Annotated in this window: 37 protein-coding genes, 1 tRNA gene and 3 pseudogenes (1 of these 41 cut by a window edge); 18 read left to right on the top strand and 23 right to left on the bottom strand. The window is 44.7% G+C overall.

Going from position 1 to position 43792, the window contains the following annotated elements:
* Positions 1–112 precede the first annotated feature (112 nt).
* The 3 genes and pseudogenes from ASG81_RS10240 to ASG81_RS32645 form a co-directional block, all read left to right on the top strand.
* Positions 113–994, top strand: coding sequence for a tyrosine-type recombinase/integrase (locus tag ASG81_RS10240; RefSeq protein WP_056632854.1), 882 nt, complete (start codon positions 113–115; stop codon positions 992–994).
* Positions 987–1850, top strand: a pseudogene (locus ASG81_RS10235) (IS91 family transposase); the annotation flags it as partial. The gene ASG81_RS10240 and the pseudogene ASG81_RS10235, both read left to right, overlap by 8 nt.
* A 1-nt stretch (position 1851) precedes the next feature.
* The coding region (locus ASG81_RS32645; RefSeq protein ID WP_235548803.1) for a transposase at positions 1852–2220 on the top strand (369 nt) is incomplete at its 5' end.
* A 2121-nt stretch (positions 2221–4341) separates the two neighbouring features.
* Here the strand turns inward: ASG81_RS32645 and ASG81_RS10225 are convergent.
* Positions 4342–4566 carry a hypothetical protein gene (locus tag ASG81_RS10225; protein ID WP_056632848.1) on the bottom strand — a complete coding sequence of 75 codons (225 nt, stop codon included), beginning with the start codon at positions 4564–4566 and terminating at the stop codon, positions 4342–4344.
* A gap of 1638 nt (positions 4567–6204) precedes the next feature.
* On the opposite strand from ASG81_RS10225, the pseudogene ASG81_RS33895 reads away from it, so the two are divergent.
* The 3 genes and pseudogenes from ASG81_RS33895 to ASG81_RS10210 form a co-directional block, all read left to right on the top strand.
* Positions 6205–6291: pseudogene (locus tag ASG81_RS33895) on the top strand (hypothetical protein); the annotation flags it as partial.
* A complete protein-coding gene (locus tag ASG81_RS10215) occupies positions 6288–6569 on the top strand; it encodes a hypothetical protein (RefSeq protein WP_056632842.1) in 282 nt (93 codons plus the stop codon). The pseudogene ASG81_RS33895 and the gene ASG81_RS10215, both read left to right, overlap by 4 nt.
* Before the next feature lie 93 nt (positions 6570–6662).
* Positions 6663–7112, top strand: a complete 450-nt coding sequence (locus ASG81_RS10210; protein WP_056632839.1) for a JAB domain-containing protein — start codon at positions 6663–6665, stop codon at positions 7110–7112.
* A 510-nt stretch (positions 7113–7622) separates the two neighbouring features.
* Here the strand turns inward: ASG81_RS10210 and ASG81_RS10205 are convergent.
* Positions 7623–8732, bottom strand: a complete 1110-nt coding sequence (locus ASG81_RS10205; RefSeq protein WP_056632834.1) for a tyrosine-type recombinase/integrase — start codon at positions 8730–8732, stop codon at positions 7623–7625.
* A gap of 376 nt (positions 8733–9108) precedes the next feature.
* On the opposite strand from ASG81_RS10205, the gene ASG81_RS10200 reads away from it, so the two are divergent.
* Entirely contained in the window at positions 9109–10086 is a 978-nt protein-coding gene (locus tag ASG81_RS10200) for a hypothetical protein (RefSeq protein WP_056632830.1), read from the top strand.
* Between the two features lie 794 nt (positions 10087–10880).
* Here the strand turns inward: ASG81_RS10200 and ASG81_RS10190 are convergent.
* On the bottom strand, positions 10881–11126 hold the full coding sequence (locus ASG81_RS10190) for a hypothetical protein (protein ID WP_056632823.1): 246 nt from the start codon (positions 11124–11126) through the stop codon (positions 10881–10883).
* Between the two features lie 61 nt (positions 11127–11187).
* Between ASG81_RS10190 and ASG81_RS10185 the strand changes: the two genes are divergently transcribed.
* Positions 11188–11691: a hypothetical protein gene (locus ASG81_RS10185; protein WP_162255012.1), complete on the top strand. Its 504-nt coding sequence runs from the start codon at positions 11188–11190 to the stop codon at positions 11689–11691.
* 15 nt (positions 11692–11706) lie between these two features.
* Positions 11707–12087 carry a hypothetical protein gene (locus ASG81_RS10180; protein ID WP_056632817.1) on the top strand — a complete coding sequence of 127 codons (381 nt, stop codon included), beginning with the start codon at positions 11707–11709 and terminating at the stop codon, positions 12085–12087.
* 56 nt (positions 12088–12143) lie between these two features.
* Here ASG81_RS10180 and ASG81_RS10175 read toward each other — a convergent pair whose 3' ends face one another.
* Genes ASG81_RS10175 through ASG81_RS10165 form a run of 3 tightly spaced genes read right to left on the bottom strand, consistent with a single transcriptional unit; the run spans position 12144 to position 15503 of the window.
* Positions 12144–13283, bottom strand: coding sequence for an NADH:flavin oxidoreductase (locus ASG81_RS10175; RefSeq protein ID WP_056632814.1), 1140 nt, complete (start codon positions 13281–13283; stop codon positions 12144–12146).
* A gap of 33 nt (positions 13284–13316) precedes the next feature.
* Entirely contained in the window at positions 13317–14849 is a 1533-nt protein-coding gene (locus ASG81_RS10170) for a DHA2 family efflux MFS transporter permease subunit (RefSeq protein WP_235548802.1), read from the bottom strand.
* A 39-nt stretch (positions 14850–14888) separates the two neighbouring features.
* Positions 14889–15503: an FMN-dependent NADH-azoreductase gene (locus ASG81_RS10165; protein ID WP_056632808.1), complete on the bottom strand. Its 615-nt coding sequence runs from the start codon at positions 15501–15503 to the stop codon at positions 14889–14891.
* Between the two features lie 165 nt (positions 15504–15668).
* Here ASG81_RS10165 and ASG81_RS10160 point away from each other — a divergent pair, with 165 nt between their 5' ends.
* Positions 15669–16316 (top strand): helix-turn-helix transcriptional regulator, encoded by a 648-nt coding sequence (locus tag ASG81_RS10160; protein ID WP_200961470.1) that lies wholly within the window; start codon positions 15669–15671, stop codon positions 16314–16316.
* Between the two features lie 1291 nt (positions 16317–17607).
* Here the strand turns inward: ASG81_RS10160 and dnaA are convergent.
* The 8 genes and pseudogenes from dnaA to ASG81_RS10120 form a co-directional block, all read right to left on the bottom strand.
* Positions 17608–18963: a chromosomal replication initiator protein DnaA gene (gene dnaA, locus ASG81_RS10150; RefSeq protein WP_056632800.1), complete on the bottom strand. Its 1356-nt coding sequence runs from the start codon at positions 18961–18963 to the stop codon at positions 17608–17610.
* Positions 18964–19073: 110 nt separating this feature from the next.
* Positions 19074–19484 carry a helix-turn-helix domain-containing protein gene (locus ASG81_RS10145; protein WP_056632797.1) on the bottom strand — a complete coding sequence of 137 codons (411 nt, stop codon included), beginning with the start codon at positions 19482–19484 and terminating at the stop codon, positions 19074–19076.
* Between the two features lie 448 nt (positions 19485–19932).
* Positions 19933–21264 (bottom strand): UDP-N-acetylmuramoyl-L-alanine--D-glutamate ligase, encoded by a 1332-nt coding sequence (gene murD, locus ASG81_RS10140; protein WP_056632793.1) that lies wholly within the window; start codon positions 21262–21264, stop codon positions 19933–19935.
* Positions 21265–21456: 192 nt separating this feature from the next.
* Positions 21457–21759: a DUF3221 domain-containing protein gene (locus ASG81_RS10135; RefSeq protein WP_056632790.1), complete on the bottom strand. Its 303-nt coding sequence runs from the start codon at positions 21757–21759 to the stop codon at positions 21457–21459.
* Positions 21760–22444: 685 nt separating this feature from the next.
* Entirely contained in the window at positions 22445–23794 is a 1350-nt protein-coding gene (locus ASG81_RS10130) for an FAD-binding oxidoreductase (RefSeq protein WP_056632787.1), read from the bottom strand.
* Between the two features lie 683 nt (positions 23795–24477).
* A pseudogene (locus ASG81_RS10125) lies at positions 24478–25086 on the bottom strand (transposase); the annotation flags it as partial.
* Positions 25068–25337, bottom strand: coding sequence for an RNA polymerase sigma factor (locus ASG81_RS29715; protein ID WP_081417236.1), 270 nt, complete (start codon positions 25335–25337; stop codon positions 25068–25070). The pseudogene ASG81_RS10125 and the gene ASG81_RS29715, both read right to left, overlap by 19 nt.
* Before the next feature lie 5 nt (positions 25338–25342).
* Positions 25343–25765 carry a VOC family protein gene (locus ASG81_RS10120; protein WP_056632784.1) on the bottom strand — a complete coding sequence of 141 codons (423 nt, stop codon included), beginning with the start codon at positions 25763–25765 and terminating at the stop codon, positions 25343–25345.
* Positions 25766–26930: 1165 nt separating this feature from the next.
* On the opposite strand from ASG81_RS10120, the gene ASG81_RS33890 reads away from it, so the two are divergent.
* Together ASG81_RS33890 and ASG81_RS10105 are read left to right on the top strand one after the other, a co-directional pair.
* Positions 26931–27638, top strand: a complete 708-nt coding sequence (locus ASG81_RS33890; protein ID WP_442952849.1) for a transposase — start codon at positions 26931–26933, stop codon at positions 27636–27638.
* A 20-nt stretch (positions 27639–27658) separates the two neighbouring features.
* A partial coding sequence (locus ASG81_RS10105) for a transposase (RefSeq protein ID WP_162255013.1) occupies positions 27659–28414 on the top strand: 756 nt, incomplete at its 5' end.
* Positions 28415–29123: 709 nt separating this feature from the next.
* Here ASG81_RS10105 and ASG81_RS29710 read toward each other — a convergent pair.
* The gene (locus ASG81_RS29710) at positions 29124–32765 is read right to left on the bottom strand and encodes an LAGLIDADG family homing endonuclease (RefSeq protein ID WP_081417234.1); all 3642 of its coding nucleotides are present in this window, start codon (positions 32763–32765) and stop codon (positions 29124–29126) included.
* A gap of 277 nt (positions 32766–33042) precedes the next feature.
* Between ASG81_RS29710 and ASG81_RS10090 the strand changes: the two genes are divergently transcribed.
* The 3 genes from ASG81_RS10090 (at position 33043) to ASG81_RS10080 (ending at position 36831) form a co-directional block, all read left to right on the top strand.
* Complete coding sequence (locus tag ASG81_RS10090) at positions 33043–34866, top strand: DEAD/DEAH box helicase (RefSeq protein WP_056632774.1); 1824 nt, start codon at positions 33043–33045, stop codon at positions 34864–34866.
* A complete protein-coding gene (locus tag ASG81_RS10085; RefSeq protein WP_056632772.1) occupies positions 34863–35816 on the top strand; it encodes a YqhG family protein in 954 nt (317 codons plus the stop codon). Before ASG81_RS10090 ends, ASG81_RS10085 begins: the two co-directional genes overlap by 4 nt.
* 124 nt (positions 35817–35940) lie before the next feature.
* Complete coding sequence (locus ASG81_RS10080; protein WP_056632768.1) at positions 35941–36831, top strand: hypothetical protein; 891 nt, start codon at positions 35941–35943, stop codon at positions 36829–36831.
* Here the strand turns inward: ASG81_RS10080 and ASG81_RS10075 are convergent.
* The gene (locus ASG81_RS10075) at positions 36822–37016 is read right to left on the bottom strand and encodes a YqzE family protein (RefSeq protein ID WP_056632917.1); all 195 of its coding nucleotides are present in this window, start codon (positions 37014–37016) and stop codon (positions 36822–36824) included. The genes ASG81_RS10080 and ASG81_RS10075 overlap by 10 nt on opposite strands.
* A 140-nt stretch (positions 37017–37156) precedes the next feature.
* On the opposite strand from ASG81_RS10075, the gene ASG81_RS10070 reads away from it, so the two are divergent.
* Entirely contained in the window at positions 37157–37864 is a 708-nt protein-coding gene (locus tag ASG81_RS10070; protein ID WP_056632765.1) for an N-acetylmuramoyl-L-alanine amidase family protein, read from the top strand.
* Here the strand turns inward: ASG81_RS10070 and ASG81_RS10065 are convergent.
* Both ASG81_RS10065 and ASG81_RS10060 read right to left on the bottom strand, forming a co-directional pair.
* Complete coding sequence (locus tag ASG81_RS10065; RefSeq protein ID WP_235548801.1) at positions 37829–38734, bottom strand: divergent polysaccharide deacetylase family protein; 906 nt, start codon at positions 38732–38734, stop codon at positions 37829–37831. The two genes, ASG81_RS10070 and ASG81_RS10065, sit on opposite strands and share 36 nt — an antisense overlap.
* A gap of 157 nt (positions 38735–38891) precedes the next feature.
* The gene (locus ASG81_RS10060; protein ID WP_056632762.1) at positions 38892–39470 is read right to left on the bottom strand and encodes a xanthine phosphoribosyltransferase; all 579 of its coding nucleotides are present in this window, start codon (positions 39468–39470) and stop codon (positions 38892–38894) included.
* Between the two features lie 93 nt (positions 39471–39563).
* On the opposite strand from ASG81_RS10060, the gene ASG81_RS10055 reads away from it, so the two are divergent.
* Positions 39564–39647: transfer RNA gene (locus ASG81_RS10055), tRNA-Leu, on the top strand.
* A gap of 297 nt (positions 39648–39944) precedes the next feature.
* Here the strand turns inward: ASG81_RS10055 and ASG81_RS10050 are convergent.
* From ASG81_RS10050 to ASG81_RS10030, 5 genes are all read right to left on the bottom strand, one after another.
* Positions 39945–40526 (bottom strand): type II toxin-antitoxin system PemK/MazF family toxin, encoded by a 582-nt coding sequence (locus ASG81_RS10050; protein ID WP_056632761.1) that lies wholly within the window; start codon positions 40524–40526, stop codon positions 39945–39947.
* Between the two features lie 251 nt (positions 40527–40777).
* Positions 40778–41077: a hypothetical protein gene (locus ASG81_RS10045; RefSeq protein ID WP_056632758.1), complete on the bottom strand. Its 300-nt coding sequence runs from the start codon at positions 41075–41077 to the stop codon at positions 40778–40780.
* 476 nt (positions 41078–41553) lie between these two features.
* Entirely contained in the window at positions 41554–41778 is a 225-nt protein-coding gene (locus ASG81_RS10040; protein WP_056632911.1) for a hypothetical protein, read from the bottom strand.
* Positions 41779–41893: 115 nt separating this feature from the next.
* Positions 41894–42214 (bottom strand): hypothetical protein, encoded by a 321-nt coding sequence (locus ASG81_RS10035; RefSeq protein WP_056632755.1) that lies wholly within the window; start codon positions 42212–42214, stop codon positions 41894–41896.
* An 82-nt stretch (positions 42215–42296) separates the two neighbouring features.
* Positions 42297–42866, bottom strand: a complete 570-nt coding sequence (locus tag ASG81_RS10030) for a xanthine phosphoribosyltransferase (RefSeq protein ID WP_056632752.1) — start codon at positions 42864–42866, stop codon at positions 42297–42299.
* A 278-nt stretch (positions 42867–43144) separates the two neighbouring features.
* On the opposite strand from ASG81_RS10030, the gene ASG81_RS10025 reads away from it, so the two are divergent.
* Positions 43145–43792, top strand: partial view of a hypothetical protein gene (locus tag ASG81_RS10025; protein WP_056632748.1) — the 5' portion only. The gene runs 66 nt beyond the window's last position; only the first 648 of its 714 coding nucleotides appear in the window; its start codon is at positions 43145–43147; its stop codon lies off the right edge, out of view.

The following is a 43792-nucleotide window of genomic DNA, read 5'->3' as shown; positions in this document are numbered from 1 at the left end:
ACTAAACCCTCCATTTTGATGGTAATTAATACTGCTTTCTGTGTATCTGTTAGTACCCTAAAATTTACTATGCAGTTCTTCTACTGCTAATAAATTTTAAGGAGAAATCAGCATGGATAACAAAGAACAAATATTACTACGAATGAAGGAAGACATTCAGCTTCGAGGGTTGTCGCAAAATACACTGGAGAGCTATACCTTACATGCACGAATTTTTCTTGAGTACAGCAACCGCCCAGTGGATCAGTTAAATACAGACGATATCCGCAATTTCTTATGGTATTTGATYAATGAGAAAWAAGCTTCGCCTGGAACTGTGAATTCGTACAGTGCAGCCATTCGTTTTCTCTTTGCCGTAACGTTGAATCGTACGTTGAACTATCTTCAGATTCCACGTCAGAAAAAGCGTAAGACCCTTCCTGAAGTGTTAWCAAGAGAAGAAGTGTTCTCCATTATAGAGAGTTGCGAAAATATCAAACATAAGGCCATACTGATGGTTATCTACAGCTCAGGTCTACGTGTAAGTGAAGCCGCGGCACTCAAAATCCAGCATATTGATTCGAAAACGATGCGCGTATTTATAGAGTATGGTAAAGGAGGCAAGGATCGCTATACCCTGCTGTCGGAAGCTTGCCTTTATGTTTTACGTGAATATTGGAAGGCATATCGCCCGAATCATTCCGAAGGCTGGCTTTTTCTTGGAACGTACGGCGTATCCCATATTACCTCCAGAGGCATAATGTCTGCTTTTAATGAAGCAGTGAAAAGAACCCATATTACAAAAAAAGTGTCCATCCATACGCTGCGGCACTCCTTTGCAACACATTTGATTGAAGATGGYGCCACGCTATTACAGATTAAGAAATTGCTTGGGCATGCCAGTATCCAGTCCACGACAATCTATTTGCACCTTGCTAATGTCACATCAGGCATTACAAGCCCTCTTGACAACTTGCTAGCGTATGGTCGTTCAGAGGTTTCTTCGTATGGCTGAATTACAAGATATCTTTGCTCAGCATGGAGAAGCCTATCAGCTCAAACATCGTCTTTTGCCTAATCAACTGAAAGTGATACGTGCTATTCAAAGTTGCAGGACCTCTGTTTTAGGCGGACATRTGGATGAGTGTGACGAATGCGATTTTATGCGCATTTCCTATAATTCCTGTCGGAATCGCCATTGTCCTWAATGCCAAACGCTAAATAAGGAACGCTGGATTGAAGCCAGGAAAGACGACTTACTGAATGTCGGTTATTTTCATGTTGTTTTTACCATTCCTGATCTGTTAAATCCGATTGCTTATCAAAACCCAAGGATTGTTTATAATATTTTATTTAAGGCCGTTGCCGAAACCTTATCTGAGCTTTCCRCTGACACTAAGTATTTAGGAGCGCAAATTGGTTTTACCTCGATCCTTCATACTTGGGGACAAAACCTGATGCACCATCCTCATATTCATTGTATTGTGCCAGGTGGAGGCCTTAATTCTTCCGRCAAGTGGGTGAACTCAAGAAAAAAGTTCTTCATTCCGGTTAAGGTTTTATCAARAAAATTTAGGGGTAAGTTTTTATATTACCTTAAACAGGCCAAACTTGTGTTTTATGGCACCATTTCTGATTTGAAAGATCCCTGCAGGTTTCATGACCTCATGTCATTGCTTTATCAAAAAGAATGGGTGGTCTACTGTAAGCCTCCCTTCAAAAATGCTGGCTGTGTTATTGAATATCTCGGAAGGTATACGCATCGTGTTGCGATTTCGAATAACCGTATCGTAAAGCTTGAAGATGGTTTGGTTACCTTCAAGTGGCGTGACTATAAGGATAGCAATAAACAGAAAGAGATGAGCGTAACANATTTCGAATAACCGTATCGTAAAGCTTGAAGATGGTTTGGTTACCTTCAAGTGGCGTGACTATAAGGATAGCAATAAACAGAAAGAGATGAGCGTAACAGCAGATGAATTTACTCGCCGTTTTCTGATTCATGTACTGCCTACTGGATTGACGAGAATACGACATTATGGCTTGTTAAGTCCCAGAAATAAAGCAACGAAGCTCAAACTTTGTAAAAAGCTTACGAATACTAAATTGAATGATCCGCCAAAACCAAAGTTGACCACCCTTGATTTTTTAAAAAAGCTGACRGGTAAAGATTTCACCATCTGTCCTTGCTGCGGTATTGGCCATCTCGGTAGAGCTTCACCAGAACAGGTAATTGCATAATGTTTTTCAAATGCCTCTTTATTGGGGAGGGGGAAACTGTGTYTAATCAAGCATTTTTGATTTACATGAGCACTTATTTTTACGCTGTAACATCTACGGTTTGAATAAATTAGTTTCCAAGAGCAGAATGAAAATCTTTATTTCCCCATAGTGCTAACCCACCGCGTTTTCGTCCAAGAAAATTATCCAAAGTCAAGCTCCCGTATTTCGGAGAGCTTTTTTTGCGTAATTGACTTCGGATAATTTGCTATTCATTATGTATTGAAAATTTCTCGAAAATGATTGATTTACGATACATAACTAAGTTAAAGAGGTTTCTTATATCCCGCTTCNCGTCCAAGAAAATTATCCAAAGTCAAGCTCCCGTATTTCGGAGAGCTTTTTTTGCGTAATTGACTTCGGATAATTTGCTATTCATTATGTATTGAAAATTTCTCGAAAATGATTGATTTACGATACATAACTAAGTTAAAGTCAGGGTATAAATTCGATACATAACTATTTACTGGGAGACGATTATTAATGTTGAGTCGTCAGCAACAGAAAAGAGACTTTATATCAGACGTTGAAGTGATCTTGAATAGGCCCGTTGGCCGGTTCGGGGAGATGAAATGGAATCTCGAAAATTTTTCGAAATGAGAGATTGGAGAAGTGTTCAATAATGAAAAACAAATGCTACATTGGGAAAGTCGTTATTCATGAGCAGTTATACGTAACTTATTGCCCTGATAGTAATCATTTCTTAGAATTATTACGCATTTCGTCTTTGACTGATGTAAGAAAAGACATAGAAGAAATTTCTAAAGAACTGAGAATACCGGTATTGACAGTTTTGACCGTTCAACATTTAAGAGGGGGCTGTCTGATTTAGATACCACTCGGCATAGACTTTAACCTCACCCAGCATAGAAGAAATTTCTAAAGAACTGAGAATACCGGTATTGACAGTTTTGACCGTTCAACATTTAAGAGGGGGCTGTCTGATTTAGGATAGCCGCCGCAGTCTGGCCGGGGATTCTAAGGAAAGTGAATAGGAGCGTGGAGTGCATGCTGATTGGTATCCGTTCATCGAGCGTGTCCTAGCACATGAAACAGTCCAATCATTTATAAGTCATGGCAATGGAAAGTGATGTGAGTCTGCAATGAACACCCTTTTCAAGACTATGAGCGATGGTTAAACGAAAATGGATTCCGAAATAATTCAATCGCCAGGGGCACTCCATTGATGAAGCAAGGGAGATTGTCCAGAAGAGGCGAAGAGATGAGAATAGATATAACCAAGTAAAGTTCTCGTGTTCTAGAGGGCTTTTTTTGTTTGTTATCCCTTAAAAATAAAGCTATAGAGTGACCAACAACACAAGTTACAATAAATCCGATTCCATAGCACATCATACTGACAAGTTGAGCTAACCCATCCCCATTTAAATAAATAAACCACCACAAGAAAGAAGTACCATATAACAGAATTGCTAAACCAATGGACTGAAGTAATGATCGAAGTAAAGAATTTGTTTTTCTAAAACTAATTACTGCAAATAAGATGACCGAAATAAACGCTATGCCTAGCACACCATAGAATAATAGAATTTCTAAATCGACTCTCTATTATGTAAGGCAACGATGATAAGGTTTTTCGGATTAGATACAATACAAACCCAATGAGCGACGGGTGAAAGACATGATAGTGTTAGTCAAAACTATATTGATTTCAGCTGAAAATAAAAAAAGGGTGTCGTTTAAATGACCCCCTAGGCTTTCTTATTGATTATATTTAGGTACTTATTGTCTCCCGTATTTACCCAGAGAAGAAATTCACCTCTATTCTGTAATAACGGACCGCCTGTATCCACTCTTTTACGATCTAGCGCCATTTGCTGCTCTTTAGTAAAGGTGACTCGTAGTTTGGATAGTCCCGTATGTTCGTTGATGTAGATGGTCTTAGATTTACCTTGGATAGTCATGAATAGTTTTGTCCCATTCTTCAGGGTTGAACATTGATCAACTCCTTTTGAAAGCGCTTTTATACTTAAATATTATGTCCTAGAAACGTGGTTCATGCATCCCTCTATACTCCCCGCTCTGTCCATGACCGACTGCGAGTACGTGTTAAACTAATTGTGCTTACATGCTCCAAAAATCGTCTTGCTTGATGTTCGGATCAATTTTTCGAAGGGCTTGTAAGATTTTCTTCATGGTTCGCCCACTTGGCATGTGATCCATTTTATTCGCTAATTTACTGATTGTGAATTTATTCAGCTTTGTTTCTTTCACGATCCATTCTTGGAGGATGCCTTTTTTATCTAGCCACTTTCCCAAAGGCGTCCGCTTTTTTCGGATCCCAAACATGACCATTCACCTCTATCACTAGTATGGTCAAATTATCGGAATAATAGACATTAAAAAGTGTAAATTTGAACAAATCTCTCAAAACATATTTGAGAGAGGGACTTCAATGTGCTGGTGCGACCACGGCGTAGCACTTCTGAGAGGATATGTTTCCATGGTTGTGCCGGTGGCATTATCGGATATCTTAAATGGATGGCTACTATACTAAGTCTAGTATTCGGAAGTTTTACAGATGGATAAAACAGAAGTTAAACAAGCGAGATTCCTCCGCGTAAGGTTAGCTGCCTAACAGTGGATTTCGCTTAGATTCATTTTTTGCGCGCCACGGGGATCAAATCACAGTCTTTTGTCCTTAGAGCCTTTACCGTATTAGCGGTGATAGCTCTTTATTTCGTTTATGCTGCTTATTTCTTGCTTTATTCTTTGATACTACTTGTTCTATGTTGTATCAATGGGATGGATTCTTTTTGGTTTTTGTCCAAGAAACCATCAGCCATATATGAAACGGGATGGCAAACAGAGAATAGAGGATAAATAAAAGACTAAAATACGTTTTGTATTCGAATGTCTGTGATTGGATGATGTTACAAGTCAGATACAAAAATAATGCTGTAACAAAAACGTACTTGTTGTATGTTGAATCCTTTTTTTGAAGCCTCATGATAACGGCATGTAGCCATGCCATAAATAAAATGGCGGCCAATGTCAAAAGAATGATCATCTCCTCACCCTCCCTCTATTATAGTATACCCATTTGATAGATAGTTTTAGACCAATTTTTATCGGTTTCGGATCCACTGGCTACGCACTTTGTATATACGTTTTGCAGGCTGCAGCTGCGCGCTAGGGAGGAAAAATATAAACACAAACAGGTGTTTTAATCCTCAGTTAAACGACGCTAAATCCCAAGCGACCCCGGAAAGAGCATCCGGATTCCATTGGGATTTTTTACGCGCCTAAAGGGAAGCAAAAGACCTCTCGGGTATGGCTCGAACATCATAATTTTCTCCGCTTTCGTTGTCACTCCATCTCCATAAACCATCATGTTCTACGAAGGAAGGGGAACCATGATTCCACTTTCGCTATCGCTTCGTTTCATCATCGTTCCTAATAGAATCTGGCTATTTCAGAGTAGCAAAGCCTTTGCACGCCCGAATCGATGAAGCGGAAGGTTTATTTCGCAGGCCTTCCCGCATGCAGCCTTATCGTATTTCGTTTTTTCAAAGAAGACACTCGTTTTACCGCAGCCATCTAGTCGCATGCGATCACATAGAACCTCCCCGCGCAAGGCGAAAAAACTTTTATGAGAATATCGCTCAAAAAACTTTTTATCGTCTCTTCGGGCAACCTTGCTCTGCGAGAACCTACATGATCCAAAATCTGCGACGGCTACGGTATAACGAGTGATTTTTGTTCTTTGAAAACTACAAACGACAAGGCAAGACAGCAAGCAAGAAACTGCTCACAAACCTTAAAACCTTCCGCTCATTGCCGCTCGGGCTAGACAGGCAGGCGGTGTTCGAGTGAGGGGTTAGGGTCCAAAAAAGACAATCCGGAAAGGAGGTGAAAACGAATGGTTGAGTTTTTAAAGCAAATTGAAGAAGCGCGTCATGATATGCACCAGCTAGCCGAGGCTATACCGCCCCGCTAGTGGTGTTACAGTCACAACGATTGGATGATCTGCTTAATTCCTACAATCAAATGAAGGTGAGGAAAAGCGCATGACACATTTTTTTATCGGTAAATTTTTGTTGGGACAAGTCGTAGCAACACCGGGAGTAATGGATGAGGTGGGCGAGAAAGATAGAATTTCAGCTCTTACCAGGCATCATAACGGTGATTGGGGCGAGGTATGCACCGAAGATTGGGCGAGCAACGATGAAGCCTTAGAAAACGGGTTTCGACTTCTGTCGACATACACAAGCGCGGATGGTGTGAAATTCTGGATTATTACGGAGCATGACCGAAGCGTAACGACATTTTTATTACCCGAAGAATATTAAAAGCCGAGTTGCTTAAAGGGAGCAATTCGGCTGGGGTGAAGATTTGAGAGCCTTCACCCCTCCATTATATCGCCATAAGGGAGAGGATTTCAAATGAAACGTATTAATATTTTTTCGGTTCGACAAGTGAAAGAACGCTGTGGTTTGTATGACATCGATTCTACTTATATCCGTTGCCCGAAAGATGCAGCAAATATAGCGCAATTGGTTCTTGATTTAAACGGACTGAGCGTAGAAAAGTTCGGAATCATCACATTGACGACAAAAAATCAGGTTGCTGGGATACATGTTATTTCGGTTGGTACGCTAAATGCATCGCTTGTGCATCCCCGAGAAGTGTTTAAAGCTGCAATCTTGAACAATGCAGCCTCGTTGATATGCTTCCACAATCACCCAAGTGGCGACCCAACTCCCAGTACAGAGGACATAACCATGACTAAGCGGTTAGTAGATTCTGGTGCTTTGCTTGGCATCGAGGTGCTAGATCATGTAGTTACAGGTGACGACGGCTATATAAGTTTAAAGGAGCAAGGAATGATGTAACGTGAGGGAGTATTACACAGGCACCTTTTTGATGTGATGAAGCGCGGCCCCCAACCGGGGCCCCTTCCCCGGTTGGGGGCGGTTTTCCCATTAGCACAATACTACCTGTACATACAGCTGTACAGGTAGTATTGCTTGTTTAAAATAAAGTTTTAGACTCGAGTGTGGCAGCCTTCGAAAAATAAGTTTTAGACTGTTCCAATAATGAAATAACCTTGGAGTATGATACGAAAATAAATTCCTAGATTACCACTAATGTAGATGCCTTTATTCAACTAAACGGAGGGCATGATTCTCCTCCTATTATTCTTCCCCAAAGTGATAAAGATGGGCGTGACCTTACTCCGAATAGTTTTATATGGCGGGGGAACCTTTTGAACTTCTACTGATGCAAATCGCATTGAGAAAGAATTCTCCGCCCGCACAACATCCAATTGCGAGAGCGAAAGTAACAATAACAATTGTAAGAATATTAAATCGATACCATTCACTTTAATGACTATGATAAGCCTAAAAGTTCTCGCCATTTCGTTCCTCGAAACCAGGAATTACAACAAACTCGCTGACGTCATTTTCTTTTTTAATATCACGGGAGAGATAATTGTCTTCCGTTGTACGGCTCGTGGCATGATCAAGGGTTTTAGCAATTTTATCAACCGGGGCACCGCTGTTATAGGCAGCTCGTGCAAAATAATGGCGAAAATAATGGGCAGTCGTTTTCTGATTAAGATCTGTCCGTAGTTTCGCCGCGGCAAGCTTTCTTGTCACGATGGCTGACAAGCTCGTAAGCAAGTAATGCTTCCCATTCCGATTGGGATAGAACGGGGACTCGTCATTTGGATCAATAGTGGTGCTTAATCCAAGGCGACGACGATACTCCTGCAACTCTTGAAGAACGTAATCCTTGATGTGAGCATGTCTCTCTCCGCCGCGCTTAGTCTTAGTTCGGACATAGTATTTATTCCGGATCGAATCGAAGTAGAGGTCTTTCCACATCGGTGTAATGACCTCATTAATCCGCAATCCTGTACTGGCCAGGAGGAGCATCAGGCTTTTGAACTTGGGATCGTCCTTATAGAAATGCACAGCCGCCTGCAGTGAAGCCGGAGATATTTCCCGATCTGGAATTTGAGACTTGTCTAAGGTGACGCCGGTTAGTCCACGAGTCAAATCCCGGTTCAGGTATTTTTCATCAAAACACCAAGAAAGGAAAGAGGAGAGGATAGCTATTTTTTTCGCTTGTGTTTTCTTTTTTGGATATTCACATTCAATCCACTCCTGATATGCCTCAATCTGAGATCGCTTTAGTTTGCGAAAATCGGATATTTCATTCTCGGTGACCTTCCGCAAAAACTGAAGGAGCTCGCGGGCATATTCAGTAATTGTTCTTGGATTACGGCTGCCATTTCTTCTATGCAGGAATAAGTAAACCATTCCGATATTTGAAAGCGGTGCATAATCATAGTCCCCCTTATCATTTTCTGAAGCGAATATTGACGAGTATATGACTGCATAGAATCGATCATCCGTTAAACGATGTATGAGTTGTGGATCATATAAATATTCTAGTGATTGAATATCGTTATTCGTGTATAACTGTAATTCACTATATTCAGTCAAATATCTCACTCACCTTATAGTGATATTTATAAGACTAGTATAGCAAAATTGATTTATAAAAATAGTTCTATAAGAGAATGTTTGTAGAAAAATGTTCTAAGAAAAAATAATAGACAATTAGTTTTTCTATAACTAGTTCTTTATGTTTATAACTATATATAAGAGTAGATATGAAAAGTGATCTAAAAAGATCTTTGACTATAAAAAATCATGTTAGGGGAGTCTTATTTTAAGAGATCATTTCCTATGGTATAATTGTTTTATATATATTAATTAGTATACGAGTAAATAGAAAAATCATAATATAGTGAGATATCTTGATGAAAATCTAGGGAGACATTAACGTGGTTAAGATAATTGTTGGAGGGAGAGAACGATGAACGAATATTTAGATACGTCCCAGGCTGCTAATGAATTGAAGGTCACGGTAGGATCCATTTATAAAATCGTGAACCTTGAGGATGCGGAGAAGCGACTTAATCCCGTTAACCGTTTAACACATAAAGGAGATGGCGGATACCGATTCACGCGGGAAGAGATCGAGCGTATTAAACCGGCATACGTGAAAGAGGACTTAACATCGGCACAAGCAGCTAAAAGAATCGGAAGGTCTACAACCTATATTCACCAGCTTTTTAAAAAGGGATTGCCTCATTATGAAATGGAGTTTCGTGGGAAGCGAACGTATTTTGTTAAAGAGGTCGATCTAGAAAGATTTGTGACTAACAATCCGGATTCAGGTAAATATGATACCATTTACGACCGAAAATCGAAGGTTTTCTTATTCCAACCATACCGCTTGGGGAATAGATTGGCTCGCGTCTGCAGCATGAAGCGTGTAAATCGAAATCGGATCGAAGTCATGCTTCAAGTTAGTATGAACGAACGAATCCCATTAGAAAGAGCAATCGTTGAAGGATGGCAACCTGCTGTCACGATTACGGATCGTAAAGCCATAACTAGTTATGGCTACGCCCTATTCGAATTTCCATTGCCACAAACTCTGGATTCCGTGATTTACACTATTATTGAAGAGTTTTTTAAGCTGATTGGCCCTGCTAATCTTCGCATCCAGATAGGTGAGACCATTCAGGTTGAAGCAAAGAAGTCTGTTTTAACTGGGGTAATGCCAGCTACTCATCCTGATATGATCGATAAGTTGAAAACATTTATACGTTCAGGCGAGATTACGCCTAAATACGATGGAACACTCATCGATACGGGTTTATCGCCAGTGACGCTCTATTTATCGGAGCAAGAAAAGGATAAACTAATTGCTAAAGCGAGAAGTGCTAACAAATCGCTTCAGGAGTGCTTGGAATCCATTGTTTTCGAAGCAGTAGGGAAGGATTAATTACGCTCGGAGCACAGTAAAAAGCCGGTCGTTCTAAACATGAATAGAAGTGAACTTTATTTCCCTTTTTTTGGGCGCTATTCAACGTAAGGTCCTTGCCTTGAGGGGGCAATGTCACTCGGATTCTCATTAAACTTCTTAGCGTCGAATCGTAAAGACTTGTCATCGCTACAACTTTTTCTATTCATAGCCATTATTTCGGAATTTATTTTTAAGTACCGCATGATTGAAGGAGGACAAGAACATATAAACATTTTGATCCGTGCCCAGCACGGTTTTTTTGTTTTATGGATATAACTTCTTGTCTTTTGCGCAGTACACTAAGATGCAAGATTAACCGAAAAGGGACAACAAGATGATGCGTTTTCCACTTTGCCAGTTTTATCTGTTCGGTATGTGTGATGAATTATGATCGATACATTGAGCTATGACCTTAGAAAAAATACCCTGTTTGGACTGAAGTGAAGAGCATTAATTCATAATCGGCTTGGGGTCGGCAAGTCTGCTCAAAATATTATGGAACGTATCAAGCGATTTGCGAAGGATGAGGAAAAGAACTTACCTCATCCGCATCTGTAAATCTAAGAAAAACGGTACTCCCCAAGGAAGTTAATATGCTCCCATTTTGTCTCCACTCACTAAGCTATGTTCCAGGTTGGTGGAAAAAGTATTAAAGCCCCGATGAATCCGGAGCCTGCACGGTGGTGGTATCCTTGTCCTGACTCTCCGTGTGCAGTAACATAAAACTCCATACTATATGGTAGTTATAAAAGCTAAGATTATCCGCATTTTTGTTATTCTAAAAAGGCTTTAACATAACGCAAATCATTAATATTGATAACCAGATGTAATTGTTCTCCGGTTAAATCAAACATTCGAGCAAGGACCTCATTTGTGTACTCGGCACCTTCATAATTTATATAAGGTCGTCTGCCGTGTTTAATGCTACCTTTCACTTTTCGAGTTATTTTTAAAGAGGCGAAAGTATATTCATCCCGGTATTCTTCTTTTAAATACCGAACCGGCACACCTTTTTCCATCCGTTGTCTCATAGCTTCCAGTGAGCTTCAATATAACTGTTTGATGGATATCTACAATGATTTGGACAAGGCAGGGATTCAGCTCACGGTTATATTAGTAGGCCAACCGGAACTGCTCCATCAAAGATCGGCTTTTATCCGAACCAAGAAAACACAAATTGTAGGAAGATTCATGTCACAGGATCATGAGTTTACAGGCATACAAAATCTTGAAGATCTCAAATATTGTTTAACCGGTTTCGACCAGGAGTCGGAATACCCTATAGGTTCGGGCTGGAGTTTTACTCATTATTATTTTCCGGATGCCTTCAAAGAAGGACATCGACTTGAGAATGAAGCGAACGATCTGTTTGAATTGTTTAAAGAGAGTGTATCCGTTGCAGGAATACGTAAGATTGACATTCCAATGCAATACCTTATGCTGACGATAGAATATGTTTGCAAACGATTTGGTACTTTAAATGCCGGTAACTATTGGCCAACAATTGAACAATGGAGAAGGGCAATTGAATCCTCTGGTTATATAACAGCCGAACTTTTGCATGAATCCGTGATAAAGAAATAGAGGAGGTTTAGAAGAATGAGCAAGATGTTCTTTCTACCTACACCTCATGCCGCGACGGCAATTAACAACTATTGTTGGAATGACAATTGGGTTCACAAATTTGAATCGCCATGGAGTCTTTTTGAAAAATTTAAATATGCAAACATGGCCAAAGATAGGGATGTCCTTGAAATTTTTGGAACCAAAGAAGTAAAGAATAACAAGGTGCTTAGACGCACAAAAAATAACTCCAATTTATATTCATTGTCTGGCTTTGACAATTCGCGCTTGGCAACGGTGTTTGGCCATGATTTCAAAGAGGCAAATAAAGAAAATATAAAGAATGTAGTCAATACCCTCATCGCTGTTTGTGACGAGGACACGGATTGGCTCTACCAAATGCAAAAAACACGCTGAATATGGCGTGTTTTTTGCATTTGGTGGAGCATCATGGAATGAATTTCAAACAACCGTCAGTATAAGGTTCTTAGCGCTTCGATGGTAAAAGGTTTCAATTCGTCGAACCGTCCATTCCGGATTTTCATGGTCCATTCGGGGTCTGCTAACAATGAGCGGCCGACGGCCACCAGATCAAATTCGTTGCGCTCGAGCCTTTCGATCAAGCCATCAAGGCGGGTGACTTGGGCCACATGGCCGGGAGAAAATGAGCGCATGAGTTCTTCGTTCAAGCCTACGGATCCAACGATAACAGTCGGTCGTCCGGTCAATGCTTTGACCCATCCTGCTAAGTTCAGGTCCGAGCCTTCAAACTCCGGTTCCCAGTATCGCCGGGTCGAACAATGGTAAATATCGACGCCTGCCGCTGTAAGCGGCTCAAGGAATGACGCCAACTGCTCCGGCGTCTCCGTCAGCTTGGCCGTATAGTTTGAGGTTTTCCATTGAGATATTCGGAGTGCGATCGGAAAATCGGGACCAATGGCATTTCTAACGGCGCGTATAATTTCTGCAGCGAAGCGCGTTCGTCCCTCGAAGCTTTGGCCGCCGTATCGATCCGATCTTCGGTTGGTTTGCTTCCAGAAAAATTGATCAATCAAATAGCCGTGCGCTCCATGGATTTCGATACCGTCGAAACCGAGTCTCTTCGCATCGGCAGCCGCTTGGGCGAATGCCTCAATCACAGAAAGGATATCCGATTCGGTCATGGGGGCGGTTACTTGATTGCCGGACAGATCGATACCGGACGGTCCTATAGGGAGGGATTCCGGATTCGGAGGACTTCCGACTCTCCGTGCCATGCCGACATGCCATAGTTGAGGGAAAATTAGACCGCCTGCTGCATGTACTTGCTCTACGACGGACGACCAGCCTTCCAGAGCAGGACCGTAGAATTGGGGGACGTTCGGATCGTCAGCGGATGAGGGGTGGTTAATCACGGTGCCTTCCGTTATGATCAGACCAACCCCGTTCTCGGCCCGGCGCCGATAATACTGGGCAACATCAGGACCTGGCATGCCGTTCGGAGAGAACGATCTGGTCATTGGCGCCATGACGATTCGATTTGGCAACGTCAACCTGCCGATCGAGAATGGCGAAAATAAGGGTAGTACGGAAGGATGAACGGCAGATGCGTTCCAATTTGATTCCTTTTGCATGATGATGTCCTCCTTGCGATTATCGCCTTTTTTTTATAACTCAAGTGGTGCATTCGTGGTCTGGGGTGTTCCTTTGGTCCGTTTTTTTATTTTCATCGATCCGACCATCAGAGCTGCGATTGCGCCGATGACGGATAAGCAAAGAAATAGAACAAACCCTTGTGTGATGGCATGATCCATCACGTGTGTAAAGTAGGAAACCAGATCCGGTTCAAAACGCTCCTTATATCGTAACACGGTTTCGGTATCCGGCGGATGATAGGCAGGGTCCGAATTCGGATTCAGGTTGAATCGCATAATTGCTGTCTTGATCGACGTTGCCATTTGAGAATTGACGATGACAGCCATGATCGAGGCACCCATCACGCCGCCCATGCTGCGGTAGAAGCCGACAAGCGATGAAGAAACGCCGATGAAGCGCTCATCGACGCTGTATACAACAGCGTTCTGGCTAAGACTGTTCAGAGGGCCGAGTACACCTAGTCCGAGCAAGATTACTATTCCAATAAATTGCCAAAAAGGGACGTCCGGTGAAAGATTCATAAGCAAGCAAGAAACAACGATTCCGATTGACATGTTGATGAACATGACAGTTCGAATTTTGAAACGAGTTAGAATAAAACCCATTAGTACCGAGCCGCTGATCATGGAAAGCATCAAAGGGGTCAATAGCAAATTTAATCTGCTTTCACCAAGTACGTAGTTGGTATAAAGCGGTAGGTATGTCATCGCGCCGAACATAATGGCGCCTTGGCAAAATACGACGATGCTTGTTCCTGTCACCATACGGTTTTTGAAAAGCTGCAATGGCAATATCGGTTCCTTGGCCCGCCGTTCCACAAAGAAAAAACTTATGATCGCAAAAACCGAGACTCCGAACAAGGCAATGATCTTCCATGAGGTCCATACATCGTCTTTACCTCCCATTTCGAGCGCAAGCATGAAGCAGACGGTAGCGATGACAAGCAGCATGGCGCCCAGCACATCGATTTTCGGCTTCGTCTCCGCCCGAGATTCCCGAAGCGTCAAGAGGAGAACCACGAACGAGACGATACCGATCGGCATGTTGATATAGAAGCACCAACGCCAGGATAGCGTTTCCGAAATCCACGTGCCGATTTGCGGTCCCGCAATGGAAGAGAGTCCGAATAACGCACCGAATATCCCGGACAGTTTGCCCGATTCTTTCGGATCGGTATATAAGGTATAGATCAAGGAGAAGGAAATCGGGAAAATGCCGCCGGATCCGATTCCTTGTATGACCCGGTAGATGCTAAGTTGCTCAATCGTCTGGGCCGTTCCGCAGAGCGCAGAGCCCAGCAGGAAGATTCCGATTGCGACCAAATACAAGGTTTTTCGCCCGAAAAGATCGGAGAGCTTGCCGAATATCAACATCGTGCTGGCTCCGGCCAGCGCGTAGGTTGTATAAATCCAGGTGACTTTATCCAGACCGCCGATGTCGTCTATGATCTTGTTGACGTTTGCCGATACGATCGTGTTATCCAGTGCGGTCAGGACTAAGCCTAACGCGATGGATATCAAAATGACGCCCTTTTTTTGTTGCACCAAGCGAATTCACCTCTCTATCTTGACTTGCAGCTACCATCAGAACCTTTTTGCCGCAAGATCCGTATTCTGAAGCCCTTCCGTGATAATCTCATGTCTGAGATCGGGATTTTGGTTATGCCCCTCAATCACAATAGTCGTGATGTCTTGAATGCCGAACACCTGCAAGTGCTTTTTGACGAAATTGACCGCGAGTTCCTCATGTTCCGCGTACACGCCGCCTCTGGCATTTAATAGTGCGACCTTTTTGTCGGGCAATAGACCGACCAATCCTTCCGCTGTATATTTAAAGGTTTTACGAGGCTGATGCAAATAGTCCAGGTACGTATGCAAGACAGCAGGAACTGTTAAGTTCCAGAGAGGGAAAGCAATGACGACTTTATCGGCTGCGAGAAACTGTTCCAGGTGTTTACGGACAATCCATTGTTCGGCTTGTTCTTCCGGGGTGAGCGTCATGCCTTGAGTGACTTTGTAATTTCCCGTGATCATCGTGGCACCCAGATAGGGCAGATGTTCATGGTATAAATTCACTTCTACAATCGAATCCTGTGGGTGAGATTCCTTGTAGCTCGACAAAAAAGCTTCGTACATTTTCACACTTACAGCGTGCTCTACTGGGCGATTGTTCGCTTGAATAAATAACGTTGTTGCCATTTTCTTTTCCTCCACTCATAACTTTTTTGAACGAAAATACTTTATAAAGTATTATATTTACAAACCTAATTTATCCTCTGGTTTTGACTTTGTCAAGATTTTTCTTTACAATGTGGAAAAAGCACCATCCGCTCAAAAATACTCGACATGGGAGTCGATGATACATTGAAAAAGAAGGACGAAACGTCTGTAACATCAACGAGAAAGGCGATTGTTACGCTGCTGAAACAGCATGGTCCTATGGATGCTGTTACCTTAGCTTCCAAATTGTCATTAACAGGGATGGCTGTGCGGCTGCATTTATATGAACTGCAGAAACAACAAGTCGTTGAATATGAAGAAGAGGCCCGTCCGATGGGCAGGCCTGCGAAAATATGGAGGCTGACGGCCTCGGCGAACCGTTGGTTTGCTAATGGATATTTGCAATTATCGGTCGATTTGCTTCATTCGATCCGAGCTTCTTTCGGAGAAGAAGGGATGGAGAGAATACTCGAGGACCACAAACTTACTCAAAAGAAAAACTATCAAGAGCAATTGTCGGATACGATAAATCTGAAGGACAGGCTTCATAGGTTGTCCACGATCCGCATGAACGAGGGGTATTTCGCTGAAGTACAGGAGCAGGAGGATGGAAGCTACTTATTCGTACAGAAGCATTGTCCGATCATGGAGGCTGCCGCTACTTGCTCCGGTTTTTGCAAGAATGAGCTCGAACTCTTTCAATCGGTGCTTGGTGATCATGTTGTTGTCGAACGTGTGGAGTATCTCTTATCAGGCGGAAGCCGATGTGCTTATCGGGTAGCGGAAATCTAATGCAATAAATTTTGACTGGCACGGGTATTTAATGTTTTTCCGTTATCGTAAGTATGCTAATGCATCGTTAGCAGCGGCGTTTGAATACCCGCATTATAACATTAACTCCGAACTTTTTAGAGAAAAGTATAACATACAAATACGAACTAATTCGATTCGTTTGTATTGAATGTTACAAGAGTTCGGAGTTATTTGATACTGGACAAATGAAATAATGAAATAATACACATTAGATAAGCAGGCACTGCGGTAACATGGTAAGGACTTTTATAACTTATTATTTGATGATCGAAAATACTCTTCATATAATGTGTAACAATATATAAAAATACAATGGCCGCAAGTGATTGAATCGATTTATATACATATGCACAAAATTCGGATTTTGTACATATGTACAGGAATAGACTTAACCCTTCTATTTGGTTGTGTACCGACACAAAACTGCTTTAATACACGACACAAAGACTAAAGATCTCTTCATTATTCTTTGGATATAAAGAATACCAATGAACACTCTCTTTTCGATTCGCATTACGTAAATTCTTAATAAGTTCAAAGCGCATTTCGGATACCTCTTTATACGGAGATTGTTTGTTTAGTAAGGTTTTGATTTGAGTCCTTCATTTTTTGTAGTTTCGCCACAGAATAACTTGCGGATATTCTATCTGCAACTGTCGGATTGTTGAGATGTTTCAATTCCTCTAACTTTTAGAAAGTGTAGTAACTTGCAGCTCGTTTTTCAACAAATTCTTCACCGTCTTCAGAAATAAACATTAACGATGCATAAGTTTCAAGAGCTGACCTGCTTTTATCGCAGCTGCATTAATTGATCTATGGTCTAAAAGGATGAAAATCCCATCGAATTGTGCTAATAACTTCCTATATAACGAAAGTATCGTAACGTCCACTTGTTTAAAGGGAGTTTTCCATCCCGTTTCCAAAACTTTTTCAAATAGATGCAGGGAATATTGAAGGTTTTTACTGAGGGAATTAAGGAAAGGACGTCTAACGGTATCTTCGATGTCTACTGGAATGAAGGTAGGGTTCATAAGTAAAAACTCCCTTAACTAAAAAATTGTCTAACCCTCATGTAAGTATTTTTAATAATTGCTTCGGAAAACTCCTACGTATTCGATTATACCTCCATGTGAATGTTAAAACTATCCTGCCCGTTAGCATTCCTGTAGAGCGTTAAATTTCCGCTTTGCAAAAAAACGAGCATAAAGTCCATCCACTCTATGCGGGGCCTCCACTTTTTGTTATATACTTTATAGTTCCTTCTTTACTTTTAGTTCTGGTTTTTAATTTTTTCAGTTAGCACATTTATGATTTTAAAAAGTTCCTGATCCTGGGGGAGTACCGTCAATATTTTATGATGTGCATGAATAATTGTAGTATGGTCTCGGCCACCGAATGCTTCTCCGATCTTGGGAAGTGAGAAATCCGTGAGTTCCCTGGATAGGTACATCGCGATCTGCCTTGGGAATGCTATAGCTTTCGTCCGCTTACGTTCCTTAAAATCCTCCGGTCTCAATCCGTAAAACTCCCCCACACGTTGCTGAATTTTTTGTATTGTGATGGCCCGGGAGGGGCTGGAGGGAATAATATCTTTTAGGGCTTCTGCCGCCATATGAACGCTAATATCCTGATTAATGAGGGACGAATATGCGACAACACGAATAAGAGCACCTTCCAGTTCACGGACATTTGTGTTGATATTGTTCGCGATGTATATCATCGCCTCGTTCGGAATATCAAGATTATCAGCCTTCGCTTTTTTATACAAAATTGCGATCCGCGTCTCAAGGTCTGGAGGTTGGATATCCGTTATGAGGCCCCATTCGAAGCGTGAGCGTAAACGTCCTTCCAGTGTTGGAATTTCTTTCGGTTTCCTATCGCTGGAGATGATAATGGCTTTGCATTCTTCTTGGAGGGAATTAAATGTGTGGAAAAACTCTTCCTGTGTTTGTTCCTTACCTGCGATGAACTGGATGTCATCAATCAATAACACATCAATATTCCGGTACTTGTTCCTAAAGGCTTCGCCGCGGTTATTCATGATTGCGTTAATGAATTCGTTGGTGAATTTTTCCGATGACAAATATAGCACTCTGGCATCTGGGTTATGGTCCAATACATATTGGCCAATCGCATGCATTAAGTGTGTTTTACCCAAACCGACTCCACCGTACAAAAAAAGAGGATTATATGCCTTGCCTGGTGCTTCCGCAACTGCGAGGGCAGCAGCATGTGCGAAACGATTTCCTGCCCCTACGACGAAAGAATCAAATGTGTACTTCCGATTCAGAGTGACAAATGTGTTATCCTTCACAGATGATGACTGTGTTTCCGAGTCTAAATTCAACATTCTGCTCGTTTCCGGAAATGGTATTTCGTCCTCGATGGTTATTTCCACATTGACATGTCGATTGAAGCATTCGTACACTGTTGACCTGATAAGATTAACATAACGGTTTTCTAACCATTCTTGAGCAAATTTAGTCGGCGCACTTACAATAAGTTTGGATTCATCAAAAACGATTGCTTTTGTAGAATTCAGCCACGTGTCGAAACTCGGTTTGCTGATCTTAACCTTGATGGCAGAAAGTACCTGCTGCCATAATTCTTGGATATGGCTCTCCACTCACACTCATCTCCTTCAAGAACACTCTCGTAATCGAAATGAAGACACGTCTAAGCTTGTACATGTAAAACTCATCTTTTTTCTTTGTAAGCTACTCTCCGTCCATTAGCTCAGTTCTGGCTTTCTGCATCCGCCTGTTTCCGAATCGACTCCACAGTATGTGTGAATGCTACAGCTGCTTTGTATGCTTCCAGAGCATCTTGAAGATGCTCTACCTGTTGATTAAATTCGTTCGGACTTTCAGCAAACTTTACTATCGAACGTGCGATATGAAGTAAATCCTCTCGGGCTGCCTTGACAGTGCGGCCGTGCTCCTTCTCGATCATCTGCACGGCCATGTGTGTATAAATTGCCGAAAACTCCTTATCATCGATCCTCTGCTCTCTAGCTGCAAGATCACTTTCACTAATTTCCCAATCGCCGGAATCGTTTTTCGAAGCTGCCAAGCGTCCATCATTTATCATGTTGAGAACCGTCTTATAATGAACCCCAAGCATCATGGCTGCTTCCTTCGCATTCATAGGCCTCTCCCCTTATCCCTGATTATCCTTATATTAAAAGATATTTCGGGATAAGTAAAGGAGGTAAGTAAATATCCAGATTCGTTGGAGATCCCGGTGGTTCGCTGTCATCCATGGCTTCAAGGGAATAGACATATTTACTTGTAAAAATCGGAAAAGGACAAGGACACAAGTTCTTATCTTTCGGATTGGACAAGAACTTTTCCTATATTTAAAAACCCGCATGAATTGCGGGTCTCAATGAATATATGTTCCTGTCCTCAAACATTTATTATTAGTGTTTACCATATAACTACCCTTTTAGCTGAGCAAATCTTTAAAGGTGTTTATTGAGCAAACGTACCCGTTAGCGTAATGAATCAACTCAATCAGTTCCTCTTAATAATCATCTTTGAAATGGAAATACATCAGGGCAATTAGGTTTTCCCGGCAAACGCCCATGTCTTGCTCAACCCTTTCCCTCCGACCGGTGCAGCGCCCCGACCAGTTCTACAAAGTGACGCCCGCGCTCTTCAAAATTGCTGTATTGGTCATATGCAGTGCAGGCAGGGCTTAGCAGTACAGTGTCGCCCGGTGCGGCCATCTTGTGCGCATGCGCCACTGCCTCGGCCAGGCCTTCGCAGCGGACAATGGGTGGGCACCTCGGCACTCCGCGCGCCGCAGCCTCGATTTGACTGGCCGCTTCGCCGATCAACAGCAATACCTTGACATGATCAGGTAGCAACCGGGCCATATCGTCAAACGGTACCTTTTTATCTCGACCGCCGGCGATCAGCAGCACTCGGCCCACGTACGCGTGCAGTGTGGCAACGGTACGGGCGGGGCTGGAGCCGATGGAGTTGTTGTAATAATGCACGCCACCCACAGTTGCCACCCACTGGTTTCGGTGCTCCACGCCGACGAAGGTGCGCACCGTCTCCAGAATTGCCTCGTCCGGCACGGTCCCCCGTACGGCGGTCATGGCAGCCATGACGTTTTCCACGTTATACCACCCCGGCAAACGAATGTCACGGATAGGTACCAGCCCGTCGATCACGTCATCGCGGACCGTATGCCCGCCGAAGTACTTGGTCCGCCCCCACCCGCGCAGTGCAGCGGTCGCTGGATTGTCGCCGTTGAGGACGGCAAGTTCGCCAGCCCTCTGAAAATCCAGCAGGCGGCGCTTAGCGATGATATATTCATCCATGTCGCGGTGCCAGTCGAGATGATTGGGCGAGAGGTTAGTGATCACCGCCACATGGGGAGAGCGCGTCATGTCCATCAGCTGGAAGCTGGACAGCTCGACCGCGCATGCGTCCAGCGGCGACATCTCGCCCGCGCGCGTCAGCAGTGGCGTGCCAATGTTGCCGCCCAGATGTACCGTACGCCCCCCGTTGGCCAGCATGTCGGCAATCAGCGACGTGGTGGTGGTCTTACCGTCCGAACCGGTCACGCCGAAAATGGGGCATGGACACAGCGCGAAGAACTCCTCCATCTCACTGGTCACACGGCTGCCGCCCGCGCGGGCTGAGTCCAGCGCCGGATGGTCTGGGCGCATGCCCGGAGTGCGGAACACCATGTCGCCCCCAACGTGATCCAGGTAATTCTCCCCTAGATGCAACCCGACGCCCAGATCGTCCCACTCCTCTCGGGGCAGGGCCGGGTTACGGTCGCGCACGGTGACGCGCGCTCCGGCAGAGCACAGCATGCGGATCAGCGGTACGTTGCTGACGCCGGCGCCGATAATTGTCACGTCCCGACCGGCCAGCGATTGGATATAGGTGTCAAATGCAGGATTCATAGGCACCTCCGCTTAGAAAATGTTTGGGATAAAACCATACTGCCGATTGCATATCATTAAATCAAATATACCACATATTGGAACTAACCTGCCCGTTAGCGTAATGAAAAAGGAGCAGCTGCGGATCGCAAACTACTCCATGGTGGGTTGAACTATCGTACCCGTTAGCGGAACAAATAGGTGGTTCAACACCTATTTAATTACTTCAATTTTTTTAGCCGATACTTGTGGAGGATTAGACAAACGAACCCCTTCATCATACACCCACACTTTAACTGTTTGACCTTTTTCAAGAGTTGTAAAATCAACTTCTTCGCTTTTTAGTATTACCCTATCGGTTTCGCCAATCTTTGACTTGTTCATTGTTACCGACAACATAATGCTATCTTTATCAACTTTTTCAATAGTTCCTTTCAGGTATGGCGGCTCTTGAGTACACCCTAAGAAAGTAACACTTAATATTGTGGTAAGAAGGAATAAAATAACTTTTTTCACTTCGTTGCACCTCCATGATATTTAATTGCTTTAAAATATTAACGAGCANGAAAGTAACACTTAATATTGTGGTAAGAAGGAATAAAATAACTTTTTTCACTTCGTTGCACCTCCATGATATTTAATTGCTTTAAAATATTAACGAGCATCCTTTTTGTGTTACAAAAGAAGTAAAAACTCACTATCTAAAAACTCACTATCTTGCCCGTTACTTCAATAGAAAAGAGGAGCTGCCACATAGCAAACTCCTCCCCTATCGTACCCGTTAGCACAATGAGGCTAGCTTATTTTTTCTCGAATTTCATACAATAAAGAGTTCACCTTCATTAGTAACGTTGCCCGTATTTTTTGTCTATTACCTCTATTCAAACTCTGTTATTTAAGGGATAAGAACTTTCCAGTAATCCCACGCCTTTAAGGAATCATCCAAATCATGTGGATGGTGTTTTAAATATATCCCGATGCGACAATAAAGCTGAATGATCACTTCTTCAATAAGCTTTGATCTTTCCATAGGTTCGTGTTTAAGCAAAGTGAATGCAGGAATTAATGTTTCAAGGTTCAAATCATCAGGAGATGAGCAAAACGCATATATAAATCATATAACAGTAAGCGTAAAACACTCCCCACCTTGTAAAAAGATAGGGACCGTTTTACGCTATTTTTTAAATATGGGGCAGGTTGTCTACGCTTTGCAAGCCGGGGGAATACTTTGGGGAAAGCGAAATACATTTTCAGGGTCATATTTGGCTTTAACTCTCTTCAATCTGGGATAGTTTGCGCCATAGTAAACCGGCCCGGAATTTTTAATCCCCTGATCTGGAACGTTTATATAGGACCCTACGATAAAGGGCTGCAACTTCCGGCGTGTATTGCGAACGAAGGCGATATTTTTCGCTGCTTCCGATGGCTTGATCCATGAGCTGTTCCACTCCGCGTAAAATTTCGCTTTGCGCCAGAAGAACGCCGTCGCATCTGGTGATATTCGGCTAACTGCTCCGCCCCAATTGAGGAAAAAGAATCCGGCGAAATCCCCCTCCACCTTCTCTAAAAATTCACGCATGGCCTTAATTGCCTTGTCCGGGAACGGACGCCTTGCGAAACCGGAAGAAAACTGGTTGCTGAACTTTTGCGTCAACACAGGATCGGGAGCCAGCAAAAAGTCGCCGACTTTCGTGTAAGGTACCAGCCGGATTGTTTTCGTCGTGGGAGTTCCGACGCTCGTCACGGGCTTTAATAAACGGATGGCTTCCGTTTTTGTTCCCAGGAACAACCCTTCCACGGTGACGCGGCCTCCTTTTTTCGGCCCGATTTCCAGATGAGTGCCTAGTCTAGAATCTACGCAAGGAGCCCATTTCTGCCAGGCTTTGAATACCTTTTCGAATTGATTCCACGGCCAAATGATGCGAAATACGGTGGCTTTGGCCGGAGCGGGGTGTACTTTGAATTTGAATTTGGTATAGACCCCAAAGTTGCCGCCGCCCCCCCCGCGGGAGGCCCATAGGAGGTCAGCGTTTCGTTTTGTGTCAGCACGAACAATTCTTCCCTTCGCATCCACCATTTCGAGTCCGATCAGATTATCGCTGACCAGGCCGATCGTCCGCTGAAGCGGCCCGATTCCTCCGCCGAGCGTGACTCCGGCGATCCCGGTTGTAGGGCTGTCGCCGAAAGGAGCCAGAAATCCTTGCCGTGCAAGTGTCCTTACGACACTTCTCACTCTATTGCCCGTTTCAGCAATGACAGTACGATTTTTTTTATTTAGCGTAACTTTCTTCATATCGCTTACATCAATTACAATGCCTCCGTTGACCTGCGATAGATTGGGTGCCAACGCATGCCTCCCGCATCTGGCCCGAATGGGGACATGATGCTCGCGGGCCCATTTTATGGCGTTTACCACATCTTGAGTTCTTTGGGCAAACACAAACACTTTGGGGAATCTGTTCGTACGGGGGTCCCAATTCTTGCGCGCCAATCGATAACCCGGATCGCCTCTAAAGATAACCCGCCCGGTAAGCTTCGTTTTTGACTTCATCAATCCCAACCCCTTATGAAGTTAATCATAGTTGTGACCCAAGGAAAGGCACCGTATATTGTATGACGGACATTAGTGTAGGGAATGGGCCAATGAAGCAAATTGCTGTTTGTTCCGATACAGAGGTTTGCTCGCATAATCATTACATCACTCAGTTTATCTGTTAGTATTATTCGTTTTGTATTATCCTTTCCTTCCATGTTGATGAGAGCAACCTGGGATACCACGTTATCCTGACCGTTAGCTTGACAAAAAAAGGGAGCAGCTGCCGCAGCAAACTGCTCCTTGTTTGTTCAACTCCCTCGGTATGATATGATTTTCTCACGAATGCTCGCTTATTCGCAGGATTTCGCCCGGTTGGTAAAGGGTGAAAGACAAGAAGGGGAACTCCGTGTTAGACTTCGGCAACATGAAGGCGCACGGGAATAGAGGGGAATATATACTGCCCCATATACTTCCATTTACTGCACGCATTCTCCACGCCGCCCCTGGAGGTTCTCACTCCCATGTCGGGGCGGGTCTACGCCCTTTCATTCCTTCGTTACGCCTGTCCAAGGGGTGGAGGCCGGTCTTGCTATCGTTACGGGTCGGTGCCCTTTGGTTGAACACATCCGGTACTCTGTGCTTTCTTTGAAATCCTGCGAATAAGCCAAAACTCGTACAACGAAACGGTAGATTATCGGTTAAGCTGCTAGCTGAATAGGCAACGTTTTAGGAGGGTTATAGGCTTCGCCGCTGCGAGCCATTCCAACTAAGATTCTGGCTAATTTGCCACACAGCTTCATAATGGACCTCATTTTCTTCATCTTCTTTACCTGTACATTGTAGGCATGCATGGCTTTCTCCGGATTGTTCGCGACTAAACTCATGGTCATCATGAAGATAAATCGTCGGAGGCGAGAGCGCCCACGCTTGCTTATTTTCATCTGTCCGGTCCATTTACCTGAGCTTGCTTCTGCGAGGTTGAGACCAGCATGACGCAGTAAAGCATTACCATGAACAAAACCACTTAAATCCCCCGCCTCACCTAGAATACCGGCTAACGAAATCTCACTAATACCTTTGACAGCAAGCATGGACCCCGCAAATGGAATACGTTCCAAAACGGCGATAATCTCCGTTTCTACCGTTTGCAATTGCAGGTAAGCAAGGTCGTACTCATCGAGCAGCTGCTTCAAGTGAAGCTTGTAGGCATGTGTGGCTTGCTTAGAACCCACAGATCTGCAAGCCAATGAGATAAGAGCTCGAGCTTTTCGATCACCAGAATGCCGTTTCATAAGCGAAGCGACTCCGGCAGGAAGGCGATTTTGCGTCTGCGGCAAGTATCGAACCATGCGTTCGCCGCGATGCGGTACATATAAGGTTTGCTCAGCTCGCGCCCCGGCCATCTTTGGAACCTGCGGAACGCCTTGATCATCGTATCCTGGAACAAGTCGTCCCCGTCCCATTCCGAACCGGCCAATTTCCAACAATACCTACGCAGCTCCGGCTCATACGACAGTGTCAGTTCCTCAAACACGGTGTCGATCGGCGTACGAATCATAGCAGTCAATCCTGTCGGTATTTTCGTTTATGCGCGTAGAAAGCAGTCGAGCTTGGCAATTCTTCGACGATCCCAATCGGGTTACCGTCCGGATCGAGGCAATCGAAGAACCGAACTCCATCGCTATTCACGATCGGCATCACTTCAACGCCTTTCTCGATCAGAGCGGCATGCGAATATTCGATATCGAACGATTCGAAATTATAGTATGGAATTTTGTCCCCTCCCGTATTGAACTGCATCGGCTGAGGCCGCTCGACTTTCCACAGGTTGATATAAGTCGCCTCACCCGGAAAGGCAAGCCCCGTGCATACATCGGAAATCTGAATTACCTCCAGGTCGAACATCTTTATGTACCATTCCGTTGAACGTTTCATATCCGTAACCGGGATAAAGATGCCACTGATCTTGCTTACGATTTTGCCCATCGACCATTCCTCCGTGTTTGTATTTGCCTTACTCTACTATAACGGAAAATTGTGGCTATGAGATACGGGGGGATTAGGGTAATGCTCAGTATTCCTCTGATACTCGAGGCTTTATGTCCAATGTTGACCGGCCAACAATTAGTAACGATTCAAGAGCAGGAACGAATTCAAGAAGCTATTGATCACTTAAGCGCGGCCAAAACAGCTGAGCTTCAAGGACTCGATCTTATTCGGTCTGCAAAACAAATCTTAAATATAGCTGAGGCTGCCCGGTCGATCCCGCGGCAGCCTCATGAAGTTTGTGTTGAGCTATCGTAYCCGTTAGTTCAACGACATAGGGTCATTTTGAATTCTGTATTTATATCTAAGTAACCCAGGCTGGGAGATGCGAGTAATCCAGTTAGCATGAATAACATCCATATTTTCAAGTTCTAAAGTAACAGTTCTATTGTTAAACACTTCGTTATCAATTTTGGTGATTAACTCAATTGTGGCATACGTCTCCCCAGTGAATTTGTCCTCGTGTGTTTCTTTTTTATACTTGAGTATTTTGACCGTTTGATTATTTATCTTAATTGTGATGTGATTCTTTATTTTTCTGTTAGGTCCCATCAAAGAGTTCATGTCATCTNTTTTTATACTTGAGTATTTTGACCGTTTGATTATTTATCTTAATTGTGATGTGATTCTTTATTTTTCTGTTAGGTCCCATCAAAGAGTTCATGTCATCTMCTTTATATCCGCATGCTTATACCTTTTTAGCATCCTATTGTACCACGTTAAGTAGAGTAAAGAGCTGGAGATCCAGCCCCTCCTCATCAAACCGTACGTCAGTCTGTCTAACAATTATTAAAAAATCTCCATTTTTGGGCATGAAAATAGATGATCTTTGTCGAATCTCTGTATCTAAGGAGATGAGCGCATATGTCYTTTATCGAAGGTGAAGATAGACATCAAATTCATTTATTGCCAAATACGTTGGACGATTTTGTAGAAGAAGAAAATCCTGTACGAGTTATCGATGCTTANTTTTATCGAAGGTGAAGATAGACATCAAATTCATTTATTGCCAAATACGTTGGACGATTTTGTAGAAGAAGAAAATCCTGTACGAGTTATCGATGCTTACGTCGATAGCTTAACCCTAGAAGAATTGGGGTTTCAGGTGTATTCGGGCTCCAAAGCGGGGCAAAAACCTTACCGCCGGGAAGAGCTTCTCAAGCTCTATCTTTACTGTTATATAAACGGCATCCGTTCCTCTCGTAAGATGGAAACTGAAACGAAAAGAAAYATTGAACTGATGTGGCTAATTGGTAAGCTCCAGCCGGACCACGGCACTTTATCTGCTTTCATGAAGWGTAACCAAACGGCCATAAAAAAGCTGTTTAAAGAATTCACCTTAYTGTTAAAAGGTTTCGGGTTAATCGATGGTCGACTTGTCGCGATTGACGGTACAAAATTAAAGGCGAACTGCTCTAAAAAGAAACACTTTAATGACAACATTATCAGTAAGAAGTTAGAKCATATCGATGAAAAAATMGATGCCTATTTGCGCGACTTTTTAACGGAGGASAATTGCCTCAAAAAGCAGGAAATCACGGAAAARTTAAAGGTCTATCAAGAGAGAATGCACGAGCTGCAGGTAATGAAACAAGAACTCAAGGAAACAGGTGAAAACCAGCTTTGTGTTACCGATCCGGATGCCAAATCAATGAAAAACAACGGGAAGCATGAAGTTTGTTTCAATGTTCAAACTGCGGTGGACAGCAAGTATAAATTGATCGTGGACTGCGATACGGTCAATGATGTCAACGATCAAGGGCAGCTGTCTAATAGCTCCACCTGCAGCCGCGTATTCACCTCAAGAAAATAAAACTCTCCCGTTTCCGGATNGAAGTTTGTTTCAATGTTCAAACTGCGGTGGACAGCAAGTATAAATTGATCGTGGACTGCGATACGGTCAATGATGTCAACGATCAAGGGCAGCTGTCCAATATGGCAAAGAAAACAAAACAAGTTTTCCATGATCAAAAAACCACRATTCTGGCCGATACAGGCTATTATAACTAYCTTGAAATCATCGACGTTGTCGACGAAAGCACCGAACTCTTAATTAAGCCGCAGAAGGGAAAGCAAAACAAAGTAGCAAGTGGATTTGATAAAGAGAACTTTGAATATGATGCCATAAGCGATAAATATATTTGCCAGTTGGGTTATGAATTACCTTTCAAATGGAATGGAAAACAAGATGGAAAAGAGTACAAGCGATACACGTGCGAAGCCTTCGATATCTGCGGGCAAAAAGAGTTCTGCACGTCTGCCAAAGGCGGAAGGTCGGTAACCAGGCTTAAAGATGAAGAAGTGATCGAACAGATTGTCGAAAATACACGTAGTCAAAATAATACTTATAAGCAAAGAGCGGCAATCGTTGAGCACCCTTTCGGGACGATAAAACGTCACTGGGGCTATACATACTTTTTAACACGAGGGTTGGCATCAGTAGGCACTGAGACCAATTTGATTTGTCTTGCCTATAATTTCAAGAGAATGATCAAAATAAAGGGCGTGAAGGAGCTCGTACGTCTCTTAAGAGACCGAACTCCTTCGAAATCACATATGTATGACGTTTATTTAAGCAAAATTGCATAAATCCTCATCTTTAAGAGTACATAGAAATCAGTTGTTAGACAGACTGACGTACCGTTCGGTATACAGCGGTTCATGTCATATTCCGCATTTGTTTGTATCTTTGGACACCCTTGCCTTATTAAGCTATGGCTACTACTGCCTTCACCATTCGGGACTTGAACCATAAAGATAGCGCCCCTGCTGGGCGCACGCAGAAAACGTCAGCCATTAATTGGCTGACGTTTTTCAGTATTTATTGGACAAACGTTTCCCGTTAGAATTCATGTAAAACGAATATTTTGGCGGTTGAATAAAAACGAGCGCCTCGGAAAGATGGGGTTGCACACGAGGTCAAAGCCTCAAAAAAACCAATCAGTTACCGGAAATTATTTTCAATCTTTCCTAACCTTACTGCATGCAAATTTGCTGATCTTCATGAAAATTTCAAAAGAATTACTCATACTTGTTATACTTGTTTGGTTTACTTCTTTATTGATTTAGTTATTAGCATCAAAAGTGACCGAACATACTAACCTACATTATCCCTCTTTGCCATCTAACAGATACATTTCATTCGGATTAGGGTTAATTCAAAAAAAACAATGTATATGGTTGTATAATTATACATTTCTCATCAATTCTGAAAATCTATCTCACTAATTTTGAAAATTTTCTCAAAAATTCTGACACCACACACAAGTGTACCAAGCGTTTTAATTCACTGCTGATCCTAATTGCATCGACTATACCCGCAATGATTGCATTGCTTACACCCTTCTATGTTAATTAATGAAGCAGAGCCGCAAGAAGGACATAAATCAGGTGAATCGTTCACCACCTGATATTGGGTATATTCCGCTGTATCCGTTTTAACAGGCGCATTCAATTGCATATCCTGTACGTCTGATGATGCTTCAAACTCAGTCTGCTTTTCCCCGCTTCCGATATGCAGCTCCAGCGACTTGGCTACCGCATCGGCAATTGACTCCACCCGGTTCACGCCAAATCCAATCGCACCCGAGCCGCCGATCCCTTTCAAGTGTTTAATGAGCAGCTTCACCTTATTTCCATGATCGCCATAACGCAGGAACAATGAACATACGCGCCCAAGTGCCTCCGCCATCGCAAAAACATCAGAACCCGCCTTACCCACGTTCAAAAATATTTCGCCCGGCGTGCCGTTCAAGTCATTAATCGTAATATAAGCCATGCCGAATGGCGTATTCATCTTGTAGGTCGCTCCGCGCAGCACCTGCGGCCGGCTTTTATACTGCTTATCGAGCACCTGCTCCGTTTGAACCTTAGCGGTTTCCTCCTTCGACGTTGAAAGCACCTGCACATCGCGGCTGCCGTCCCGGTAGATCGTTACGCCTTTACAGCCGAGCTCGAATGCCAGCTCATAGAGCCGCCCCGTTTCTTCAATTGTAAAATCCGCAGGACAATTCGCAGTTTTCGAGATCGAGCTGTCCACCCAGCGCTGGATCGCTGCCTGTACGCGAATATGATCCTCGGCCGATAAGCTCATCGATGTAACAAAATAATCGGGCAATTCCTCCCCCGGATGCGCATCCTTCCACGCTGCAGCGATAGGAACATATTGCTTATCAAATCCGAGACGGCTCTGACGGAAGTATTCGAATGCAAAATAAGGCTCGATCCCCGTTGAGGTTCCGACCATCGTTCCCGTGCTTCCGGTAGGCGCTTGCGTAATCACCGTTACATTGCGCATGCCCCTCTCGGCAACAGCCTCCCCAATTTCCGGAAACTCCGCAATCATATGCTTCATAAAGCCGCTTTGCACATATTTTTCAGCATCGAATGCTTGAAACGGCCCCTTCTCTGCAGCTATTTCGGTAGAGGCCAAGTAAGCTTCCCGGGCCATAAATCCATATAGCTTATTCAGAAACTCCAACGAGTCCGAACTGCCATACCTGATGCCAAGCTTAATCATAAGCTCCGCAAGCCCCATCGTTCCGAGCCCGATTCGGCGTTCCAGCTTCTGATTGCGTTCATTTTCCGCAAAATGATAAGGCGTCTTCTCGATGACATTGTCCAGAAACCTAACCGACCAACGCGTAACCTTTGCTAGCTCCTCCCATGTGACATCATGCTTTTCCTCATCATAAAACCTGGAGAGATTCACAGCGGATAAGTTGCATACGCCCCAAGCCGGCAAGCCTTGTTCGCCGCAGTTATGAACAACCATACCATTTGCAATTAGTGAATTTGTAACGGACTCAGAAATGTCATATACCTGAACCATTTCCGCAGCCTGAACTGATATCACCTTCGAAGTAAATTTCTCATTTTTACGAGATTGTCGAGAAATTCGTTCAAGTGCCGTTTGCTTCCTTACTATAAATTTAAATCCAATTTCCTCTTTAAATACTGCAATATTATTACCTGTTATTACCAATTTGAATAATGGATTACTTTTATAGATCCGCTGTTCCCCTGTTATTTTTGTGTACGAAAACGATATTTGGTTCTTCTTGTTGCGACTATAAATATGACCATGTATACCGAAATTTAATAACAGGAGTTGAACATCTTGCAGCAACTTTTTCGAAGAAGATGTTAATCGAACCGTTCTATGCATCTCATCCTTGTCATAAACCGTTCCATCAGCACTAAATAATGCTTGCAGGTACGCAACAACAGTCCCCTTTGAGGCAGTAAAAATACATGCAGGAACCTCTTTTTCTCCAGCGGGCACTGCTTTTACACCTAATTTGATCAACTGTTCCCGAAACGCTTTACGCCACCAAAATAAATGACTAGTACCGTTGTCTCTTCTAAACAACTTAGCCTCAGCACCACTAAAATTTTTTCCAGCTTCTACTAGTAGAGGGATGATTTCTTCATCCTCCTGACCGAACACCATTCCGATATCGCCGCGTTTGGAGAGCCAACCATCTCCTGTCAACCATCCTAAAAACATTCCCCATTGTTCCCCGAGAGAGTCATTATCTACAAATTGCCCTTTCCCAGACTGAATATATACTATATCTTCTTGTGTTAACAGCTTTGCTTCTTTCCAGCCATTTGCAGTATAAATGCGATGCTCAGGAGTAACTTTGAGCTCCATCCCGTTGCCCAATATAATTTTCACCGTTTGTTTTAATCCCGTAGGAAATACTTCGGCTAGTCGCATATGAGTTCCAGCGATCTCATAGCTTCGTCCTCCCACGATTTGAGCTTGTTGCACCAATCGGTTATCAGTGACAATATTGAATAACTTATTCCCTACCTTACTGCTTAGATCCTCAATTCTAATCAAACCGAACTCCGTAGATATACGAGTATCCGGATGAAAACACGGATTAGTACTTATAATCGAATTAAAATACCAGCTGTTCGACATTTGGTTGTAATACTCCATGAAGACGATGCCGGGCTCAGCGGATTTCCATGCCGATTCGATGATGGCTTGCCATATCTCCCTGGCGCGAACGGTTTTGTAAAGGATAACCTTTTTGCCAAGGCGCCGCCATTCCTCGATATCCCCCGTCCACAGCTCGTTATATTCCGTTTCCTTCGTATCCGGGAACACAAGCTCCCATTCTAGGTCTTCCTTCACTGCGTGCATGAATGCATTGCTTACACATAGGGATAAGTTCGCATTCGTCACTTGTCCCATCGTTTGCTTGACCGTTATGAACTCCAGCACGTCCGGATGCCAGTCATTCAGCATAATCATTAAGGCGCCTCTTCGGCTTCCGCCCTGCTCGATCAATCCCGTCGTATAACTAAACAAGCCGCCCCATGATACGGCTCCGCTGGATGATCCGTTTACCCCGGCGACAATCGCACGGCGCGGCCGCAGCGATGACAGATTCATTCCGACTCCGCCGCCGCGCGCCATGATCTCGGTCATCTCCATGAGCGTCTTCATGATACCACCCCGGCTGTCCTTGGGCGACGGTATAACGTAGCAATTAAACAACGTCAGCTCCTCGTTTGCGTCTGCCCCGGCTGCGATGCGCCCTCCCGGTACGAGCCTCCAATCATCCAAAATATATCTAAATTTCTCCTGCCATTCCTTCTGCTTATCCGGCTCCGCCTCAACTGAAGCCATCGCGCCCGCAAGGCGGTCCCACATTTCCTCCGGCGTCTTCTCGATCGTGAGCGTAAGCTTCTCCACGCTGGACCGGACTAGCTCTCCGCTTCTTAGTCTTACCGTGACCTCGTTTCCTTCTCGCGCGATCACTTCCCCGACTTCCTTCACAGGAAACTTCGGATCATCCTTTGTCAGAACGAGTACGATATCGCCGACTAGCGTTTTGCTCATATCAGCGTTCTTCAAAGCGTATCGATCCAAAAAGATTTTTTCGCTAAGTCCCTCAAGCCGCTTACCGCCAGACGTCTCCATCGCTGCCGCTTCCTCCTTTGAATTGCCGCGCTTCAAGCATTTATTGAATAACATATGCCAATAACACAATATATGGTGTCATATTACCATTTTACTATACTGTATATAGATTTTCTCATTTATTTACAGCTGAATTTAACGATCCTTCCCGCTTATACGCCTTCTCTTACTCTTTTGCTTGTCCATACTCTTTTTTAGGCGGCTTCTTATTATTATTGGATGAAAAGGCAATACTGATTACAACTTATCCTCTTTACTGCGGAAGGAGCTGCACTAGATGACATTCCCGACAACGCCGCAGGCTGCCTCAGCCGAAGCCGGCCCAGCCTTCGCCACACGTAAGCTGCATCAGCTAGTAGACCTGCAGTGTGACCGAACATGGTTTGAGGAGCTGCAAAATCGTCTGACTAAAGGCGGACCATGGGATGATTGGACTTTATATCAGCTCACCATGGAGGCCGAGCAAGCGAAACGAATTGAAAGCTTCGAGCAATTGCTCTGTCTGCGCTCGCTCCCGTCCTTCGAGCCGATGCCGCATCAAATCAGCACCGCGCGCAAGGTCGTGCATGAAATGGGCGGCCGCGCGATTCTAGCCGATGAGGTCGGACTTGGCAAAACGATAGAAGCCGGGCTCGTCCTTAAAGAATATATCGTGCGAGGGCTGGCAAAGCGCGTCTTAATTCTAGTTCCCGCCTCCCTTGTCCTTCAATGGGTGCGCGAGCTTAATCAGAAGTTTGGCATATCCGCCGTTGCCCAGAAGAAAGAGCATACATGGGGATATGACGTCGTCGTCGCCTCTATCGATACGGCGAAGCGCGAGCCGCACCGCGAGCTTGTGCTCGGAACAGACTACGACTTAATCATTATCGACGAGGCGCATAAGCTGAAAAACAAAAAAACCTCAAACTATCAGTTCGCTAATCTGCTGCGCAAAAAATATTGCCTGCTGCTAACGGCTACGCCGATCCAGAACGATATGGATGAGCTATTCAATCTAATCACGCTGCTTAAGCCAGGCCAGCTGGGCGGGCAAAGTGATTTTGCCGCCAACTTTGTCGTCGACAAGCGGATACCGAAAAATGAAGATCAGCTGCAGGAAGCTTTGTCGGGCATTATGATTCGCAATCGGCGCGGCGACGGCGGCATCCATTTCACGAAACGCTTTGTCAAAAATATTCCGCTTACGCTGTCGGAGGAAGAGAAAGCGCTGTACGATGCGGTCACCGGTTTCGTGAAGGAGCGCTATGAAGAAAGCGGCGGCGACTTATCCAGCATGCTCTCCCTCGTCACGCTGCAGCGCGAAGTATGCAGCAGCCGCGATGCCGTATTTTTAACGCTCGTAAACCTGTTTAAGAAAACGGCGGAGGACTCCCCGATGCGTCCGAAAATATGGGAGCTCGTAGAGAAAATACGCAATATCAAAGCAAATACGAAAGCGGAAAAAGCGATGGAGCTCGTTAAAGAAATGAATGACAAGGTCATCATTTTCACGGAGTACCGGGCGACGCAGGAATATTTGCTGCAGTTTTTCCGCGCGCAAAATATGATCGCCGTTCCCTACCGGGGCGGCATGAACCGCGGCAAAAAGGATTGGATGATGGACTTGTTCCGCGGACGGGCGCAAATCCTGATCGCTACGGAAGCTGGCGGCGAAGGCATTAACCTGCAATTTTGCCACCATATGATTAACTTTGATCTGCCCTGGAACCCAATGCGTGTGGAGCAGCGGATTGGACGCGTGCACCGGCTCGGGCAGAAGGAAGACGTGAAAATTTACAATCTGTGCACTATCGGCACAATCGAAGAGCACATCGTTAATTTATTGCATGAGAAAATCAATCTGTTCGAGCTTGTTATCGGAGAGCTTGATCATATATTGGAGCGCTTCGAGAAGGGTGACGGCTCGCTGGAGAAGCGCCTTGCGAGGATGCTGCTTGAAGCCGGCAACGAAACGGATTTAAAGCAGAAGATCAATCATCTGGGCTCCTCGCTTAGCCGTATTCGGGAAGAGGTGGTCACGGGAGAGAGTCCGCTGCCAGCCAGTCCCGATCTGCTCGTAAATTTGGATTCGCTTGGACAAACCGTGGAGGTGCAGCCTTGAACGAGAAGCAGGTGCACAAATTCGTAAACCGTTACTTAGAAGCGACAGAATGCTCGATATTAGAAAAATCGCCAAATCATTTTACCGTTAAGCTTTCACCTCTTGCCGACCGGGAATTGACGAATCGGCCTTATTATTGGAGCTTCGTCGACCGGGTCGGCGCCGAGCCGGAGACAATGACTTACTTGTTTGTTACCGACAAGAACAAATATGACGCTGCCGAGGAAATGAAAAAAGAGGCTGCCGCTCAGCAGGATGCAGCCGTAAATGCTCAGGATGCGGCCGCGGATGCCGCTCTTGGGCGATCGCTCGGCTTCATGCACGGCAGCCTGTCCGCACCGGCCCGCGTTCCGCGCGAGGACTTGTATTTTGGCGCCCGCAAGCTGGATATGCTATTCGAAGCGGCGAAAGTGAAGGGCAGCTTCGTTTATTTGTTTCAGGAGCCGGATAAGCGCAGCAGCAATCCCTTCGCCTCCACGCCTTATACCGCATGGCTGGGCGTCAATATGAGGGTCGAGTTTGCTTGCGACCGCAAGCGCGAGGAAATTCATAGCTACGGCATCTCGCTTGCGACCGGTCAATGCGTAGAGAATTTTTACGACCGGTTGCTCACTTATAAGCTTTCACCGCGCCTGCCAGCCAATATCCACATCACCAAAAACGGCCTGTCCTTCAACAAGGCGCTAGGCATCGTGGAGCAAGCGCTCGAGCGCAAGCTGCGCAGCTATGATTACAGCTGGGCTGAAGACGCCTCCGCAAGACTTGCGGAAGAGCTAGAACGGATAAGCGGCTATTACGAGCCGCTTATCCGAAATGGGCCTGTAGAAAATAAACCGGCAATCGAGGAGCAATTCACGCAGCGGCAATCCGAAATTTTGTGGCAATATGAGCCTCGTGTGACTGCGTCCGCCATTAACTGCGGCATCTTTCATCTGGAGGGCATCGATTGACGCAAATTAGACGATTTCCGCAGCTAAACGTCAAAAAAAGGCTGTACGCTGCCCTCCATCGCGCGACAGGTTGTAACAGCCTTCTCAAAGCATGTCCCTTACAATAGCATGGAGGTGATAAAATATGCGAAAAAAATTTGTAAAGCTGACAGCAGCATGCGTATTAACCGCTATTGTCATGTATGCCGGAGGATTGCAACCGCAGCCTGCCTCTGCCATTGACAATAAAGAGGTCATCGAGTCCCTACAGCAGCAAGCACAGCGCTGGGTGGACGAGCTGGCTGTACAGCCTTCTTTTGCAGCATGGAAGCAGTCGTCACTCGATATTTCTCCGATTGGGCCTGGTACTCATAGCTGGCTGGTAATCGTAAAGCAGGACAATAATACGGTTGGCTATCTCGTTGTCCATGCTGTGGAGTCAGGCGGTTTTCAATTAGGCGAATACGGGACAAGCAGCCACCCGCTATTCGATGAGCATACGCTTTCAAGGTCGCTTAATCAGCTAGAGCTATTGCAGCCCGCCTCCAAAGTCGAAGCCCTTTATGTTCACCCGCTGCTCGCTGCTTGGAAGGTAACGGCGGAGCAGGATACTTATTATACAGATGCGGCTAGCGGCGAATTGCTGCCTGCCCAGCCGAGCGATTGGCTCGCTGCCTCATCCATAAAGCTAATTAACGCGGAACAAATGCGCATATCGGACCATGCAGTCCTTTTAAAGCAAGTAACACTGCCCTCCTTCGATGCGTACGCGAGAATGCCTTGGTTAACAAAGCAGCCTCTGTCATTAAGCGTAAGCTCCTACATGCCTCTTTTTGCCAAAATAAACAACAAAGAACAGCTTCGGTATACCGCTGAGCTGTTCGATGGTCAGATGCTTTATGTTTGGTCTGTTGTCGGCTACAACAAATGGGATACCGGCCATATTTACGTCGCACTCGAAGCTGGCGGGGATGGCACAGACCGCCGTTATATTCCGCTCCAGCTTCTCATCGAGCTTGGCCGCTTTTACCGGTGACGCTCAACGCGCCCCCGCCACCACAGCATAATGCTCATTGGACCATAGCCGAACCAACGCGTCAGCCAAGGCTCTCTACGCGCTTTGGCCGACGTTCTTATTTGCTTCCTTTCTTCCCTCGGCGTCTCCAAATAGGTCACAAGCTGCTCTGTCATATATTTTACGTACTCATCGCCCTTTGCCATTTGCTCCACTCCCTTTAAATCCGATTGAGATAATGATGTTATAAAGTTTGCCCTGCAGCATTCGAATATAAACATGCATGAGTTTTCCTCCAAACAGCCACGCTAACGTTATGTCAAAGTGATCTGGAGGAACCCTCATTATGTTTTGGAAATTGGTACTTGTCTTTATCGCGTTAAGCTTTGCTGTTATTAACAGTAACAGCCCGTCCAGCGCGTCTGCATGGCCTCTACTGCCGGTAGGAACCGATCAGGACTGGGCGCTACCGTCTACCGTCGTCATCATTGATGTTGGGCATGGCGGTATTGACGGCGGAGCCTCCTCGGCCGATATTCTGGAAAAGGACATTAATTTAGCTGTCGCCCGCAAGCTTTATTTCACGTTACGCCGCCAAAACATCCCCACCGTGCTTAACCGAACCGGCGACTACGCGCTAAGTGAAGATAACCGCTGGCACATAAGCCGCTCCAGACATCGCAAGGATTTGTCGCAGCGCCGCCAGCTTACCGAGGAAATTGAGAGCGAGCTGCTCGTTAGCCTGCATGTGAATTGGTCGAAGAAGAGCTCTCAGCATGGTCCGCTCGTACTGCATCAGAACAATGGGGAAAGCTCCTTGCTTGCTTTCTGCATTCAGGATGCGCTCAACCGACAGCAAAATACAGCCTTCCTCCCGCGGGAAGGAAAGCCGTTTTATTTGCTCAACCGGGTTCAGCAGCCAGCCGTAATCGTTGAGATGGGCTTTATTAGCAGCGAAAGGGATCGCAAGATGCTAACCGACCCTCATCGTCAACAGGAGGTTGCGGCAGCAATCGCCTCAGGAATTAGGCAATACAAGTGGATCGTTCATTGAACCGCCGCGAATAAGCGCCGTCAGCTTCACGAACTGCACGTTAGTTTGCATGACGGGAATGGATTGCTGAAGGACAGATGCTGTCTTTTTGCCCGGTGGACCTACATGCCCAATCGTGATGCAGCTAATGTGCGACTCCAAATACTTTTGCAGTACCCTGATTTGTTTGGAAATATGCTGTACGGTATAGACGTCATCGAGAAATACATCGTTTGAAACGATCGGAACCTGAAGCTCTGCTGCGATTTTGGGGACAACTGTCTTATAGGACGTTCGGCTATCGAGAAAAAACAGCCCGCGTTCCTTGCAGACGCCAAGCACGATGCGCATCATTCTCTCGTCGGACGTCACCTTCGAGCCCATGTGATTATTCATGCCGATTGCATAAGGTACATCATTAATCGCATCCTCCACACGTTTGCGAACTTCCTCATCACTCAAATCTGTCGTTAACGCGCCCGGACCCAGCCACTTCTTTAGTCCTTTATTCGGCTCCATCGGCATATGGACAATCACGTCGTGACCGAGTCTATGCGCTTCCTCGGCATCCTGCTTCGTAGTCGGCATGAACGGCATAATCGCTGCTGTAATTTGGATCGGCAGCTTCAGCATCTCCTTCGTACCGTCCATTCCATTGCCGAAATCATCGATAACGACCGCCACCGTCCGCCGCCCTTGCTCCTCATCGGCCGCATTCATGTGAAATGCCGATGACTGCGCGGATACGGCATCATTGCCGACCGGACTTCCAACTCCTAGTAGAATCGTCATAAACAAAACGGTCATTACCATTTTAACGGCTTGCTGCTTTCCTTTATAACGATCAGCCCGCTTGTACCTTTCTGTGTCACAATCCTGCTGTCTACTCAATTTATGCTCACATCCCTCACCGTTTACTATCATTGTTTGTGAAGGAGCTGTAAAATATGCTTGAAGCAAAGAAAAAAGGCCCTATATTGGCCTTTTGCATTCGATTTTGAGTTTTATTGCATTTTCCTTACTAGGTCATTAATAATATGCTCTAAAGTTATATTTCTGCAGCAAAGGTTACCTTTCCGTTTTCCAAGGAAGCAATTCTTGCCAAAGCATGAACGAGGTAACCGTGCTCGTTCAACTTTTTCCTGCCCGGTTGAAACGCCTTCTCGATGACGATACCGATGCCGGCTACTTGAGCTCCTGCCTGCTCGACAATTCTCGCCAAGCCGATAGCCGCATCACCATTGGCAAGAAAGTCGTCAATGATAAGCACCCGATCCTCCGCTGACAGAAACTTACGCGAAACCGTAATTTCACACTCCTCCTGCTTCGTGAAGGAGTACACTTTCTCCATATAAAGGTCATCCCCCAGCGTCAGCGACTTGCGCTTGCGCGCAAACAGCAGAGGTACGTTCATTTGCAGCGCAGCCATGACAGCAGGCGCAATTCCCGAAGATTCCAGCGTAAGCACCTTCATAATTCCTTCCGCCTCGAATAGCGAGGCAAAGGCCTGTCCAATGCTCAGCATAAGCTGCGGGTCAACCTGGTGATTGAGGAAGGAATCGACCTTCAGTACATTCTCGTTTAGGACAATGCCTGCCTCCAAAATTTTTTGCTCTAATTGCTTCACAGCTTATCCCTCCATTTTATAAAATAATTTATTAAGATCATGTTGACTATCCCATCTTACTTATGATAAGATACTTTTTGTGAAACAGGTTATGCGGTCGTGGCGGAATTGGCAGACGCGCTAGATTCAGGTTCTAGTGGTGTAACAGCCGTGGAGGTTCGAGTCCTCTCGACCGCATCCTTAAAGGAATTATAGTCTATTCTAGACGATATTAAATCTAGTGGTCAATATTTGACATCAATTCGTAAATCCAAACCACTTCATTATCATGGCCTTAAGTTCATGATAATGAAGTGGTTTTTTTGTTGCTTATATTTATAGTTTTTGAATGCCCGCGCGTTACAGAAAAAATGAAAAAAGACCCTACTAATAAAAAGCAGAGTCCCTTTCGGCGGAGAAATCAACAGACTTCTCATATTTGAGTAAGAAAGGCGATCCCATCAACAGACGGGACATATTTGTAAAATCATTTAATCATACGCGTATGCCGTTGTCAATTAACCTTTGTTCCGTATCCTGGACTTTTTTCCGCAAAGCATTTATTTCATTACTCATACGTTTAATGGTTCTAACGCTTTTCCGATTTTTATGAACCGATTCATTATACAATTTATATACACCTGTTGAAACCATTATTTTTTCGTTAATCTCATTCATTTCGCGTGTAAGTGTGGCTAGACAGCTTTGACCAAGTCTTGCTTTGCTGACCGTTACAATATTCCCGAGTAAAATATATCCCGACAATGTTTTTGTCATACCGTTTTCCGAATAACGATAGGTTCCCAAAATCGGCACAGTCACTCTTGGTGTTCCGGCAGCGCTCGTGATGGGAGCAACAATCGTATTTGCTGAATGAATATTTCCATCGTCATTTTGAATAATTAAACAAGGTCTGTACTTCTCTTCTTCACTTCCTACGCCTCTGCCCAAATAACAATTGTAAACTTCTCCCCTTCTGAGAGCTCTTGTTCTTGTCTTTACAGCTATTTTATCCAAGTATGTCATACTTTTAAACCAATCCAAATACTGTTCCAAACGTGAAATTCGAATGGTCATATCACTGATCAGCCTCCCTTAGTCCTGTATCAATCGACATATGGGGAGTATTTTCCGCCAAACCATATTATATACCTAAACGCTTCGGAAGCAGTTGTACGCTGCTCCGAACAGCGTCGGCGAGCGTGGAGAGAACGGGACGATGCTGTTTGAGCAACGTGGAAATGACGCTGCGCATACGGGCAAATCGCTTTGCGCCGGAGACGGTTATAAAAGCAGAGGAATGATTTCGCGTTCTTTGACGATTCGTTTTATCTGCGTCTGCCGAACTTTTTCTTGTTAATCTTCTTATTGATTTTGATCGCGCTTTGACCGCCTTGCTCATCGTTCTTCTTCCCGGCGATTCCGCTTCTCCCGTTGCCGTTGGCAAACTGGGAAAATTTATTCGCCGTTCTTCCGTGAACGGCCGTCTGACCGCCTTGATTCGAATTTGCCCCCACATTGCGGTTGATCTGCCCTCCGCCCTCCGCTCTTTGTTCGATGTGTACATTATTTCGGATAATAATGAAATTAATGGTGATACCGTTCTTCCGCTGCTTGTAATCTCTCATCTCAATCCCTCCAATCTACCAATCTATTAGCAATTTATGTGAAGAGAATGAATTTGCTTGTGTACTTGTCCGGTTTAGGAAAAACCCGATCATACAAGCAGAAACGACTTACGTCGTCCTTGTTACAGGACGAACCGTTTCGAGGGTGGAAGATAAGCGTCAAACTTATAAATCGAGGTCTTTCGAAGATGAACGACCGCGTTTACAAGGTAGGTTTTCGCCAATAGGAAAGTTCATCTCGCTTTAATGCTTTAGCGAATTTTATACTTTCCTATGTGGTAGGAGTGAAACTTATAAATTCTTATATAGCAAAAAAATCTCCCGTAATCTACGGGAGACCTGAGCAGAAACAAAAAAACAATAAGTAAAATTAACTCCAAGAGAGTCAAGTTCACTTATTGTCGACATAACGTATTGATTCTCAGCTTTTAATCGCAGAAAGCTGCTGCTATGTGCTGCTTTTTACAAATATTTATTTATGTAGCATCTTCAAAAGGCTTCACACGGGCCTCCGATGCCGGCGCGTAGCTGTAAATGCGGCTCAGCTTCACCACTCTGCGATTTGGCCGGCGAATGACAACCGAAGACTCATCCCATGCGACCACAATACCGTGCACATCGTTAACTTCCATCTCATCACGCACAACCCTAACGGTTTCACCGCTTACCCGGAACCGATCCAATTGTTCCTCACTTATCACTTCAATTCCCTCCTGGTTGTATGCCCCGGCCATACTGCTATGGAAAAACCCCAATGATTGCTTGCGCAAGTCATTGAGGTTTATTTCTAATTCCGGCAAAGCCATTTATTCAATCCTAACCTGCATGCTCTTTGGCATCATTGGTTTCGTACCATTCATCCAGCACCCGCGAAGACATCACTCGTTTACCGATATATTCGCTCTGACGGTCCGTGAATTGCTCCCGCCATTCAATAGTCAATTCGTCGCACAGCTTCACAATCGTAAGCAGCTCCGACCACGCTACATAGCGCTTGTACCAAAAAAACTGTGGATGCTCAATCATATAAGGATACAAATCATCAAATTCCGTATGTTTACAATCTAGTGCACGCTCAAAGTGGACTTTCGCGTCGCTAAGCTTCGTATACATAAATTCTGCAGACATTTCCCCCATAACTTGTGCCTCCCCTCGATCACTTCTGTATCATTATAAGCCATAATGCCGAATGGGAAAAGAGTATTCCTACTGGAACATCTTACTCAAATTTTATTTCACCGTTATCAAGCGATGAAATGCGAACGAGCGGCTCCACTCGGATACCTTGTTCCCGCAATGTTCTTCCGCCGGCTTGAAATGACTTCTCGACGACAACGCCAAGACCGATTAACGTTGCGCCCGAACGCTGAATAATTTTGATTAGTCCGCGTGCTGCATCGCCATTTGCAATAATGTCATCAATAAATAGTACACGATCTTCTGCCTTTAGAAACTGTTTTGACACCATAATATCGGTAACCATGCCTTTTGTAAAGGATGGTACGCGCTCCAAATAGGCGTCCGGATCAGCGATTAACGTCTTCTTGCGGCGCGCGAACACGAGCGGCACGCCAAGCGTGTAGGCCGTGGCAAAAGCTGCGGGGATGCCCGAAGACTCCACCGTAATGACTTTCGTAATACGCTCCTCTGCAAAGCGTCTCGCGAATTCTTGTCCCATTTCCATCGTCAAAGCAGGGTCGACCTGGTGGTTGATCAATGCATCCATCCGCAGCACGTTATCCGACAATACAGATGATTCTGCTAAAATACGTTGTTTTAAGCTCTCCATCTTTCATTACCTCCACCAAAATCCTTTTCGTTAACGTACCATAGGTCAGGCAAAAAGTGCAACCCTATCGAAGGGTTCTCCACAAAACCAAAACAATTGCGAAGATTTCCAAGCAATAATTTCTAATCTACGGAAAAAAGGAGCAACTATTTCCATATTTTCTCGTCTAATAAAGGAGAACAACTGCAGCTGCTGCCATTAAGTAATATACTATATTCATGCATTTATAAATACATGTCCCAATTCCATTATACGATATAACGAAAGGAGTGCAGGCCATGAACACTTCGAGAATAGATACGACTAAAGTTGCAATGATAATGGGAGTATCTGCGCTTGTCATCCTGCTTGCCGGCTGTCAAAGCTCGGCGACAGCTCCTCCCGTTTCCTATATAAGCAGCCCGGCTCCTGCCCAAACCGGGAAAAACCCTGCGCCCGACAGCCCTCAAAAAACGTATTCGGAGCAGGCTGACAACGAGCTTCAAACGGATGTGCCAAGCTCGAACCGCGTCGATACGACTAGCGATACGAGTGCCGAAACATCTACGATTCACAAAACCGGTGATACGAAAGCAACGGTAAAAACCCAAAGCAAGGATGCATCCTGGTCCGCAGATTCGCCGAAGCTCCAAGGCATTTCGATCGGCGATAGCGATATAACGGTGAATCAGCTTTACGGAAAGCCCGCAGACAGCTACACGCTTAATGAAGAGAACGAAACGATAAAGGTGCTTGAATTCGAAGGCTTCGCAGTTGGGATCAATGATCACAAAAAAGTTCAATATGTCGAGGTTTATGGCAAAAGCATCTCCGCAGGACTCAGCGGCCTGCGAGTTGGAAACGATCCCGAGACGGCGCTGCGAGCGCTTGGCAAGCCGGAAAAGCAAACAGCATATTTACTTATTTACGAAGCAGAGGGAGCGCTG

This window comes from Paenibacillus sp. Soil522 (genome assembly GCF_001428245.1).
Classification (GTDB): Bacteria; Bacillota; Bacilli; order Paenibacillales; family Paenibacillaceae; genus Pristimantibacillus.
The sequence above is the reverse complement of the archived record's forward strand: the minus strand, read 5'-3'. Positions and strand labels throughout refer to the sequence as shown.

Coding starts and splice junctions, on each gene's coding strand:
- ASG81_RS10225 (WP_056632848.1), bottom strand. CDS start 4,566: ATGTTTGGGATCCGAAAAAAGCGGACGCCTTTGGGAAAGTGGCTAGAT.
- ASG81_RS10215 (WP_056632842.1), top strand. CDS start 6,288: ATGACACATTTTTTTATCGGTAAATTTTTGTTGGGACAAGTCGTAGCA.
- ASG81_RS10210 (WP_056632839.1), top strand. CDS start 6,663: ATGAAACGTATTAATATTTTTTCGGTTCGACAAGTGAAAGAACGCTGT.
- ASG81_RS10200 (WP_056632830.1), top strand. CDS start 9,109: ATGAACGAATATTTAGATACGTCCCAGGCTGCTAATGAATTGAAGGTC.
- ASG81_RS10190 (WP_056632823.1), bottom strand. CDS start 11,126: ATGGAAAAAGGTGTGCCGGTTCGGTATTTAAAAGAAGAATACCGGGAT.
- ASG81_RS10180 (WP_056632817.1), top strand. CDS start 11,707: ATGAGCAAGATGTTCTTTCTACCTACACCTCATGCCGCGACGGCAATT.
- ASG81_RS10175 (WP_056632814.1), bottom strand. CDS start 13,283: ATGCAAAAGGAATCAAATTGGAACGCATCTGCCGTTCATCCTTCCGTA.
- ASG81_RS10165 (WP_056632808.1), bottom strand. CDS start 15,503: ATGGCAACAACGTTATTTATTCAAGCGAACAATCGCCCAGTAGAGCAC.
- ASG81_RS10145 (WP_056632797.1), bottom strand. CDS start 19,484: ATGAATGCGAAGGAAGCAGCCATGATGCTTGGGGTTCATTATAAGACG.
- murD (WP_056632793.1), bottom strand. CDS start 21,264: ATGAATCCTGCATTTGACACCTATATCCAATCGCTGGCCGGTCGGGAC.
- ASG81_RS10130 (WP_056632787.1), bottom strand. CDS start 23,794: ATGAAGTCAAAAACGAAGCTTACCGGGCGGGTTATCTTTAGAGGCGAT.
- ASG81_RS29715 (WP_081417236.1), bottom strand. CDS start 25,337: ATGATTCGTACGCCGATCGACACCGTGTTTGAGGAACTGACACTGTCG.
- ASG81_RS10120 (WP_056632784.1), bottom strand. CDS start 25,765: ATGGGCAAAATCGTAAGCAAGATCAGTGGCATCTTTATCCCGGTTACG.
- ASG81_RS29710 (WP_081417234.1), bottom strand. CDS start 32,765: ATGGAGACGTCTGGCGGTAAGCGGCTTGAGGGACTTAGCGAAAAAATC.
- ASG81_RS10090 (WP_056632774.1), top strand. CDS start 33,043: ATGACATTCCCGACAACGCCGCAGGCTGCCTCAGCCGAAGCCGGCCCA.
- ASG81_RS10080 (WP_056632768.1), top strand. CDS start 35,941: ATGCGAAAAAAATTTGTAAAGCTGACAGCAGCATGCGTATTAACCGCT.
- ASG81_RS10075 (WP_056632917.1), bottom strand. CDS start 37,016: ATGGCAAAGGGCGATGAGTACGTAAAATATATGACAGAGCAGCTTGTG.
- ASG81_RS10070 (WP_056632765.1), top strand. CDS start 37,157: ATGTTTTGGAAATTGGTACTTGTCTTTATCGCGTTAAGCTTTGCTGTT.
- ASG81_RS10050 (WP_056632761.1), bottom strand. CDS start 40,526: ATGACCATTCGAATTTCACGTTTGGAACAGTATTTGGATTGGTTTAAA.
- ASG81_RS10045 (WP_056632758.1), bottom strand. CDS start 41,077: ATGAGAGATTACAAGCAGCGGAAGAACGGTATCACCATTAATTTCATT.
- ASG81_RS10035 (WP_056632755.1), bottom strand. CDS start 42,214: ATGGGGGAAATGTCTGCAGAATTTATGTATACGAAGCTTAGCGACGCG.
- ASG81_RS10030 (WP_056632752.1), bottom strand. CDS start 42,866: ATGGAGAGCTTAAAACAACGTATTTTAGCAGAATCATCTGTATTGTCG.